Source organism: Agathobacter sp. LCP21S3_B2, from assembly GCF_052118705.1.
Classification (GTDB): Bacteria; Bacillota; Clostridia; order Lachnospirales; family Lachnospiraceae; genus Roseburia.
Genome location: NZ_JBQKGQ010000001.1, coordinates 1 through 57,671, shown reverse-complemented (window position 1 = coordinate 57,671; position 57,671 = coordinate 1). Strand labels below are relative to the sequence as shown.

Below are 57,671 nucleotides of genomic sequence, written 5' to 3'. Positions count from 1 at the left end.
CTGTACATCTGCCTGTTCTGTATCAGCTAATCTCTCGTTCTCAGCAAGCTCATCATCTGAATAATCATAATCGTCATCATAATCATCCTCTTCATAGTCATTCTCATAATCCATGAAATCTCCTGACTCTCTGGCCTGTGTCTCGCTCTTGATATCAATCTTGAAGCCTGTAAGTCTTGCTGCAAGTCTTGCATTCTGTCCTTCCTTACCGATTGCAAGTGAAAGCTGATAATCCGGAACAACAACCTTTGCTGATTTCTCATCTGCATCTGCTATAACCGAGATAACCTTTGCAGGGCTAAGTGCATTCTGGATAAGTATTGCAGGATTCTCATCCCATGTGATGATATCGATTTTCTCACCGCGGAGCTCATTTACGATAGCATTGACTCTGGCACCATTCATACCTACACATGCTCCTACAGGGTCTACATTTGGATCATTTGACCATACGGCAATCTTTGTTCTGCTTCCGGCCTCACGGGATATAGCCTTTATCTCAACTATGCCCTCTTTAACCTCTGTAACCTCTGACTCGAAAAGTCTCTTCACAAGCTCAGGATGTGTTCTTGAAACAAGAATCTTTGGTCCCTTTGATGTGGACTTAACCTCAAGGATATATACTTTGATACGCTCTGTAGGCTTGAATACCTCGCCCTTTATCTGCTCACTCTCAGTCAGAAGTGCATCTGCCTTGCCTAAATTGATGCTGACATTCTTTCCGATGTATCTTTGAACAACACCTGTCACAACATCCTTTTCCTTGCTGTTGTACTCGTCAAATATTACCTTTCTCTCCTCCTCACGGATTTTCTGAAGGATAACATTCTTTGCGTTCTGTGTAGCGATACGTCCGAATTCCTTTGACTTCACCTCAACTCTCACGATATCCCCAAGCTGATAGTTGCCGTTTACCTTGTGGGCATCTGCTAATGAAATCTCCTCCACCGGATCCTCAACTGCATCCACAACTGTCTTCTCCTGGTAGCATGAGAAAGCACATGTCTCAGGATCGATTTCTACCTTTACATTGTCTGATTTACCAAAATGGTTCTTGCAGGCAGTCACAAGGGAGTTCTCAATTGCCTCAAGTAAAGTTTCTTTACTAATATTTTTCTCCTGCTCTAATATATTTAACGCTTCTAATAACTCATTGCTCATTATTTTTTCCTCCTATTTGTGTTATCGTGCGCTTTAATTAAAAATCCAATGCCTGACGTATAAGTGCGATATCACTCTTATTGAATGTAGTCTCATTTCCGTCTTCATCGGTTATTGTCACTGTATCCTTATCATAGGCTTTAAGCAGACCATAAAATTCCTTTGATTTGTTGATAGCTCTGTATGTGCGAATCTCTATTTCCTTATTCATATTGCGCACATAGTCCTTTTCCTTCTTGAGAGGTCTTCCAAGCCCCGGCGAGCTGACCTCGAAAGTGTACGAATCAGGAATATAGTCCTCTCTGTCGAGAATCTCATTCATCTGCCTTGCAACCACTTCACAGTCATCAACGGTTATGCCACCCTCCTTATCAATATATGCTCTCAGGTAGTTCATACCGCCTTCCTTAACATACTCGACATCAACAAGCTCAAAATTCATGCTGTCAAGAATTGGTTTTATAAAGCTCTCTGTCTTTGCCTCATATACACTTGCCTTTGACATTTTATCACCTCTCTTTTGATTATATGGCTGTAACTATTCACAATTGCTCTGAATAGCTGCCTGATGTTTATAAACGTGAATTGAGAGAGGACTTTTGCCCTCTCTCAATCCAGTCAACGTTGTTATCATAGGTATGATAGCACTATCAGAAAAAAAAATCAAGTTTTTTTAAAAAAGTACTTGCTTTTTTTGAAACTCCATGATAGTATAATACACGGTTCGTTGGTCAAGCGGTTAAGACGCCGCCCTCTCACGGCGGAAACACGGGTTCGATTCCCGTACGGACTGCTCACTGATATTTATTCAATTAAATACAGCCCAACCCGAAAGCATCGCATTTATGCGATGTTTTTTTATTGTTGTTGACGCCGGACGCACCCGCCACACCGAAATGCACCTTGCATAAGCGACTAGCGAGGCTGTTTAGATACTGTAGAATTATGCCCATGAAACACAGAAATGACTTGCCATGGAAGGCAAGTCAAGGAGAACCGCGCCACGGACGGCGCGTTTCGACGGTTTCGTCAAGCAAAGTGAGCCTAAAAAGCATAATTCGTACAGTATCTTGACAGCGTAGCGTTAGCGCATGCAAGGTGCATTTCGGTGCTGCGGGTGCGTCCGGTGTATATCCACGCTATAATAAACATTTCTGCCTTAAAGTAAAATACCTTGGAGCGTATTCTGTTTACTACAGAATGCTCCAAGGCATAAATAATTCAAGTATAAATCCGGCTTAAAAATCAGTTATAATTAGTCATCGTATCCGTTAGGATTGTTCTTCTGCCATCTCCATGAGTCGGCACACATCTCCTTGATACCATACTGTGCTTCCCAGCCGAGCTCTCTCTTGGCCTTTGATGGGTCACAGTAGCATGTAGCGATATCGCCAGGTCTTCTAGGCTTTATTGTATAAGGAATCTTAACACCTGTTGCAGCCTCGAAATTCTTTACGATATCAAGCACGCTGTAGCCGTGTCCTGTTCCAAGATTGTAGATGCAAAGGCCTGCGTTCTCCTCAATTTTCTTTAAAGCCTTGACATGTCCAACCGCAAGGTCAACTACATGTATGTAATCTCTCACACCTGTTCCGTCAGGAGTATCATAGTCATCTCCGAATACTCCAAGCTCCTTAAGCTTGCCTACTGCCACCTGTGTGATGTAAGGCATGAGGTTGTTTGGAATACCGTTTGGATTCTCACCCATTGTACCGCTCTTATGAGCTCCGATTGGGTTGAAGTAACGAAGCAGGATGACATTCCACTCATTATCTGCCTTGTAGATGTCCATAAGTATCTGCTCAAGCATAGACTTTGTCCAGCCGTATGGGTTTGTACACTGTCCCTTTGGGCACTCCTCTGTGATAGGAATCTGTGCAGGATCTCCGTATACTGTAGCTGATGAAGAGAAAATGATGCTCTTGCAGCCATTCTGTCTCATCACATCAACAAGTGTAAGTGTTCCGGCGATATTATTGTTATAGTACTCCCAAGGCTTTGCCACAGACTCTCCTACTGCCTTGAGTCCTGCAAAGTGAATACAGCTATCTATCTTTTCTTCTTTAAAAATCTTATTCAGTATGTCTCTGTCAAGGATATCTCCCTTATAGAACTTTACTTCTTTGCCTGTAAGAGCCTTAACTCTGTCAAGTGACTTCTCAGATGAATTTGAAAGATTATCAAGTACTACAACATCGTAGCCTGCATCAAGAAGCTCCACACATGTGTGGCTTCCGATATATCCGGCTCCACCAGTAACTAAAATTGCCATAATAAATATCTCCTTTTCATTTTTGTTAAATTTATTGTAGCGCATTTGCTCATTTTTGTATAGAATAAAATGTAGAAGAAATATGTAAAAATGTTGTAAAGGTAGACAATATGAACAATAAATACAAAAATTCCTATATCGTAAAAGAAAAAGAGCTTGTATCTCTGTCCGTATATAATGTAGGCTTCCAGAGCTGTGATAGCCTGTACCAGTGGGGACCGGGTATCAGAGACCATTATCTGATTCACTATATCATAAGTGGTAAAGGCCGCTACACTGTAAATGGCAGTGTTCACACATTAACTCCCGGCGATGCGTTTCTCGTATATCCAAATACCGAAGTGATTTATCAGGCTGATGCAGAAGACCCTTGGGAATATACCTGGGTAGGCTTTACCGGCAGCGATGCCGCAACCATTTTAAGAGCCACTGATTTCACAAAAGCGCATCCATACATACACAATGTATCAAACGGAAACGAAATCAAAAGACAGCTCATGCATATATACGACGCCAGAGGCACAGAATTTGAAAACGCGCTGGAAATGACCGGGCGACTCTACACCACCCTCGCCCTCTTTGTCAGCGCCGCCACATCAAAACCACCGCAAAACAGTGCAAATTCCTATGTGCAAAAGGGCATAGAATACATCTCCGCCAACTATTCATACCCTATCACTGTTGAGGATATCGCATCATATATAGGTTTAAGCCGAAGCCATCTGTTCCGTTCCTTCCAGAGCATCCTCGGTGTATCACCAAAGGAGTATCTGACCGATTTCAGAATCAAGCAGGCATGCTATCTGCTTAAACACTCCTCATTGTCCATCACAGCAATTGCAGGCTCTATAGGGTTTGATAACAGCCTTTATTTTTCAAAGACATTTCATAAAATAAAAGGCCTTTCGCCTAAGGAGTATCGCAGTAAATACAAAAAAGCTCAAGAATAAAAAAAGCTGCCGGGCTTCATGTGAAGCCCGGCAGCTTTTTTCATATATCTCTTTATGCTAAAACTAAGCAAGCTTAGATTTAGCAACCTCTACTAATTTAGCAAATCCTGCTGCATCTGTAACAGCCATATCAGCTAATACCTTACGGTTAAGGTCAACGTTTGCTAACTTTAAGCCGTGCATGAACTGGCTGTATGAAAGTCCGTTGAGACGAGCTGCTGCGTTGATACGGGCAATCCATAACTGACGGAACTGTCTCTTTCTCTCTTTACGTCCAGCGTATGAGCTTGTAAGTGCTCTCATAACTGACTGCTTTGCTACTCTATACTGCTTAGATCTAGCGCCTCTGTAACCCTTTGCTAACTTTAATGTTCTGTTATGTCTTTTCTTAGCGCCTAAACCGCCTTTAACTCTTGCCATTTGTTGATTCCTCCTTAACTAATACTACCGATTACATGTATGGTAAAATCTTCTTCATATTCTTAACATTTGTCTCATCTGTCATTGTTGCTTTTCTGAGATTTCTCTTTGTCTTTGTTGTTTTCTTAGTTAAGATATGTCTCTTGTAGGCTTTATTTCTTTTTAACTTTCCTGTTCCTGTAACTTTGAAACGTTTTGCAGCTGCTCTGCTTGTTTTCATTTTTGGCATTGTGTGTTCCTCCTTAAATTGTTATCTCTTTTCTGCCAGCACCATACCGATGCTTCTTCCTTCAACCTTTGGTGCTTTCTCCACTACCGCTACATCTGAAAGATTCTCAGCTATATCATCAAGGATATGTTTGCTTGCATTCATATGAGCCATCTCACGTCCCCTGAATCTGAGTGTGATCTTTACCTTGTTTCCTTTTGCAAGGAATTTCTTTGCAGCATTCATCTTGGTATTCAAGTCGTTAGCCTCAATGTTAGGTGAGAGACGAATCTCTTTCAATTCAACGGTCTTCTGCTTTTTCTTTGCATCCTTTTCCTTGCGGGCCTGCTCATAACGATACTTACCATAATCAATCACCTTACATACAGGTGGCTTTGCATTTGGTGCTATCTTTACTAAATCAAGTCCTGCTTCGTCTGCAATCTTTTGAGCTTCTCTTGAAGAAACAATTCCTAACTGTTCTCCATCTGCCCCAATCAGTCGAACTTCTCTGTCTCTGATCTGTTCATTAATCATTAATTCGCTAATGGTCTTGTACCTCCATAAAAAAATAGTGGATAGGCAGACTATCCACTATACAATCTTCAACACAAATGTTTGAAAATATTAACGCTAAGTCGCGCAATTGCGCTTAGGTGAGAGTGGATACTCTACTTTGTTTTCATACAACTACTAGAATATATCACAGACAATTCCGGTTGTCAACACTTTTATCTGAATTCCTATCATTTTATCCGATTATCAGAATTTCTATCATTTAATATTAATAGGTACCAAGAATCTTAAGGGCAATTGCCTCTTCTCTTATGCCTCTTAGCGCATTCTGGACAGCCGTATCCGTAAAACGTCCCTCGAAATCGACAAAGAATCTGTACTCCCATGCCTTATCGGGTATCGGACGAGACTGGATATTTAACATATTGATTCCATTGTATATAAAGTGGGCAAGCATATGATACAGTGCACCACTCTTGTGAGGAGTCTCAAAGCAGATACTTATCCTGTCTGAATCCCTGCGGCACACCTTTTTAGCTGACACAATTATAAACCTTGTCGCATTGTTTTTATTGTTCTGTATGCAGCTCTCAAGTACCTGAAGTCCATATATATCAGCTGAGATATGGCTCGCTATGCCGGCCTGTGTGATATCTCCGTCATCCTTTACCTTCTTTGCCGAAAAAGCCGTATTCCTGACAGCTACCTGATTGATATCCTTGTGCTCATCAAAAAAATCCGAGCACTGCATAAGCGCCTGTGGATGCGAATACACTGTCCTGATATCAGAAATCTTTGCACCGGGAAGTCCCATCAGGCTGTGGTCGATACGGATAATCTGCTCCCCAACTATGTAATTATCGTACTCAACGAGCAAATCATAGTTTTCCGATACAATACCGGCTGAGGAATTTTCTATAGGAAGCACAGCATAATCAGCCTTTCCACACTTGATATCCTCCATGGCATCTTTCCATGTATCCACATTGTAGCCATTGCAGTTCTCGCCAAAGTAGGTCTTCATGGCAAGCTGCGAGTATGCACCCTCAACTCCCTGAAACACAATCCTTGCATTGGAAAAATCCAGGCTGTCTACCTCTGTAAAGTCCTCCTTTTCCACTATGCCGTGCTCTGTCATAAGCTGATATTGCTTCTTGCGACTGGTTGACATAATCTGCTCAAAAAGCTCAACTATACCATGTCTTAAAAAATCATCATCTGCAAGAGCTGATAATTTTTCAAGTTTTTCATCTTCTCTTGTCTTGTCAAAGACCTTTTTGCCGGCAGTTATCTTATACTCGGCAACATGCTTTGAAATTTCCATTCTTTCCTTATATAATCTGACTATTTCATTGTCTATCTCATCGATAGACTCTCTTAATTTCATTAAATCTTCCATCATTGTCTCCTAAAAAAGATATAGTAAAATTCTATTACAAAATTCACAGAAAGGCAAGTAATCCTTGAAAGATTTATCATATGCAGATATAATTTAGTTAAAACTGTAACTATCCAAAGCGGAGGAATTTCCATGAAAAAATATATTAAGCTTCTCATTCTGCTTTTTGTTATATGCATAGCAGGCTTTGTTGCATACCATTATTTAAACACAAAAGTTAAATTTAATTCAACCTATGTAAACGGAAACCTCTCCGGCAATCTGTACAATGCCGGTCTTTTCTGTGAAAGCAACGGTGAAATTTTTTTCTCAAATCCAAATGATAACGGCCGATTATATGCCATGAATGTTGATGGCAGCAATGTACATAAGCTTTGCAACGACTCTGTAATGTACATAAATGCTGACAAAAACTTCATATATTATGTACGAAACAATACAAATAACATAACCAGTACAATGTTCTTTGCATATGACAAAAACAGCTTATGCCGTATCAAAAGAACAGGTGGCAAGGCTTTTATTCTTGACAAAGAGCCATGCATATATGCCTCCCTCATAGGCAATTATATTTATTATCTGCACTATGATACAAAGACAGCCACAACACTATACAGGGTAAAAATTGACGGAACAGAAAAAAAACAGGTATATAACCACTATCTTTTCACCTGCAATGCTTCCGGACAGTATTTTTACTACAATAATCCCGATAATGGTCAGCTTTTCAGATATGACACCGCATCACAGACACAGTCTCTCTTTTATGACTGTAACTGCTATAAGCCTGTTGTGATGGACGAAAATAATATTTTCTATATGGATGTAGACCAAAATAACGCAATTGTCCATGTCAACGTAAACAATCCGAATCCTGTTGTTCTTACCGAAGGAAACATAGAACATTTCAATGTTTACGGCAGCAAAATATTCTATCAGAGAGGTGGCGATGACGCTGCTCTTTGCATGGTAAAGGATGATGGAACCGGCTTTAAGGAATTGGCCAAGGGTGAATACAGTAGTATAAATGTGACATCCCAATACGTATATTTTACAGATTTTTCTTCAAACAAAGTATATTACACGTCAATCTCAAACCCCGGTGATATAAAGCCATTCAACTAATTAAAAAACGCCTGACAGCTTTGCCAGGCGTTTTTTTATTGTCCATCCATATAAAATTCAAATCTTGATCTGTATATGTCACTCGTCTTTTTGGTTCTTTGATCTATCGCTATAACAGACAACACATTATTGCCCTCCGGAATAGGGATAGGAGCTGTATATTCTGTCGATGCTGCAGTAGGGTCTGACGAATCCCATGTATAATACACCTTACAATTTTCAGGAACTGTGATTGTGATATCAGTCTGAGCACCAAATGTTCCTCCATCAGGATCCACCTCCGGTGCTTTCGGAGCCTCAAACTCGATTTCATACCTGGCAGATGCAATTTCACTTTTTATGCCTCTTTCATCAACTGCAACAGCAGTTATCTCATAAGTGCCCTCCCTGTCAAGACTTATCGGATTACGATATTTCTCACCACGACTCAATGGGTTATCCGAATCATACGAATAGTATATTTTCGCATTTTTATCCGCACTTATTGAAAGCTCGAAGGTTTCTCCATATTTACCGCTGCTTTTACTAAATTCAGGCTCTGAAACCACATAATCCTTAAATAACTTAAGTATATCTTTATCCTTAGCACCATCTCGCAATGAAACTATCGCATCATAGTCTTTTTTGGACTCATAGATTGAAATAAGCTTTTTGTATGCCTCCTCGCTTTTCGAATCAACATTTATAATCTCCTGATACAGTATAAGTGCAGCATCATAATCCTTCTTTCCCATATATATATCAGCCAGCTTGTACATGACATCAGTATTATCAGAATCAATTGATAAGGCCTTCTCATAATATGATACAGCCGAATTTGTATCTCCCGACTCATAAGCCTCTTCTGCCTGCTTCACCTGATAATCAAATGAACTTTCATGAGATTTGCGTACATTATTAGTCACAATGACAACCAGTATAACAATAGAAATGACACATACCACCAAGATAATAATCATTCTCTTCTGTTGCGCACTCTTTTCTCTCTGTCTGTCTGACTGTGGCTTCTCAGACATCTGTCTCCCCTGAGACTGTCTCTCCTGCGTCTGTTTTACCTGCTGCATTTCAGACTTTGATGTTCTATCCCGGTTCTGTCCAGTCGGCTGACTGGTATTATAGAACTGCTCTCTCGCTGCTTGGTCAAACCTTATTGTCTTATCTGATACAGACCCTACTGTCTTTTGTTCATCAGTTGACCTGTCATCGTTTCCAACCAGATTATCAAGATAATCATCAAATTCGTTGTAATCAGGCACTATCTGCACCGGATGCCCACAGGCATCGCAGTACAGACTGCCCTCCTTCAATTCATTACCACAATTGGCACATCTCATACATCTAATCCTCTTACATATTGTCTAAAAATGTAGCATTATCTCTTCATAGCCTCGACACAATTGCTCATGAGCATTGCAATTGTCATAGGTCCTACACCGCCAGGTACAGGTGTGATATGTGACGCTTTAGGCATAACAGAATCAAAATCCACATCACCACACAGCTTATTTTCAGCATTTCTGTGAATTCCTACGTCAATGACAACAGCACCATCCTTCACATATGAGGCATCTATAAACTTAGGCTTTCCTATTGCCACAATGAGGATATCTGCATTTTTGCACACCTCTTTTAAATCCTTTGTATGTGAATGGCATACCGTAACTGTTGCATTCTCCCTCAGCATGAGAAGTGACATCGGCTTGCCAACTATATTGCTTCTACCGACCACAACACAGCTTTTCCCATCAATATCTATATTGCTTCTCTTTAAAAGCTGAATGATACCGGCCGGAGTACATGGTAAAAAGCCCGGTTTTCCTATAACCATCGCACCAACACTCTGTGGACTGAAGCCGTCAACATCCTTCTTCGGGTCGATAGCATCAATAACCTTGTCCTCATCGATATGCTTTGGCAGTGGAAGCTGACAGAGAATACCATTTACAGAAGCATCAGCATTGAGCTTTTCGATAAGTTTTAATATCTCATCCTCCGTAGTCTCCTCTGCAAGTTCATACGAGAGCGATTTGATTCCGACATACTCACATGCCTTTTTCTTGTTGCGCACATACACTGATGATGCAGGGTCATTTCCGACCTGAATCACCGCAAGGCACCCCTCGATACCCTTTTTCTTAAGCTCTGCCACTTCTTTCTTAAGCTCATCCTTAATCTGCGTTGAAATTAATTTTCCGTCTATTAGATTAGCCGCCATATTTCCTCCTAGAATAATCCTGTGATCACACCATTGTCATCCACATCAATGCCGTATGCAGCCGGCTTCTTTGAAAGTCCCGGCATAGTCATAATAGAACCGTTTACTGCTACAACAAAGCCTGCACCTGCTGACGCATAAACCTCACGTACGTTGATTTTAAAGCCACTCGGTCTGCCAAGCTTCTTTGCATCGTCAGAAAGCGAATACTGTGTCTTTGCCATACATACAGGAAAATCTCCCATTCCAAGGTCTGTAATCCTCTTAAGCTCTCTCTCTGCTGCCGGAGAATATGTAACACCATCTGCTCCATATATTTCTTTTGCAACAGTTTCAATCTTTTCCTTAAGTGAAAGACTGTCATCATAAAGCACCTTAAAATTGCTTTCCTTGTGCTCGATTGTTTCAAGCACCTTGTTGGCAAGATCAATTCCGCCTTCGCCACCCTTCTCCCATACCTCTGAGAGTGCAAATTCACAGCCTCTTTCCTTACAGAACTGCTCTACAAAATCAGTCTCAGCCTTGGTGTCTGTGACAAATGAATTTAATGTGACAACTACAGGCACACCAAACTTGTGAAGATTCTCAATATGCTTCTCAAGATTTACGATTCCAGCCTTAAGTGCATCAAGATTCTCTGATGAAAGTTCATCCTTCGGCACGCCGCCATTATATTTTAATGCTCTGATTGTTGCAACAAGTACAACTGCATCCGGCTTAAGTCCTGCCATACGGCACTTGATATCAAAGAACTTCTCTGCGCCAAGGTCTGCACCAAAGCCTGCCTCAGTAATAACATAGTCTGCAAGCTTTAATGCTGTCTTTGTGGCACGGACACTGTTACATCCGTGTGCTATATTGGCAAAAGGTCCACCGTGAACTATCGCCGGTGTATGCTCAAGTGTCTGGATAAGGTTCGGCTTTAAGGCATCCTTTAAGAGAGCAGCCATAGAGCCTGTAGCCTGAAGATCATCGGCTGTGACAGGCTTTCCGTCAAAGGTGTATGCCACGATAATTCTGCCAAGGCGCTTCTTTAAATCTGCCATATCATCAGCCAGGCAGAGTATAGCCATAATCTCAGATGCTACAGTGATGACAAAATGATCCTCTCTGACCATTCCGTCCATCTTGCTTCCAAGACCAACAACAATATTTCTCAGGACACGGTCATTCATATCCATACATCTCTTCCATACAATCTGGCGCGGGTCGATGCCAAGCTCGTTGCCCTGCTGGATATGATTGTCAAGAAGTGCTGCAAGCAGATTGTTCGCAGATGTAATTGCATGAAAATCTCCTGTAAAATGAAGATTTAAATCCTCCATTGGGACAACCTGTGCATATCCGCCACCGGCTGCTCCTCCCTTGATACCAAAGCAAGGTCCAAGTGACGGCTCACGAAGTGCGATAAGTGCTTTCTTCCCAAGGCGTCCAAATGCCTCTCCAAGACCGACGCTTGTGGTTGTCTTTCCCTCTCCTGCAGGAGTCGGGTTTATAGCTGTAACAAGTATGAGCTTTCCGTCAGGATTTTTCTTTGTGCGATTGATGAGCTCATCAGAAATCTTTGCCTTATACTTTCCATAAAGCTCTAAGTCATCCTCTTTAATCCCTATAGATGCTGCTACATCCTTGATTGGAAGCATTGTAGCTTCCTGTGCGATTTGAATATCTGTTTTCATTTTTCTCTGCTCCTTTGTGTTAATTATTCTCTAATATAGTATCTAATTCCTCTTTAGTCACCAGAACCTTGCGGGGCTTTGTGCCCTCCTCCGGTCCCACTACACCGGCTTCCTCTAGCTGATCCATAATGCGGGCTGCTCTGTTGAAGCCAATCTTAAGGTATCTTTGAAGCATTCCTATTGAAGCTCTCTCCTTGTCTGTGATGATTGACGCAGCCTCTGCAAAGTAAGAATCCCTGCCATCATCCGTGTTTTCAACATCTGAAATGGTAACGGTTGTATTTGTCGTATCATTCGACAGGCTCTCCATCTTTTGTGCCACATCATTACTGTACTGTGCATTCTCATTATTTTCAATAATAAATTTCACAATATTGGAAACTTCTTTATCTGAAACGAATGCGCCCTGTACTCGAAGGGGCTTCGGAACACCCTGTGGGTCAAATAACATATCTCCCTTTCCAAGGAGCTTTTCCGCACCATTCATATCAAGTATGGTACGACTGTCAACACCGCTTGTAACCGCAAATGCGATACGGCTTGGCATATTCGCCTTGATGAGACCTGTAATAACATTAACAGAAGGCCTCTGTGTAGCTATAATCAGATGTATACCGGCTGCTCTCGCAAGCTGTGCCAGCCTGCATATTGCCTCCTCTACATCCTTTGATGCAACCATCATAAGATCTGCAAGCTCGTCCACTATAATGACAATCTGTGGCATCTTTGGCGGTTTTTCTGTATCCTTGCCATCCATTGCATCAATCATGGCATTGTAACCGTTTATTTCCCTGACACCGCTGTTTGCAAACTTCTCGTATCGGTCGGTCATCTCTGAAACCGCCCAGTTTAATGCTCCTGCAGCTTTTTTAGGATCTGTAACAACCGGAATCATCAGATGAGGTATGCCATTGTATACACTAAGCTCAACCACCTTCGGGTCAATCATAATCAGCTTTACCTCATCCGGCTTTGCCTTGTATAGTATACTCATGATAATTGTATTGATACAAACTGACTTACCTGAGCCGGTAGCACCTGCAATTAAAAGATGTGGCATTTTTGCGATATCCGTAACCTTAACCTTGCCAGCAATATCTTTTCCCACTGCAAAGGTAATCTTTGATTTGGAATTTTTAAATTCTTCAGACTCCACAAGCTCCCTGAAGGAAACAGCAACACTCTGGCTGTTTGGCACTTCGATGCCCACAGCGGCTTTTCCCGGAATAGGAGCCTCGATTCGTATATCCGCGGCTGCCAGATTAAGCTTTATATCATCTGCCAGATTCACAATCTTTGATACCTTCACTCCAAGCTCCGGTGTGATTTCAAACCTTGTAACAGCAGGACCGCAGCTTATATTATTCACCTTCGCATTCACCCCAAACACATTAAGAGTCTGTTCAAGCTTTGCCGCCGTCTCACGCAAATGAGCCTGCGAATCACCGGTTTTTCCCCTGTCAGGAGCCTTAAGCAGATCAACAACCGGAAATATATACGGCTTCTGCTGGATTTCATTTTCTGCGTCATTTATCGCTATCTGCTCGCTGACTTTTTCAACCTCTTTGGCAAGCTCATCCTTGTCTGATTTGACATTTTTCTTACTCGGCTCTGCTGCAGGTGGTTTTGTCATTACCACATCTGCAGCCGGAGCTGATAATTTTGATTGCAGCTCATTATCTTTTTGTATGCCAAAATCATCAGATATATCAGGCTCCACGCAGCCCGATATAGGTATCTGCGACACATGGCTTGCAGCTGTTGCCCCCGAGCCGTCCGGTTTCATGCCATTAATCTGCTGCAGGGTCTTTCTTCCAAGCTCATCTGCATTGTCGCTGCCAGCCCCTCCACCAAAAACAGGTACCGGCTCCGATGCCACACCAAAATCCGGTTCCTGCACCATCTCCCCTGCATTTCCCGAAGTAAGGCTTGTCGTCTTTTTCTCCTTTATGGCCGGTGAACTCGGATAATTCTCTATAGTTATCTCACCAAGTGCATCTGTAGTGGAAGCCCCCTGTCCAAATATCCCGGCATGTGCTGTATCACCATCAGTCACGCTTGAATCTAACGCGTTTTCACTGCCATCAATTTTTGTATCAAGTGACACTCCTGTTATCTTATTATCCATCCTGCGGCCGGCACGCTTACTCTTTCTGCCACCTTTTGCAGTATCCTTTAAGTCACTCTCTGTATCATCCGAAGCCAAAGCAGCTTTCGTCTGGCGCTCTCTTGACTTATACTCGCGATACTCCTGATATCTCTCATTATTCTCACGCGCTGACTCATATACCTTGCGGCCGCCGTTTCTCATGCCCTTCATAAATGATTTACCGGTAATGAGTACAAGGCAGATAATCATCACAACTATTGTCACCACATATGCTCCTATAATACCTACCGCCGGAACCAAAATATAGCCTATGAGAGCACCTATAAAGCCACCACCCGAATGCCTTTCCACACTATCAATATATGACTGCACCGGTGAAACCGCAAAGTCACCATACACTGCCAGATACATAAATACGCATATAAACCATATGAGAATTATGGTCATAACAAGCTTCATGATAGCATATGAATTGCCCTTATTGGAAACAGCAAAAAAGCTGCCTACTAAAAGCACAGGCGGAAAAATATATGCCACCATTCCAAACATGCCAAAAAGGAAACCGCTTACAGCGTCCCCCAGATGACCACCTATCCCAAAATTGCTTATAAATAAAAGGATTGAAACAGCTACTACTATCCATAGAAATATTTCCTTTTTAAAGGCCTGCTGCCTCTCTATCTGAGCCATTCTCTCCTTTTTCGTCTGTCTTTTTGCTGAGGATTTCTTCCTCGTTGCCATGTAACTAACCTCCGAATTTTGATTTACAGAGTATATAATAACATATTTCTTCGATTCTGTGTAATTTTTCTATAGTTATTTTTCGATTTTATATTAAAAATAGGTAACTGAATAATTACAAAAATACCCCGCCACAAACGGCGGGGCATTTTGTTTGCGAGTCCTTTCGCATACAAACTGATTACTTCAAAAATATTTATTCACCAATAAGGTAATTGTATAATCCCTCATATTTGAACTTGGAAGCATTCCAAGAGAAATCATTGGCCATGCCCCTGTCCACAATCTGATTCCATTCACGCTTCTTATCGAAGAAGATGTGCTTAGAATAATTGATCACTGCAAGCATCTCATCGGCATTGTAGTTTGAGAATGAGAAGCCATCTCCTGAATTCTCATACTCATTATAAGGCTTAACCGTATCCTTGAGACCTCCTGTCTCACGAACAATCGGAACTGTACCATAGCGGAATGAGATAAGCTGTGTCAGACCGCAAGGCTCAAATCTGGATGGCATCAAGAATGCATCAGCAGCCGCATAGAGCTTGTGAGCCAGATCATCGGAGTAACAGATATTTGCTGAAACCCTGTCAGGATATTTCCATGCATAGTGTCTGAACATATTCTCATACTGAGGATCTCCTGTACCGATAACAACAAGCTGTGTGAAATCATCCACGATACCCTCAATCACATGATTGATGAGGTCAAGTCCCTTCTGGTCTGTAAGTCTTGAAATGAGACCTATCATATACTTCTTCTTGTCAACCGCAAGGCCAAGATCCTGCTGAAGCTTTGTCTTGTTGTTGAACTTCTTCTTTCTGAAATCGGAAGCATTGTAATTGCAATAGATTCTGCCATCAGTCTGTGGGTCATAGGCATTGTAATCAATACCGTTTACGATACCCTGCATGTCAAAATGTCTGGCACTTAAGAGTCCGTTCAATCCCTCACCATAGTACTCTGTCTGAATCTCGTTTGCATATGTATCACTGACAGTGGTAATGTAGTCAGCATATACAAGACCACCCTTAAGCATATTTGCATCCTTCTTGAACTCAAGCTTATCAGGTGTGAACAGATTGTCTGTAAAACCTGAAACACCCTGTACCCACTCCTTGTCCCAGATACCCTGGAACTTAAGATTGTGGATAGTTATGATAGTCTTGATACCCCAGAAGAATGGATTTGCGGCAAACTCATTCTTTAAGTATACAGGCAGAAAGCCTGTCTGCCAGTCATGACAGTGTATAATATCCGGCTTAAAATCAATAAGCGGGAGCATAGAGAGTACAGCCTTGTCAAAGAATGTATACTTCTCAATCTCAAACTTTGTGTCAGAAGTATATGGAGAAAATCCTGTAAAGAACTCCTGATTGTCAATAAAGTAATATGTAATGCCGTCCTGCTCATATTTGAGCACGCCGACATACTTGTCCTGCACGTATGGACCTGAGCTCATGTAAAAATGGGTAACATACTCAAAATTATTGCGATACTGCTCCGGTATACAGCTATAATCAGGTATTACAACCCTTACATCCCAATAGTTCTTGTCAAACTCTTTAGGAAGTGCACCGCACACATCTGCGAGACCTCCTGTTTTTATAAATGGTACACACTCTGAAGCTACAAATAGAATCTTCTTCATATTCTCCTCCCGCTAAAACCCGTGATATATAATATTTAGTTTACTCTTCCCAATTGTGGTATACTTCCTGGACGTCGTCATCATCGTCAAGAAGGTCTAAGATACGGCCGATATTCGTGATATCAGCTTCATCTGTCAGTGTGACATATGTCTGTGGAATCATTGTGACCTCTGCTGAAGCCATTGTGATGCCAGCCTCCTCAAGAGCAGCCCTGACTGCATCAAAATCAGCAGGTGCAGTTGTAATCTCGTAGCTGTCCTCCTCATCGGCGAAATCCTCAGCGCCTGCATCGAGTGCCTGCATCATAAGATCATCTGCATCCATATCGCACTCTTCCTTGTCAATGATGATCTGACCCTTCTCGTCAAACATGTAAGATACACAACCCTGTGTACCGATGCTTCCATGTCCCTTTGTGAAAGCATTACGGACATTGGCCGCTGTACGGTTCTTATTGTCTGTAAGACACTTTACGATAATAGCTGTGCCTGATGGTCCATAGCCCTCATATGTAGCTGTCTCATAGTTTACACTGTTGCCGTCTCCTGCTGCCTTTTTGATGCCTCTTTCGATTGTATCGTTTGGCATGTTGTTGGCCTTTGCCTTGGCAACTACCTGTGCAAGCTTGAAGTTATTGGCTGGATCCGGTCCTCCCTCTTTAACTGCAACTGCAAGTTCTCTACCGATCATTGTAAAGATTTTGCCCTTTGCAGCATCATTTTTCTCTTTCTTATGCTTGATATTCGCAAATTTAGAATGTCCTGACATAATTTATATCCTCTTTTCTACTTTTAAAAATAATCCATACCTTATAATATCATTTTTTTTCTTCCGGCGCAAGTTTCTTAATCATTACCTGCTTAATAACCTTATCCTCCACGCTCATGACAGAAAATTTATAGCCATACGCGCTAATAACAGTCTTATCCCCTTCCTCCGGAATCTTATCCGATAGCGATATGATAAAACCGTTAAGCGTCTCGTAGGCATCATCATCAACAGGCAGTGCCAGCGCCTCCTTCACATCGGAAAACTCAGTCATGCCGTCCATGATAAATGTCTCGTCATCATTCTTTCTGATATAGTTTTCTTCCTCATCGTGCTCATCCTCTATGTTTCCGACAAGCTCCTCAAGTATATCCTCCATCGCGATAAGTCCCGATATCTGTCCATACTCATCCACTACCATCGCAAGATGACTCTTTTTAGACTGCATCTTCTTGAACAGATCATTGATATTTACCGTCTCGGGTATGAAGTCCACCGGCCTGATAAGCCCGTCTATGTCCTTGATACTGCTGCGGTAAACCTCATTTTTTTCAAAAAACGTAAAAGCATCCTTGATATGTAAGACTCCGATGATACTGTCAACATCGTTTTCATAGACCGGAAAGCGTGATTTGCCTGTATCTATGATAAATTCGATGGCATCGATAAAGGACATATTACCGTCGAGGCTTACGATATTCTTGCGGTGAGTCATGATATCCTTTACTTCCTTATCATCAAACTCAAACACATTGTGTATCAGTTCTGCCTCAGACGCAAGGATTGTGCCCTGCTCGTGTCCCTCCCTGACCATGGAAATAATTTCTTCCTCTGTGACATCATCATTTCCAAGTATTCCATCGAGAGTCTTTTTGTTGTTTTTCATTCCGTAGAGCAATACTCCAATACACGAAAGAAGTATCACTACAAGTATTGATAAAATTATAATTGCATATAACATAATATTTTTATTATCCTATGTAATAAGTTCTAAGCTGATTTCAAGCGCCCTGTCTATTTTAAGCAGTGTGTCCTCATCAAGATGGCACACCTTATCCTTAAGTCTTTTTTTGTCGATTGTGCGAAGCTGCTCTAAAAGTACAACCGAATCCTTCGCAAGCGCATACTCCTTGCAGGCAAGTTCCACGTGGGTAGGCAGCTTTGCTTTATGCATCTGCGAGGTTATGGCTGCACAGATTACTGTCGGGCTGTGTCTGTTTCCGACATCATTTTGTATTATAAGGACAGGTCTTATCCCGCCCTGCTCTGAGCCTACAACAGGCCTTAAATCAGCGTAATAAATATCTCCTCTTTGAATAATCATACACGAATACACTCCATATTATGGTATACAAAAAGTATCTCCAGATTTTTCGAGTGTATTCTTAAAAGTTACACTTTTTTAGTTTTTGTGGTAGATTCTTGGAACACGCGGTGTGATAAGACATGCAAACTCATAGTTGAATCTGCCTGAAAGCTCACCTAACTGCTCCATAGTGATTGTCTCATCCCCGTCTTTACCGAGCAAAGTAACTGCATCACCTATTTTCACATCGGGTATGTCTGTCACATCAACCATAAACTGATCCATACAGACCCTTCCGCATATAGGCGCCTTTTTTCCTTTTATGAGAACCCAGCCCTTGTTTGAAAGCCCTCTTGAATATCCATCACCATATCCTACCGGGACAGTTGCTATCCTCATATGATGCTCTACCGTAAATGTGCCGCCGTAGCTTATGTGCCTGCCCGGCTCAAGTTCCTTTACATAAGCAACCCTGCTGTGCAGTGACATGACAGGCTTTAGGGAGATTTTACTCTTGTCTACCTCCTCTGACGGCCACAGACCATAAAGTGTGATGCCGGCTCTGACCATATCCATATTGCACTCAGGGATTTCTACTATTCCCGCACTGTTTGAGCAGTGCTTAATCGGGATCTCGACTCCTCTTGCCTCAACAAGAGCTATCATTCTCTTAAAAAGCTCAAACTGCTCAAAGGCAGGCTCCTTTGACAGCTCATCTGCCCTTGCAAAGTGAGTGAATATTCCCTCTATCATAATATTCGGCAGCTTAGCAATCTGTGCAATAATATCTGCACTTTTCTCAGTCACCTGAAAGCCTATACGGCACATACCGGTATCTATCTTGATATGTATCTTACAGGTTTTATTCTTAGCGACAGCGATACGCGATAGCTCCTTAGCTGTCTCATATGTACATACCGCCGGGCGCACATCGTTGTCCACTATCTCCTCAAACTGCTCCGGGAAGCTGAGTCCTAAAATAAGTATCGGCTTTTTTCTGCCTGCTGCGATAAGCTGCATTGCCTCGTTGCTTGTAGCAACGGCATAGCCCCACAGATACGGAAGCGGCTCCAGTACCTCTGAAACAGCCTCAGCACCGTGACCGTAACCATCAGCCTTTACGACTGCTGCCATCATTGTCCCCGGCTTTAGCTTATTGTGCATCGACTCCATATTATATAAAATTGCATCTAGATCTATATCTGCTCTGATTCTGTTAATTGCCATTTTTTTCCACCTTAATCCAAACTTCATCTAATCCATCAATAATATCACTTGCTATCATACCATAAGAGCCGGTATTGTCAAATGCCATATCACCGGCAAGTCCATGAATAAATGCACCGTACGCCGCGGCCTTTTTCGTGTCATGCCACTGTACCAGAAGACCTCCCACGATACCGCTTAGCACATCTCCGCTTCCGGCTGTTGCCATACCGCAGTTGCCGGACAGATTGATAAACTTTTCGCCATCAGCCGCTGCGATAATCGTACGAAAATCCTTAAGCACACAAGTCACATTGTACAAGCTTGCAAACTCCCCTGCCACACCGATGATATCCTCCTGTATATGTGGAATACTGTATCCTGTAAGTCTGGACATCTCGCCCAGGTGTGGAGTCACTATGACAGGCATTTTATGTTCCTTAAGCAGTGCCATGCTTTCTGATATGATATTAAGCGCATCCGCATCAATCACAAGAGGTATCTCTGCTGTTTTTAGTACTGTTTCAACTAACATTTTGGCATTATCAGACTTTGAAAGACCCGGACCTATCACCACTGCATCTGCCCACTCAAGCTCTGTCTCAAGTGCTTTAGCTGACGTGATATCAGTACAAAGCAGTGCTTCCGGCAAAGCACATTGGATTATTGAGCGGTTGCACTCCGGCGTTATAATTTTCACAAGCCCTGCTCCGCTTTTATATGCAGCCTTTGCCGAAAGCACCGCCGCACCTGCCATATTGCGGCTTCCTGCAATAACTAACAGTTTTCCGAAAGTTCCCTTGTTGGAGTGTACCGGTCTGTTATCAAGCTTCTTTAAATCAGACTCATCAAGAGCCCTTACTGATGGCAGATTACCACAAAAGCTGTGGTCATCTATGCCTATAGGCACCACCTTAACCAGACCGCAATAATCACAGCCCGGCCACAGGAGAAGGCCTGTCTTTTTATAAGAAAAAGTATATGTGAAATCTGCTTTAAAAGTGCATCCCATCACATGTCCTTTATCAGAATCCACTCCCGACGGCACGTCGACCGCCACCCTGTAAGCATTTGCCTTGTTAACGGCTGAAATCACATCTGCTAAAGAGCCTTCTATGGCTCGCTTAAGCCCTGTGCCAAACAGTGCATCTATTATTACGTCACTTTTACACACACTCTCAATATCAGAGACCACCTTGAAGCCATACCTTGCGTATATATTTTTCTGCAGCTCAAAGAGCTCGCTTCCTGCCTCATCTGTGCCAAAAGCATAGTACACCATGCATCTGTATCCGGCCTGATTTAAAAGTCTTGCTATCGTGATACCGTCTCCTGCATTATTGCCTCTGCCGCATATCACGGCAAACTCCTTTGATTTATCAAAACATGCAACAAGCTCCCGGACAACACCGGCCGCAGCCTGCTCCATCAGCACCACCGAAGGAACCAAAAAGACCTGTGATGTTGTATCGTCCAGAAGCTTCATTTCATTACCTGTAACAATATATTCCAATATCAATTCCCCTTATTCTCATTGTTTGCATTATCAGCCTTTGCATTATTGGCATTAAAGACCATAGGATCGTCATATTCAATATCAAAAAGATCCAAAACCTCAGCGCCAAAAATATCATGAAGATATGAATAAATCTCCCTGTTGTTGATATCTCTGTTCTGTTTTCTGATTACATTCTTTTTGAGCTCAACTCTTATATTTGCAATCCAGTCGTCAATTTCTTTTGATTCCAGTTTGTTTTTCTCGATTTTTTCACTGAAGTAATCCATCGACAAAAGCATCAGCCTGTCATTAACTGCTTTTATATTCTTTTGGATTTCAATAAGCTCTCCCTCGATATTGTCGGCTTTCTCATTTATCTCATCTATAATCTGCTTATCCTTGTCGCGCTTTTCATCTCCGTCATCGCCCATGTTGGCGACAATATTTGTCATGGTCTTTGACTTAAGCTTCTTCAAATCCTTGAGCTCATTATTGTACTTTCCCTGCAGCTTCAACAGCTCATCCAGTTCTTTTTCCGTGGCTGATATTTCATCAGTCTTACCATGAATGGCAAAAAGCCTGTGCCATTTCTGGTCTAAAACCAGTAAAGGCACCTTTTTTCCTTTTAATGCAGCCTCAAAATCTTTTTTATCATTCATAAAACTCACCCTCTATTTATTTTTGGAATTTTTTACAATATTGTAGCTGAGCTGCATAAGGCTGTCAGACAGATGTACACTCTCCACAACCACATCCTTGTCAGGTATTTCAAGGTCCACATGAGCGAAATTCCATATAGCCTTTATCCCCAGTTCAACAAGCTTTGACGCAATGGTATCAGCCTTTGACTTTGGCATGGTAAGCGCAGCAATATCCACCCTGTGTGTCCTGCAATACTCTCCCAGCTCGTTTAGCATAAGGATTGGAATGCCTCGCACACTCTTTCCTGAAAGATCAGGATTCACATCAAAGAGGGCCGTAATCACAAAACCAAGCTTTTCAAACTTTACATAATTGGCAAGCGCCTGTCCCAGATTACCTGCACCGATGATAATTATTCTATGCTCAGTGTCAAGTCCCATTATCTTTCCTATTTCCTCGTAGAGGAACTGAACATTGTATCCGTATCCCTGCTGTCCAAAGCCTCCGAAATTGTTGAGATCCTGTCTGATTTGCGAAGCTGTAACCTTCATTCTGTGACTCAGATCGTTTGATGAAATACGCTCCACTCCCTCATCTAAAAGCTCTCCGAGATATCTATAGTATCGTGGCAGTCGTCTGATAACCGCCTGTGATATTTCTTTACTCAAGTCCTATTCCTCCAATCATCAGGATGTCATTTCTATTTTAAAGACAAAAACCCAAGACTAATTATAATTTTTTGAAGGTCATCTGTCAATGTGTTAAGAATTTAACATTCAAAAAATTTATAATTATTCCCGGGTTATATCATAATCTAAAGTAAAAACCAAGTTTCAGATTAAATTGTCTTCTCAAGCTCCTCCCTGATTGCCTTGATGAAGCCCTCGCTGTTTAAAACAGTAGGATTCTCAATTGTTGTGATGAGTGCGAGATCCTTTGTCATCTTTCCGCTCTCAATAGTCTTTATGCAGGCTGCCTCAAGCTTGTCTGCAAACTCAGAAAGTGCAGGAAGCTTGTCAAGCTCTCCTCTCTTTCTGAGAGCTCCTGTCCAAGCAAAAATAGTAGCTACAGAGTTTGTTGATGTCTCCTCACCCTTTAAATGCTTGTAATAGTGTCTCTGTACTGTTCCGTGCGCTGCCTCATACTCATAGTATCCGTGAGGGGATACAAGCACTGATGTCATCATGGCAAGTGAGCCGAATGCAGATGAGATCATATCACTCATTACATCTCCGTCATAGTTCTTGCATGCCCAGATAAATCCACCCTCAGATTTCATTACTCTGGCAACAGCATCATCAATAAGTGTGTAGAAATATGTAATTCCAGCCTTCTCAAAAGCATCCTTGTACTGTGCATCAAAGATTTCCTGGAAGATATCCTTGAAGGTATGGTCATACTTCTTTGAGATTGTATCCTTTGTGGCAAACCATAAATCCTGCTTTGTATCAAGTGCATACTTAAAGCAGCTATGTGCAAAGCTCTCGATTGAATCGTCTAAGTTATGCTGTCCCTGAATAACTCCCGCTCCCTTAAACTCATGGATTAGCTCTCTTGTCTCGGTTCCATCTTCTGCTGTAAATACAAGCTCAGCCTTTCCGGGACCAGCTACCTTCATCTCTGTTGCCTTGTACACATCACCATATGCATGACGAGCGATTGTGATTGGTTTAACCCATGTCTTTACGTTTGGCTCTATGCCCTTTACAACGATTGGTGCTCTGAACACTGTTCCGTCAAGCATGGCTCTTATTGTGCCGTTAGGGCTCTTCCACATCTCCTTTAAATTGTATTCTGTCATTCTGGCTGCGTTTGGTGTGATTGTCGCACATTTTACTGCGACACCGTATTTCATGGTTGCCTTTGCTGATTCAACGGTCACCTGATCATCTGTACGATTTCGCTCCTCTAAGCCCAGATCATAATACTCTGTCTTTAAATCGATAAAAGGTATTAAAAGCTCATCCTTTATCATCTGCCAGAGGATTCTGGTCATCTCGTCTCCGTCCATCTCTACAAGGGGTGTTGTCATCGTAATCTTGCTCATTCTTAAATCTCCTTTACTTAATAAGGTTTTCCCAACCAAGGTGTTCCATATTTTTCTTTGAATTGTTTATATGCTCTCTGGCGCATTTTTCTGCCAGCAGTACGTCATGATTCTTAATTGCCTCGCATATCTGTTTATGCTCGTGAGTGGAGTTTTTAGCTCTTTTTGTCTCGCCGAGTGTCACCTTTCTCACTCTGCCGACATACTCATGATAGTCCTTTAATACCCTCATAAGCTCCTTGCTTCCGCCGGCCTCATACAGCAACTCATGAAACCTATTGTCCAGCTCAAGAAGCTTCTTTGCATTGCCCTTTTTCTCGTGAAACTCTGTGAGATAAATATTCTCATCCATGGCCGCCATGAGCTCATCCGATATCCTCGTTGCAGCCCATCTGGCACAAAGTCCCTCAAGCAGAGCTCTTATCTCGTATATATCCCTGATATCGTCCGTGGAAACGCCCTCCACGAACGCTCCCTTATTGGGGATGATAGACACAAGTCCCTCAAGCTCAAGCTGACGCAGTGCCTCCCTCACTGGAGTCCTGCTCACTCCAAGCTCATCACCGATATTCTTTTCCTTAAGCTCATCGCCCTTTGCAAATGTTCCTGCAAGTATACCATCCCTGATATGATTGTATACCCTGGCACTCAGGCTGTAATTATCATGTGACATGTACTAATCCACCTCACTATAATACTATATTAAGCTTTTTACAGCAATCAGTAATTTGAACTACAAGCTCATTATCTGTAATGGTAGTCACACGGCCCTCGTCGTACTGCTCATCTACCCATTTCTTTATCATGGTCACAAGCTTTGAGTTCTTATCTACCTTTCGTTCATCGGGCAGGCGGTAGTAAGTGTTTATCCACAGCGCTATTCCTGCAAGTCCTGATGTATTGGACACAGCTACAAGAGGTGGTCTGTTTAAGAATTTACCTGTATCGAATATGTTGTAAATTTCCTCATTTTTGAGAAGTCCGTCAGCATGGATTCCGGCTCTCGTCACATTGAAGTTTCTGCCGACAAAAGGTGTACGGCTCGGCTGCACATATCCAAGCTCCTTCTCAAAGTACTCTGACAACTCTGTGATAACCGTTGTATCCATTCCATCGAGTGTGCCTTTAAGCTGTGCATACTCAAATACCATAGCCTCAAGTGGTGTGTTTCCGGTTCTCTCTCCGATACCAAACAGTGAACAGTTGACACCGCTTGCTCCGTAGAGCCATGCCGTAGTCGAATTGTTTACTGCCTTGTAAAAGTCATTGTGTCCATGCCACTCAATCTGTGATGAAGGCACACCTGCATGTGTGTTAAGTCCGTATATGATACCCGGCACGCTTCGAGGTATAACTGCTCCCGGGAAGTTTACTCCATATCCCATTGTATCACAGGCACGCACCTTAATCGGAATCTTGTACTCCTCCTGCAGCTTCATAAGCTCAACACAGAATGGAATAACAAAACCATATATATCAGAACGTGTGATATCCTCCAGATGGCACCTAGGGCTTATTCCTGTCTCAAGACACTCCCTGATGACTGACAGATACATATTCATTACCTCACGTCTGGTCATCTTCATCTTATAGAAAATATGATAATCCGAACAGCTTACAAGTATACCGGTTTCCTTGAGTCCTATATCCTTTACAAGCTCAAAGTCCTTTTTGCTGGCACGAATCCACGATGTAACCTCCGGGAACTTATATCCTCTCTCGAGACACTTGTAAACAGCGTCCCTGTCCTTTTTGCTGTAGAGGAAAAACTCGCTCTGTCTGATTATTCCCTTAGGGCCACCAAGCTTATGTAAATAATCATAAATGGTAACAATCTGCTCCGTCGTGTATGGTGCTCTCGACTGCTGGCCATCTCTGAAGGTAGTGTCTGTAATCCAGATGTCCTCAGGCATATTGTGAGGCACTATTCTGTCATTGAATGCTATCTTAGGAACTTCTGAATAAGGAAAGAGATTTCTAAAAGTATTCGGCTCATCTACATCAACGAGCTGATAAAAATGCTCTTCAAGCTGCAGTAAATTTGTTTTTTCATTCATCAAAACTTCTCTCATCTTCGCATCTCCTGTGCTTAGTTTTATCTTTTGAATAATTGTATACAATTATACTTTTTGTGTCAATAAAAAAATTTAAATCTTAGTGTAACACTTTGTTATGTCTATCATAACCTAGAGTGTAAATAAATTTTATTGGAGGTCACTTATGAGTGATTTAGCAGCAACAAACTGTTCATGCAGCAATACAGATAACGGATGTGGATGTTCTTCTATTTTATGGATTATCCTGTTACTGTGCTGCTGTTGTGGAAATGGCAACGGAGGCTCTTTCTTCGGAGGAAACAACTGTGGAAGCGGCAATAACAGCTGTATCTGGGCTATCATCTTACTTTTCTGCTGTGGTGGCTTTGGCTGTGGCGGCAGCAGCAATAACGGCTGCGGATGTGGCTGCGGCTGCTGATTTACATTTTTACTGCGGGTCTTTTCTGGCCCGCAGCTTTTTACGATTTTTCAGTATTCTTTTTTTGCCTGCGCTGCTCTTTTTCTTTGAGCTTTTCAAGGACTTTACATTCGCCCTTCACTCTGTGCTTTTTGATGCATTCTTCATCTATCTCGTATACGTCGTGACCATCTATGATAAGCATATATCTTTTTTTTATAATATATGCTGTAAACATGCATAATGTGAATCAGGTAACATATTATATAGAAATATATTTTAAAGGATTTTTATGGACGAGAACAGCCTGTTTACACCATTCGATGAAATAACCCAGACAAGGGAGCTTCAGATGCTTAAAACCATAATCCCATATATGCCGCATGACTCACAAAAGCAGATGACTCTTATGGTTCACTACATATCACTTATGAATTCAATGAGAATGATAGATTGTGCACCGGCACTGTCTGTTGCAGAGACAGAAAGTATGGCAGACAGAAGGCTTTCCATGCTCAATGCCTTAAAGAAATACTGCAGCAAAAGCGAACAGGATACGATAGACAATCTGTTAAATATTTTTTCAGTTTTGGACAATAGGGAGATTTATGACAAAGCAGGAATTTTTAAATAATTTTGCACAAAAGGAAAAACCGAAAGATACAACGAGCGCCATGCCGTTTCTCATGGAAAGTATTAATGAAGCAAAGCGTAACGGCATAGAATTTACCAAAGAAGAGGTCTATTCCATGTGCACCGAGCTAAGCAAAAACCTGCCTGAGAAAAACCGCAGGCAGGTTGAAAGGCTTTTAAAAATGCTATAGTTTAGTTTTTAAATGAATCTGTATTTATGCGGAGTATCTTGTCTATCGGTGCAGGCGAGTTTCCCTTGCCATCCGTGCCCTCAAGATACTTCTCCCCCGCAGATTCAAAAATGACATACAATCTTTTATCCACGCTGGCAAGCTCCTCAGAGCCCGGTGGCATCTCTATTGTGATGTCAGGTCTGTTTGGCCTTGACGACAGAGCTATGAGTGATTTGTAGCACTTGATATACGATGACTCATTTCTGCCATAGGAGGTGCTCAGATATACCTTTCCAGAGGTATCAAATGTCACGCCCTGCACTCTGGCAGGTATCGTATATGTGTTTAAGCTTGTGAGCCTGTCATCCTTTTTATCATAATAATATGCCACCATCTTTGACTTAAAAAGGATATTGTGAGTGGCTATCCACAGCCTGCCTCCATAGTATGTGATGCACGACGGCTTGTTGCCCACATCAAACACATCTACCACACCTGTCGCATCGATGACCTGCTTGGAATTCGCAGTGGCCATAAGAGAGATAAAATCATACGAGATGCGCTCCACAGTTGTGTCGTAGGAATTGCACACCCATACATTTTCCCCGTCAAAGGCAATTCCTCCCAGGTGACTGTTTGCATCCATGCCAAGTGTCACAAGGTACTCTCCGTCCTCCCTGTCAAATACCATCAGCTCCCCAAGTGAGCCCTTGTCATCAGAATAGCTCGTGATAAGCACGTATTCATCCGTTATACAAATTCCCTGAGGACACTGTGCCTCACTGAAAATATAATTATTGAGAAAATCATTTTCCTTCGTCTCCGGCATGCCCGGAATATCTATTTCATCTATAAAATCGTAATCGCAATCCTTAAGCGCCAGTGTATGCGCTTTTTTATTACTCCTGTAATTGTAATGCTCTACGCTGTATTCATTGTTAATCGTCCTGACCCATTTGGCATATACCACATATCCATTTGCTTTTTCGTAGGTCAGAACATCCGCCTTTTTTGAAAAATGCTCATCCAGATACCACCCATCAAATTTATAACCATATTTGTGTGGTTCTCTAAGTCCCATAAATTTCTGCTTTGGTGTGATGTATCCATAATTATTGATATTGTTTGCCGCACCGCCCAGATTATAGTAAATATATGAAACACCATCACTTTCTGACATATTGTCAACCAGTGTATTTAGTGATGGCCCGGAAGCAAAAGAGGCAGCTTCTGCCTCTTTTATCTCCGATGCAAACACATGAGTATTGGTAAAAATCAATGTAAGTAATATAATTAATGCTATTCTACTCTTCAACTTCAACAAGCTTGCTTGCCCTTTCTTCTATCTGTTTTGCAGCCACATCATCCGGTGCCTGCTCATATCTGGCAAACTCATATGAGAATGTGCCGCTTCCGCTCGTCATTGAGCGAAGTGTGGCATTGTATCCATAAAGCTCCAGATAAGGAATATCCGCAACTATCTCCTGATATCCATTGTCTGTCGGGTTCATGCCCATCACTCGCGCACGTCTCTTGTTAAGCTCACCCATCACATCACCTGTATAGACCTCAGGCACCACTACCTTAAGAGTGGCAATCGGCTCAAGAAGCACAGGCTTTGCCTCCATAATGCCCTTTTTAAATGCCTGCTGTGTTGCCACCTTAAAGGCCATCTCAGATGAATCAACCGGATGATAAGAGCCGTCATACAGCACAGCCTTTATACCTGTCACAGGATAGGCTGCAAGAGGTCCCTTTTTCACAGACTCTGCAATACCCTTTTCAACAGCCGGGAAGAAGTTCTTCGGTACAGCTCCTCCTACGACCGTCTGCTCAAATACATATGGCGTATCCATATCTCCTGACGGCTCAAAGGTCATCTTGACATGTCCGTACTGTCCGTGTCCGCCCGACTGCTTCTTGTACTTATACTCTACGTCAGATTTTTTCCTGATAGTCTCCTTAAAGGCTACCTTTGGACGCATAAGCTCTATCTCCACCTTGTACTTTTCAAGAAGCTCACTTGCCACTACCTCAAGCTGCATATCACCGATACCATATAGTACAGTCTGTCCATTTTCGCTGTCATTTACACTGTTTAGTGTCAGATCCTCCATTAACAGTTTCTGTAAAGACTGGGAAATCTTGTCCTCATCGCCCTTTTTCTTTGCCTTGTAGCGCATTGCCACATACGGCTTTGATATACTTGTTCTAAGATATGTAACAGGCATATTTCTGGTGGAAAGTGAATCTGTCGTAAGAGTCTTTGCAAGCTTTGCAAGCGCTCCGATATCACCTGCATGAAGCTCCTTCACTTCCTCCACCTTGCTGCCTCTCATCACATAGAGCTTTCCGATTTTCTCATCGCAGTCCCTGTGATAATTGTAAAGTACATCATCTGTCTTTAGTACACCCGAATTAACCTTGATCAGTGAATACTTACCGATGTATGGGTCAACTATCGACTTGAACACATAAGCACTCTTTGATTTTGCAAAATTATAATCAGCATTATACACCTCATTTGTCTTGGTGTTAATACCTGTACAGCTTCTCTTCTCCGGACTCGGCAGGTATTTCACAATATCAGCCATAAGTGTATACATGCCTCTTGCGAGAATATTTGAGCCCATGAGCACCGGTACAATAGAGCCCTCAAGCACGTTTGCACGAAGCGCAGCCCTGATTTCATCATCAGAAAACTCCTCTCCGCCGAAAAATCTTTCCATGAACTCCTCACTTGTCTCAGCTACAGCTTCAACTAAAGCCTCACGACATATTCCCAGGTTCTCCTTTGAGTACTCAGGCACATCAAACTTATCCACACCTCCGCTTTCATTCCATCTCTTTGCCCTCTGCTGGATGACATTGACATAGCCCACAAACTTTTCATTCTCTCTGATTGGCAGATGGAATGGAGCTATTTTCTTGCCATAAAGCTCCTGCAGCTTTAATACCACATCCTTGAAGCTTGCATTGTCGATATCCATGTCCGTCACGAAAATCATCCTCGGCAGCTTGTATTTCTCGCATATCTCCCATGCTCTTTTTGTGCCTGTCTGTATGCCTGCCTTGCCTGAAACCACGATGATTGCAGCATCTGCAACCGATACAGCCTCCTCAACCTCTCCCACAAAATCAAAAAAACCAGGAGTATCGAGAATATTTATTTTGACATTATCCCACTCAATCGGCACAACCGATGTATGTATAGAGAACTGACGCTTTATCTCTTCCTTGTCAAAATCGCTGATAGTACTGCCATCCGCTACAGTGCCCATTCTGGTGGTCTGTCCTGCCAGATATGCCATAGCTTCCACGAGTGATGTCTTGCCACAGCCGCTATGGCCTAAAAGCACGACGTTTCGAATCTTCTCAGTAGTGTAAACATTCATTTCAAGTACCTCCCTGACATTATTATAGTATGTAAACATTGTACTAATATTTTAGATAATTTACAACACTTTTATGCAATCTGACGATTATTTTTTATTATTATATTGGAATAAATATGCCAATAATTTATTGCTTTATAGTGTTAAATTGGATATAATATATTGTAAATATTCCGAACCACTATAGTGCGATTTTGCGAATGTGCGTGTGGTGATTCTGAATAGTTACAATAAAGAATTAGGAGATACACATAAATGCATTTTGATAAAGTTGGCTTTATCGGGCTCGGTCTGATTGGCGGCTCGATAGCCAGAAAAATGAAAGAAAATAATCCAAAGGTCTCAATTATCGCAACAGCCGGACATCAAAAGACCGTAGATGATGCCTTTGGGCTTGGCCTGATAGATAATAATGAGCTTTTAGAGCTTAACTCTTTTAAAGACTGCGACGTAATCTTTCTGTGTGCACCGGTAAACAAAAATATCGAATACCTCACACAGCTTAAGGATATCATAAAGGATGATTGTATCATCACAGATGTTGGCAGCACAAAAACACAGATTCATGAAAAGGTCATAGAGCTTGGCCTTGAGCGCAATTTTATTGGCGGGCATCCTATGACCGGCTCTGAAAAAACAGGCATACTCAATTCAGACAAACAGCTTTTGGAGAATGCATACTACATCATCACTCCTACTACGGCCACGACTGAAGAAAATCTGAATAATTTCAGACAATTTGTACTTTCGCTCGGCTCGATAGCTCTCATTTTAGACTACAGGGAGCACGATCATGCTACCGCAGCCATCAGCCACCTTCCACATATGATTGCATACTCTCTTGTCAATCTGATTGAGCATATTGATTCCGAAAAAGAGACCATGAAAACAATTGCTGCCGGTGGCTTCCGCGATGTGACACGTATCGCCGCAAGCTCGCCTGTCATGTGGGAAAACATATGTGAGTCCAACAAAACACAGCTGCTCTCACTCATGGACCAGTATGAAGCCAATTTCCATAAGCTTCGCGAAATAATTGCAGAGGGCAGTTCTCAAAAGATGCTCGATTATTTCCAGGACTCAAAGAATTACAGGGATTCACTCACACTGCCCGGTGCCAAAATCCGCAAGGATTTCCACGAGGTATTTGTCGATATTGCTGATGAGGCAGGCGGCATTGCAATGCTTGCAAGCCTTTTAGCCTTCAATGGCATCAGCATCAAGAATATCGGCATCATGAACAACCGTGAGTTTGAGGAGGGTGTACTGCGCATAGAGTTCTATGACGAAGATGCTCTTGAATCGGCTATCAGCGTACTTAAAGAAAGAAACTATACTATTCACCGCAGATGATTTATCCTGTTATATGGCTTTAATCCAAAAACAAAGAGCCGTAAAGCGAAGTAATTTCGTTTTGCGGCTCTTTTTATATCATCCGGTGCAATAGCCCTTACCATTAAGCTGCACCAATAACACTGTATTAATATACGCTTTCCTCAAGAACCTCGTAAAAATCCTCAAAGGTCTTGCGGCAGCAATAAGGGTCAATTATCTCAACGCCCTCTGCCATAAGCCCCGGCAGTGTAAATGACATTGCTACGCGGTGATCGTCATACGTCTTAATTTGACAAGGCTTAATACGCTCTGCCGGATAAATTCTTAAGCCATTTTCAGTTTCTTCAACCCTCACACCTAATTCAGTCAGGTTTTCCTCGATGGCATTTATCCTGTCACACTCCTGCAGACGGATATGCGAAATGCCTTCTATCCCTACAGGCTCCTTTGCAAACGGTGCAATCGCAGCAAGAGTCAGCGCCTGATCTGAGAATGCAGACAAATCCCAGCTTCCACCATGCATATGAGCATTCTTTGGTGGCATACATACTATGCCGTCTACCTCGTCAGAAAGCATGCAGCCCATATCCGCCAGCACATCAAGAAATGCCACATCTCCCTGTAAGCTGTTTTGGTGAACTCCCATCACCTGTGACTTCACATGTAAAAGCGGGCTCATGGCATAAAAATAGCATGCAGCCGACACATCCGGCTCTATATCATAATCTAAGCTGTCATACGCCGCTTTCTTAGGGATAATAAAGCTGTTATTTTTTTTGTCCTCTATCACATCAAGCCCAAACTGCTTCATCATAAGAAGCGTCATCTCAACATATGCCATGCCATGCGTTCCTGTGACATTAATCGTAAAGGTCTTTTCCATCACCATAGCCGAGATAAGAAGAGCACTCAAAAACTGGCTGCTCTTGTCTACGTTTATATCAACAGCATCAGCATACTCTCCTGTATTTCCAATGGTAAAAGGAAAATGATATTCCTTCTCATCATACTCAATATGAGCTCCCAGCTTTTCAAGCGATACAAGCAAATCCTTCATAGGACGCTTCTTCATCTGCTCAGAGGACACTATATGGTACCTGCCCTTTGACAGTCCAAGAAGAGCCGTAAGAAAACGTGCAGCGGTACCTGCACTTCCCACATCTATCTCGGCCTCATTCTTTGGTATCCGGCCTCCAAAGCCTGTTATTGTTATTTTTCTTTTATCCTCATCCACTAAAACCGGAAATCCCAGACGAATCAGTGCATCTATAAAATGTCTTGAGTCATCACTAAAAAGACACCCTTTTAAAACGCTGCGCCCACTTGCGAGTGCAGCGATTAAAAGGGCCCTGTTTGTGATACTCTTTGAGCCAGGTACACTGGTTACTATATCATGTGGATGATTTACTTTTTTTACTTTATAAATCATTGAAAATCTGATAAATATCAATCTTGAGTGCATCAGTATCTGTCATTCCGATAAACTCTGCACCATAATGATATACTCCTTCTTCATCCTTTGAACTTCTTACAATCTCAATAACTGCGTCAACAATTTCCTTTGTCCATATCTGGATCTTTGTATCATAGTATGTATGATTTGCAAGCTCAACCTTTGATGTAAATCCGATACCACTTCTGGAAATATCTTTTACATCGACATGACAATATTTGAGTGTAGTCACTCCATCCTCATCAAGTCTTTCAAGCTGCACTGACACGTCAATATCAAGACGTTTGTGTTTTCTTTTTTCTTCCATTACCTCTGCTCCCTCAATATAATGTTTTTACTTTACCTTAACGGGTTACGTATTTATATTAGTACAAAAAACACATGTTTACAAGTGTTGATATTACTATTTTTCGTCCATATGCATATCGTTTGTGATAAACATCGCATCACCGAAGCTGAAAAACCTGTATCTTTCCTCTACAGCCTCTTTGTATGCATTGAGGACATGCTCTCTGCCTGCTAATGCTGACACAAGCATGACAAGTGTAGACTGTGGCAGATGGAAATTTGTAATCAGACAGTCAATCACCTTAAAGCTGTATCCCGGATAAATAAAGATATCCGTCCATCCGCTGCACTCTTTTAGCATGCCGTTTTCATCGGATGCTGCCTCTAAGGTACGAGTGCTTGTAGTGCCGACAGATATTATTCTGCCGCCATTTTTCTTTGCATTATTAATCTTGTCTGCAGCCTCCTGTGACACCATGTAAAACTCAGAATGCATATGGTGATCAAGCACATTATCCACCTTTACCGGTCTGAAGGTGCCAAGCCCCACATGTAAAGTCACCTCTGCTATATCCACTCCCTTATCCTTTACCTGCTGTAAAAGCTCCTTTGTGAAATGCAGTCCTGCCGTAGGCGCAGCGGCCGAGCCGTCATACTTTGCATATACTGTCTGGTAGCGGTTCTTGTCCTTTAGCTGATGTGTGATGTATGGCGGCAATGGCATCTGTCCGAGCTTATCAAGTATCTCCTCAAAAATACCCTCATAGCTGAACTGAATCAGCCTGTTTCCATCATCAACCACATCTATTACTTCACCGGTTAAAAGTCCGTCACCAAATATAATCTTTGTACCCGGCCTTGCCTTTTTACCGGGCTTTACAAGAGTCTCCCATACGTCATTTTGTCTGCGCTTTAGAAGAAGTATCTCTATCTTTGCCATAGTTCCTTCCTTCACGCCAAACAGACGCGCAGGAATGACCTTTGTATTATTGAGCACGAGGCAGTCGCCCGGTCTTAAATATTTAACAATCTCCTTGAAAACATGATGGCTGACTTCTCCTGTATTCTTGTCGAGCACCATGAGTCTTGAGCTGGAGCGGTCCTCCAGAGGATCCTGTGCTATTAGCTCCTCCGGAAGATCATAATCAAAATCTTTTACGTCCATAATTTTCCTATTCCTAAAACTATACTAACGTCTAGCCACGAAGTGTGATACCTGCAGTATCTTTAAGATGAGCAAGAATATCCTTTACAAAGCCCTCGACCTTCTTAGCCTTAAGCTCCTCATCCTTTGGTGTAAATACTACACTGTACGCCATGCTCTTCTTATTCGGAGGAAGCTGTACACCCTCGTAAACATCAAACAGTGTAACATCTGAAACATAATCACAGGCTTCCCTGATACCGTTTTCAATCTGCTCACATGTGATATCCTTGTCCACAACAAAAGCAAAATCTCTCTTCTCATCATCAAATTTTGATATTGGAGTAAATACTCTGTCCTTTCCATACCACTGTGAAAGTACTCTAAGGTCAAGCTCCATCACATATGCCGGAACTCTCATGTCAAGCTCATCGCATATCTCATATCTTACCTGACCGAGATATCCGATCTTTTGACCGTCACAGAATACCTCTGCAGTCTGATACGGATGAAGGAATGGCTTTTGAGCCGGCTTGTAGGTAAACTTCACATCAAGCGCATCCGCTACAGTCTCAGCCAGTCCCTTTATAGTAAAGAACGATTCATCCTCACCGAATACGCCTGCGCAAAGTGTCTCTCTCTCATCCGGATACTCTGTAAGCGGAAGCTCCTTTGCGATAAAGATATTTCCCAGCTCAAAGATTCTTCCCTCCAGGATACCCTTCTTCTGGTTTCTTGCTATGGCATAAAGCATCTCAGAAGCAAGTGTTGTTCTCATAAGCGAGAGGTCAACATTGATTGGGTTTATAAGCCTGATAGCATGTCTTTCAGGTGCATCCTCCGGGAATCTGAGCAAATCAAGATCAGCAGGTGAGAAGAATGAGTAATGTATTCCCTCATACGCGCCTGCTGCACAGAGCACCTCTTTTATCTTGCGCTCTGTCTGCTGTCTAAGGTTGAGTCCTCCGAGTGTAACCTGTGCCGTAGGCATGAATGCAGGAATGACATGATCATAGCCATACATACGGATAACCTCCTCGGCCACATCCGGATAATCCTCCATATCCTCACGGTATGCAGGAATCATAAGTGTCAGCTCATCGCCGCTTACAACCGGTGCAAAGCCTAAATTTGTGAGTATTCTCACGATATCCTCTGTAGGAACCTCTATTCCAAGCACACCGTTTACCTTTGCAATAGAAACCTTCATCTCTTTTGGCTCAAGTGAGTTTCCAGTAGTCACCTCAATGTGAGTTGAAGAAACCTTACCACAGCCAAGCTCCTCTATCAGGTGAAGTGCTCTCTTCATAGCCATCGCTGTTGTGTACTCGTTTACGCCCTTTGAGTAAAGTGCACTCGAATCAGATGACTGTCCCAACGCACGTGAGCTCTTTCTGATATTGTCTCTTGCAAATTTTGCAGACTCAAACATCACCTCTGTGGTTCCGTCGTTAATCTCAGAGTTTAAGCCGCCCATGATACCGGCGAGCGCAACTGGCTTCTTTCCATCACAGATAACGAGGTTATTGCTGTTTAACTCAAATTCCTTCTCATCAAGTGTGACAATTTTCTCTCCATCGTTTGCACGTCTTACTACAATCTCATCTCCCTCAAGGTATGAGTAATCAAAGGCATGCATTGGCTGTCCGAGCTCTTTTAAAACAAAGTTAGTGATGTCTACTACATTTGAGATAGAGCCTATTCCGACAAGTGCAAGACGTTTTCTCATCCATGCAGGTGACTCGGAGATTTTTACATCATGTACATAGTGAGCTGTGTAGCGAGGGCAGATGTCCTGTGCAAGAACCGAAACCTTGAAGTTTTCCTTCTTCACATCATCAGCAGTATAGTCAAGTGCAGGCTCCTTAAGCTCTTTTCCCAAAACAGCAGCAACCTCTCTTGCCATGCCATATATACACTGGCAGTCAGGTCTGTTTGCTGTGATTGCAATATCAAAAATCCAGTCATCAAGGCCGAGGATATGTTTTACATCATCTCCCGCCTTAGCATCCTCAGGTAAAACCAAAAGTCCGTTGTAGCCTGCACCAGGATAGAGGTCCTCATTTAAGCCAAGCTCTACGCCTGAGCATAACATTCCATATGAATCATATCCACGCAGCTTGCCCTGCTTTATCTCCATCACGCCCTCTACTGTAACGTGATCCTTTGCTGTGGCATATACTGTGGCACCGATAAGTGCGAGAGGATATTTGCCACCTGCCTTTACATTGTCCGCTCCACAGCAGATCTGGAATGTGCCATGTGCTCCAGCATTTACCTGACACAGGCTTAGGTGTGTCTCAGGAATCGGCTCACATTTTTCTACAAGACCGACTACTACGTTTGAGATATCCTTTCCCACCTCATATGATTCCTCAACCTCGAAACCACATGAGAATAATTTTTCCTCTAACTCCTTTGGTGTTACATCTATATCTACATAATCTTTTAACCAGCTAAGTGGTGTTAACATAATTTTTGCCTCCTGTTATATATTCAAGAAAAATGAATCTAGTTGTCATCAATCTGGTCTAATACCCTAAGGTCTGACTCGAATAAAAGCTTGATGTTGTTAATTCCGTATTTAAGCATTGCAATACGCTCAAGACCGATACCAAATGCAAAACCACTGTACTCATTTGTGTCTATGCCACAGCCCTCAAGCACCTTTTTATTTACTACGCCTGCACCAAGCACCTCAATCCAACCTGTGCCCTTGCATAAAGAGCAGCCCTTGCCATGGCACTGGAAACAGCTTACATCAACCTCTACAGACGGCTCTGTAAATGGGAAGTATGAAGGACGAAGACGAGTTGTGACATTATTTCCGAACATCTTCTTTACAAGCTGGTCAAGCATACCCTTTAAATCGCAGAGTGTGATGCCCTTATCTACCACAAGTCCCTCCATCTGTGTGAACATAGGAGAATGTGTCGCATCATCATCCGAACGGAAAACCTTACCCGGTGAAACAACCTTGATAGGTGGCTTCTTTGCTTCCATAACGTGAATCTGTCCTGCTGAGGTCTGTGTACGAAGTAAGAACTCAGGTGATAAGTAGAATGTATCCTGCATATCACGCGCCGGATGATCCTTTGGAGTATTTAAAGCTGTAAAATTATAGTAATCATTCTCGATTTCTGTTCCCTCGTAAACCTCAAAGCCCATAGATGTGAAAATCTCTGAGAGCTGGTCCTTTACCTGTGTTACAGGATGAAGATTACCCTTTTGGCTTCTCTTTGCAGGCATAGTGACATCTATTTTCTCTCTCTCATACTTGCGCTTAAGTGCCTCTGCCTCAAATTTCTTAACCTTCTCATCAAGAAGCTTCTCAACTGCCTCACGTGTCTCATTGACCCACTGGCCTACCTTTGGTCTCTCATCAGGAGCAACATCCTTCATGCCCTTTAAGACTGCTGTGAGCTCACCCTTCTTTCCAAGAATTGCAGCACGCACATCATTTAATTTTTCAAGACCGTCAGCCTTATCAATTTCAGCAAGTGCTTTTTCTCTGATCTGTTGAATTTTGTCTCTCATCGAATTTCACCTCATAATATTTTTCTTAATTTGCATAAACTCGTAACTCCAAGCTTGAATTCGCCGTTTATGCGATAAAAAACGTCCCTGCATGGCTATTAAACCATGCAGGGACGAAAATTCCGCGATACCACCCTGATTTCCATTGAAGAAATATCCAATGGACTCTCATTGATATGTGTAACGTACATAACACGTCATGAACTACTGTGCTTCATCCATGCAGCTTCAGTGTGAACTTCAATCAATAGCCTTTTTGTAAGACTGCTTTCAGCCGGTGACAATCTCTCTCTGGTCAAAGTACTATAATCTACTATGCACCTTCATTGCTTTTATTATATATATCTGCGATATATATCGCAAATGCTTATGTCTTAATAACACATAAGTCATTTTAGCACAATCTCTATATTTTGCAAGTAAAAATTTTTCTATTTTCTTTATATTTTATTTCTAAGTCCCTTAGGATAATGGTTTTTAACCTGTGTGCCATTCACCTTGCCCCAGCCGGCCGGATATCCATCTACACATACAAGTGCCCAGCCCTTTTTGCATTCAGCCGCCTGCTCACCAGATAACATGACTGACTGACCATTGAAAAAGCCTGTTGTCTGCGGATCATCCCAGGTAAGCTTTACTACGTTTTTAGCCTCACTTAGCTTAAGCGCAAGTGCAAGCGAATGCGACGGCTCAAAGCGCTGTTTTTTGAACTCTCCTATATGAAGCCCTGCGCGCTGCACCTTAAGACCCTTAATATCCACTTCCATATCAGGCAGCCTGTAGAGCTGCTCCCCAAACATGACAAGCCTTGAGTTTTTTATCCATGCTGCCATATTCTCTGATATGGTCTCATCAAGAAACTCTGAGAGAAGCTTCATATTTTCTTTTGTGAGAGCCGGCTTTGTTTCATTTTTCCTGTTCTTACTATTTTTGTTCTTTTTGGTTTTCCTGTCAGCTTTAAGGCCTGTGTCCTCTACTTTATTACAGCTATCCTCGCATACATCATAACCCGCATCAAGCTCATTAACACTGCCTCTTCTCACAAGCTTTGCCACAAAATGTCCCTCTCCGTCCACCTTATGCGGCCAGAAGCGCTCCATCTCTTCAAGTGTAAAATCAGGATGTCTCTCCAAAAAATACTCCATTACATCCTCATTTTCTTCCTTCGAGAATGTGCAGGTGCTGTATACTATCACGCCTCCCGGCTTAAGCATCACTGCGGCATTGTCCAGTATTTCCTTCTGCCTTGCCGCACAGATTGCCACATTTTCCATGCTCCACTGCTCCACGGCCTCAGGCAGCTTTCGAAACATTCCCTCTCCTGAGCATGGTGCATCCACCTGTATAGCATTAAAAAAGCCTGGGAAATGTGAAGCAAGCACAAAGCTGTCCTCATTTGTCACAATCGCATTTTTGATTCCCATACGCTCTATATTCTGCGACAAAATCCGGCTTCTTTGTGTGTTAATCTCATTTGATACCAAAAGTCCGTTGTCTCCTAAATATGTGGCAAGCTGTGTGCTCTTTCCACCGGGTGCTGCGCACAGGTCAAGCACTCTCATGCCCGGCTTTGGGGCTAAAAGAGCAGCCGCCGACATGGCACTTGGCTCCTGTATGTAGTAAAGCCCCATCTCATGATACGGATGCTTCCCCGGACGCACTTTCTCATCAAAGTAATATGCCTCATTTGCCCACGAAACCCTTTTATCTGAAGAAATTCCAAGTACCTTCAATATCCGCATTATTTCTTCAGGGCTTTGCACTTTTAAGGTATTGAATCTGAGCGCCTGAAATCTGTTATTGTCATAGCTGTATAAGAAATCATCCCACTCATCACCCAGAAAGGCCTTCATCTTTTTTTCAAACTCTATCGGTAAATTCATTGTCAAATCCTCTTGTTCTCTCAATGTATAGCACACGTGTTTAAGCACTTCGATATTACCACATTTCTACTATCCATGCTATCAATTTTTTTAAACGTAAAAATTCACCTTTAAATCGGCTATAGTGGCTGCTAAATATAATAAAACCCGAAAGTTATAATAATTGAGACATATCACTGCTCACTGCGCACACTGCTTATATCCACAACTGTCACATCCTTGTAATAATATCCAATTATATCCTTATAGCTGCTTCCTGCCTTTGCCAGCCTGTCTGCACCATACTGGCTGAAGCCTATTCCATGACCAAAGCCTCCTCCGGACAAAGTATAGTGACCATTTGCACCGGCACTCACACTAAAGCAGGCGCTTGGTATCATCGACATATTCTCCCTCACAGAGCCATCGTTTAATGTAACCTTTTTCTGATAATGCCCTAACGCCTTTCTTATATCATTCTCCGCCGTAAATGTCTGTGATTTGTTTCCATAATTTATTGTGAGCGAAAGTACATAACCAGCATCCGACGTCTTATCGACAGAAATACCTGTTGCTGTGCCGTACTGAGGATCATTGTATGCCGATAAATCAAGCTCCGAGGTCCATCTGTAGTATGGCGAATTGTCATCCACCGACTCCACCTTGTGTATGAAATCCGGTGTGCTCGAAGACCAGACCTCCATATCCTCGGTTTTTCCGGCAGATGTAGAAAAATAATAGCATGTTATTAAGCTTCCCCCACATGAGACAACCTGTCCTGCTGTAGCTTTTACAGCCTCATCGGTCGACTGCTTTGCTTCTGAGGCGTTATAGACCTGAAAAGCCGTGGTATTGTCAATATTGGCTCCGTAGAGCGCATACTGTGTATTTTTCATCTGTGAATACACAAAGGTTCTCGCACAAACAGCCTGTGCTTTAAGTGCCTCCCCCTCAAATGTGGATGGCATCTCCGACGGCAGCACATAGCGCACATATGTCTCCACATCGACTGTATTCACCGCCACAATGCCTGCATCTGTCCCGATAAACTCAAATGAGCCCGGATAGCTTTTACCGTTTATGCTGACATAATTGTCTGCTGAGCTCACCTTTATCTTACTTTTCTGTACATTTGCCATATATGCTCCCACATCATCAATAGCATTGCTGCCACAGTCGGCATCATCCACATAAAGGTTAGACGCTGCACCTGCCGCAATTGTGGGAAACTCATCCTTTCCATCGTTTTTTATAAGCACCCTTATGTATGTAAGGTCTGGTGCCTGTCTTCTGACGATGGCACATATCCTGCCGGAATCAAGTATGTAGGAAAGTGTTTCACTTCCTATTATCAGGTCAGAAACCGATATTTCCTTAGGTGAAGTGCCTGTCTCATCATACACCGGAAGCTTGTCTGACTGCATTGGAATGTCACCCTGCCCTGCAATCTGCATGGTACCGTCTCCGTACGACAGCATCACACCTGATATATCATCCGGCTTTATCTGTATCTTTTTGACCTTAGAACCACTGATTTCAATATCACAGACCCCTGTAAAGCTCTCCTCCATAGTTCCCTTAGCCCTGTAAAGCTCTCCATCACATATGAAAATCAGCCTTCCATCGTCATTTGACACAATATATGCATTCTCATACACCATATCCTTCGTCACAGCCCTCGCCTGTTTTACAAGTGTCCCTTTTTCCTTTTGTACCATAACAATTGCAAAAACAATAACCACGCATACCACGGTTATCGCAAGCATTATCCAGACCATCTGATTCGGCTTTTGCCGTCTTCGTCTTCTATTTGCCAAATTTCTGTTCTCCTTAACACTCAAATAGTGATTACTGCTCAAAAAATGGGAGCTGCAAAAACAGCTCCCCTTATCATCTGTACTTAAGAATCCTTTGTGCTTTAAAAATCTTTTGTATCTCATAAATCTTTTGTGCGTCCGGAGTTCTTTTGTACATTATTATTCTTTTGTAAGAACCCAAAATGCCGGTCCTGTAATTTAGACTCCTAGCGCTCTTGCTAGGTGGGTAACCGCAGTCTGCCTTCTGCCTTCCGCTGCATAATGACGGCCTGACATCCAACAGCTCATATAGGAATCCCGTTTAAAGTAAATGTAGGTTCTAAATACACAGGATTGTCGAACATCTCAGGTATCTTTGTAAATTCATTATACTTTATTATGTCTCATGTTGCAATGCAAAATTCATGTTAGAATTTAACAAATTTTTCCCTTGCATTTCGTAACATATTTGAAAACCAGATAATTACTGCGACAAATATAATCATTTCAACATATGACCAGTATGGTATCTTTTTGAGGCAATCCGAAACTATCGCAACTATACTGATAACCAAAATCACAATGCCGAATACAAGTGACTTTGGATAAATATAAGCTATATAGCCGGCCGTATCCTTTATCTTTTTCATCTCATCATCAGCCACAAAGGTACTTTCAATATTGCCGCTTTTCTTCATTCTAAGTGAAACAAAGATTATGTAGATTCCAAGTATCAGCGTGACAGCGTCAATTATGATAAAATAGTTCATGCTTATTCCTCCAGTGCTCTTTCGTTCATTATTCGCAGCTATTCCGAATGGTTACAATCAAAAGCTGTATAAAATCACAGATATAAGTATAACCTCCTATGCCTGAAATTTAAATAGTAAATAAGTCCCAACGAACTATTGAATTTTCCCCCGAAATATAGTAACATAGAACCATAAATTATTTTTTTAATATATAATTACTAATTTTTGGAGAAGGAGATTATAATAATGCCAATTGACAACCTTAAAATATTAATTTGCGATGACTCGATTCTCGCAAGAAAACAAATGAAGGATATCATTAATTCAATAGGTTCCCCTACTATACTTGAGGCTTCTAACGGTCAGCAGGCTATTGACATGTATAAAGAGCATAAACCTGATTTGACATTTTTAGATATTGTAATGCCGGTAAAGGACGGAAATGCAGCAATTACAGAAATTATGGAGTTTGATTCAAATGCCACAATATTTGTTGCATCCTCTGTCGGCACACAGTCTGAATTAAAAAAGGCCTTAACAGCCGGTGCATCTGATTTCATCCAGAAGCCTATTGATAAAAATCAGGTAATAAACTTAATCAATAAACATATTGGGAGGGATTAATATATGTATACTCAGTTTTTTGGCAACTATCTGCTCTCAAAGGAATATATCACAAATGAACAGCTTTTCGATGCGTTGAAAGAGAAAACACAAAAGCACACAAAGCTTGGCACTCTCGCAATACACTCCGGGCTTATGACCGCTGCTGAGGTTGACTCTGTAATTGTTGAACAGACACATCAGGACAAAAAATTTGGCGAGCTGACAATAGAAATGGGATACCTGACTGATGAACAGGTCAAAACTCTTTTAAACATACAAAGTCCTGACTTTTTACTCCTTGGACAGATTCTTTTGGATAAAGAGATTATTGATAACACAACACTCGAAAAGATAATAAAGGATTATCGTCAAGAAAATGAAATATCCGACCTGGATATGGTACTTGAAGACAAGGAAAGTGTTGAGAATCTCATAGAGCATTTTTTCAGCGAAACGTCTTTAAAGCCTTCTGCTTTAGATAAAATGTATATCGAACTGTTATTTAACAGCTTTATCAGATTTGTTGGCGATGATTACACTCCTCTGTCCGCCGAGCAGTGTGAATGCTTTAGCGCAGACTGTGTAGTTCGTCAGAATATATGTGGCGAATATGCTGTTTCCACATATATTGGAATGAATCAGGCCACCGCAATTAACTTTGCATCTCGTTATGTAAAAGAGAATTTTTCTGTATATGATGAATATGTGCAGGCATCTCTCGATGACTTTTTAAACTTAAACAACGGACTTTTCACAGTAAATTGTTCTAACGAAGAAGCTCTTGAGCTGACACTTTCTGCTCCGGAGCATCTCGACGGTGAACCGCTCACATTCAAAAAAGCCTATAAACTCAAAGTACTCTATCCATTTGGAACAGTACATTTTATTATAGAGTTTTAGTTTTTATTCATTCGCCTAAAAAAGGACATCCGCCGGCAAAAGCGGATGTCCTTTTTTTTACTGTACATTAAGCATTTTCTTTACTGTATTTTCCATCTGATCAACATCACATACTGTGTTGTGAAGAATCTTTGCATCCCTGATTTCCTCAATGGCATTTGGTACCTTGACCTTTCCGAGCTTTGAAAGTTCATCAACAAGCTCAAAGTCTGTCATTGAATCATACTTAGGATCAATTGCATCCATTACGCTTCTTGTGAACTTGAACGGACTTGCTGTAGATGCGATAACTGTCTTTGTAGCTGTATCGCCTGTAGCCTCTTTGTACTTACCATATACACCGGCTGCAACTGCTGTATGAGTATCAATTATGTATCCTGTATCCTCGTAAAGCTTTTTGATGACCTCTGCGGTTTCCTTCTCGCTTGTGTAATTGCCATAGAAGTCAGAAAGCTGGGCCTTCATATCAGGTGTTACAGTGTATTTGCCCTCCTTTGCAAGTGAAGCCATAAGCTGCGCATTCTTTTGGGCATCATTACCGGCGATACGGTAAATAAGTCTCTCAAGGTTTGAAGAAATGAGGATATCCATTGATGGTGAATTTGTGAGGATAAAATCTCTGTTCTTATCATACTCTCCTGTTGTGAAGAAATCATAAAGCACCTTGTTCTCGTTTGAAGCACAGATAAGCTTTGCAACAGGAAGTCCCATATTTTTTGCATAAAATGCTGCAAGTATATTTCCAAAGTTTCCTGTAGGAACTACGATATTTATCTTCTCATCCTTTGCAACAGCTCCGTTAGCATAAAGTCTTGAGTATGCATATACATAATATACAATCTGTGGCACAAGACGTCCGATATTGATAGAGTTGGCAGATGAGAACTGATAACCTGCAGCATCCATTGTCGCAGCAAGCTCCTTATCGTTGAACATAGCCTTGACTGCTGACTGTGCCTGGTCAAAGTTGCCATGAATGCCGACTACATGTGTATTGGCACCCTTTTGTGTAAGCATCTGCTTCTCCTGGATTGGGCTGACACCGTTCTTTGGATAAAATACGATAATCTGTGTTCCCTCTACATCCGCAAAGCCTGCCATGGCTGCCTTTCCTGTATCTCCCGATGTAGCTGTGAGAATGACAATTTCATTCTTAACATTATTTTTCTTTGCTGAGGTTGTAAGTAAATGAGGCAGAATAGATAAAGCCATATCCTTAAATGCTATTGTAGAACCATGAAACAGCTCCAGATAATATGCCCCATCAGCCTGCTTAAGTGGTGCAATCTCTGTTGTATCAAACTTACTGTCATATGCCCTGTTGATACAATTCTTAAGCTCTTCTTCTGTAAAATCAGTGATAAAAAGCTTCATGACCTCATATGCCACCTGCTGATATGACATCTTTGAAAGCTCCTCTATCGAAACGTCAAGAGCCGGAATTGTCTCAGGTACAAATAAACCTCCATCATCAGCAAGACCCTTAAGAATAGCCTGTGATGCTGTTAATTTTTTCTCACTGTTTCTTGTGCTTGAATATAATAAATCCATTTTTTACCTCATTTCTCTTTTTATTTTATCAAAAGCCTGCCTGCCGCATAAAAATACAGACAAATAATTTCCTATATAGTATAATAAATTTCATATATCAAATCAATAACAAAAATGCTACAATAATATATATATGATTAAAAATATATGTGAAAGGAACACAAATTATATCTATGCTCCAGGGAGTTTACACCGCTGTCAGAAAAGACGGCACCATTTACTACAGGTCCAACATCACCTACAAAAGCAAACACATTAGTCTCGGAAGCTTTGACAGTGAGCTTTCTGCAAGCCGCGCCTATGCCACTGCATCGACAATTTTATTAAAAGAAACAAACAGCATAGAGGACTCTTACTTTCACACCCATGCACTTGCATTTGATAAAATTGTAACTCTTATTAATTTCCGCGATAACGGAATGTACATCAAAAACCCAATATATCTGCGCAAAAACTATTTCAGCTACTATCTGGATATATCACATGAGCTGAAATTCGATATAGACGATTTGTTTTACTACTCTGAGCATCGCATATTAAAACGCCAGGGACATCTGTATGTCAACGACTATGGTATGCAGGTTACTGTTTTAAGCCGTTACGGCATACAGCCTCATGCGGTATGCGGCCGTGACTACATCTTCAAAAACTCTGATGAGACCGACATGCGATATGAAAATATCGAAATCTTAAATCCATACCATGGTGTAGAGATTGTCAAAACTGCAGGGCTCGACAAATATAAAGCACGCATACATATAAACGGCAATTTTGTCATAGGAACCTACAATACACTCGAAAAGGCCGCCATCGCCTACAATAAAGCTGTCGATATGGCACATACACATGGCATAGAAAAAAACTATCCCGAAAACTATATCGAAAGTATATCAGGCAAGGAATATGCAGATATTTACACTTCTGTGACAGTTTCCGATAAATATGTGCAGTATCTGCAACAATTTGATTTATAGAACGCATATCCCACAGTGTGCATATTACCATTACTTTTAATATTGTACTAAAAACTCCCGCGGTTATATAACCTCGGGAATTTTTATAATTACTTTTGATTTATATAGTTGACAAGTCCCTCACAGTCGATAATCTTCTGCATGAACGGTGGGAATGCCTGTCCCTTAAACTTCTCTCCTGTTGTCTCATCTGTGATGATACCGGAATCAAAGTCCACTGTCACCTCATCACCGGCATTTATTGCCTTTGCTGCCTCAGGGCACTCGATAATAGGAAGACCTATATTGATTGCATTTCTGTAAAAAATCCTCGCAAATGTCTCTGCGATAACACAGCTTACACCGGCAGCCTTGATGGCAATCGGTGCATGCTCTCTTGATGAACCACAGCCGAAGTTCTTGTTGGCTACCATGATATCTCCGGCCTTTACATTATTTACAAAATCCTTGTCGATATCCTCCATGCAGTGTGTTGCAAGCTCCTTAGGATCAGAAGAATTCAGATATCTTGCAGGAATGATTACATCTGTATCGACATTGTCTCCATATTTAAATACACAACCGTGTGCTGCTTTCATTGTGATTCCTCCAATCTTTACATAACATCCTTTGGTCCTGAAATCTTACCTGTGATGGCACTTGCCGCTGCAACAGCAGGGCTTGCCAGATAAACCTCAGAATCAACATGACCCATACGTCCGACAAAGTTACGGTTTGTGGTAGATACGCATCTCTCGCCCTCAGCGAGCACTCCCATGTATCCGCCAAGACATGGTCCGCAGGTAGGTGTGCTCACAATGGCACCTGCCTCGATAAATGTCTTAAGAAGGCCCTCTTCCATAGCCTGAAGATAAATCTTTTGTGTGGCAGGAATCACGATAACCCTGATACCATCCGCAACCTTTTTACCCTCAAGAATCTTTGCTGCAATACGCAGATCATCCATACGGCCGTTGGTACATGAACCGATTACTACCTGGTCAATCTTTACATCGCCCACCTCATCGATGGTACGTGTATTGTCAGGCAGATGTGGGAATGAAACTGTAGACTTAAGTGTGCTAAGGTCGATTGTATACTCCTCATCATACTCTGCATCACTATCAGCCTCATACTCTGTGAAAGGACGCTTTGAATGCTCCTTCATGTACTCTCTTGTGAGATCATCTACAGGGAAGATACCATTCTTGCCGCCGGCCTCAATTGCCATATTGGCGATAGTAAATCTGTCGTCCATAGAAAGATATTTAAGTCCCTCTCCGACAAACTCCATTGACTTATAAAGTGCGCCGTCCACACCAATCATACCGATGATATGAAGGATGACGTCCTTGCCGCTGATCCACTCAGCCGGTTTTCCGACAATATTAAACTTGATAGCAGAAGGTACCTTAAACCAGGCCTTGCCTGTAGCCATTCCTGCTGCCATATCAGTGCTTCCCACACCTGTAGAGAATGCTCCTAAAGCTCCGTATGTACATGTATGTGAATCGGCTCCTATAATCACATCACCTGCAACGGTAAGTCCCTGCTCAGGTAAAAGTGCATGCTCGATGCCCATTTTTCCTACATCAAAGTAATTTGTAATCTCGTTTTTGCAGGCAAACTCGCGAACACATTTACAGTGTTCTGCTGACTTGATGTCCTTGTTTGGCGCAAAGTGATCCATAACGAGTGCGATTTTATCTTTATTAAACACTCCCTCTACCTTCATCTTGTCGATCTCATGAATCGCTACAGGTGAGGTAATGTCGTTTCCAAGCACAAGATCTAAATCAGCCTCAATGAGCTGTCCTGCACTAACAGAGTCAAGGCCTGCGTGTGCAGCAAGAATCTTCTGTGTCATTGTCATTCCCATGCTTAAATTCCTCCTAGCATATAAAAATATTGTATTATGATTGTATCTGAATCAAGTTTACTTAAGACATCATAACATATGATTTACCATAATAAAAATACATAATAAACATATTTACCATAACTAAATCTCATGGTATAATAAACACAGATTTGTTGATGTTCACACCTTTTTGTGACAAGCAACGATTACAGCCCATTAAAAGTACAAACCACAGGAGGTACAAATGAACCAGAATCTCTCATCTTACTGGATTTTCTATACTGTCGCCAATGCCGGCAATATATCAAAGGCAGCCAAGGAGCTCTATATCAGCCAGCCTGCCATCAGCAAGTCAATTCAAAAGCTCGAGGACGGACTGGAATGCAAGCTTTTTTCCAGAAGCTCCAGAGGTGTCGTCTTGACCGATGAGGGCAGGCTTCTTTATGATCATGTAAGCGAGGCCTTTGAGGCATTAAATGAGGGTGAGGAAAAGCTAAAGCGCTCAATAGAGCTCGGTGTCGGCCAGCTGAAGATTGGTGTCAGCTCAACACTCTGCAAATATATGCTTTTGCCATATCTCAAGGAATTCATACACAGAAATCCTCATATAAGCATCTCAATCGAATGTCAGTCCACCAATGAGACCTTAAAGCTCCTCGATGATGACAAAATAGATATAGGTCTGATTGGAAAACCAACATCCCTTAAGACTTTCAATTTCTATTATCTGGACAACATCGAGGATATATTTGTCACTACAAAGGACTATCTGCGCAACTTAAGCGCCCGTGGTGTCAAAAAGAGCGAGATTTTGCAAAACTCTACTCTCATGCTTCTCGATAAAGGCAATATGACACGTAAATATATTGATGATTATCTGCAGGAGAACCAGATACACGTAAAGGACTCTATAGATATATCAAATATGGACCTGCTCATAGACTTTGCCAAAATAGGCGTAGGTGTGGCCTGCGTCATAAAAAGCATAGTTTCAAAGGAGCTTGCTGATGGTACCCTGATTGAAATTCCTCTCGGCATACCAATCCACAAGCGTGAGGTTGGCTTTGCTTACAAGGAGTCTTCAAAGCTTTCCACCTCTCTGCAGACCTTTATCAAGTTTTATGAGAGCTACACACCAGAGGATTTTTAAATAACAAAATATGACCCCGGAGGTATTACTTTGAAAGAACAAATACACACTATCCCCATATCAGACGCCTTTGACAATGCCGGCGAATGCCCCTTCTGCTATATAGAAAAACGCACTGAGGATCACGTCATGGATTTTGTACTTGGTCATGGTGCCTCTTACATGGAGGCTGACATACGCGATATGACCGATAAGGAGGGCTTCTGCCGTGCACATTTCAAAAAAATGTTTGACTATGGCAATTCACTCGGAAACGCCTGGATACTAAAAACCATGTACATGCGCCATATTGAAGAGATGGATAAAGAATTTAAGAACTTTAAGCCTGATTCAGTGCAAAGGAGCGGTCTTTTCAAAAAAGCAAACGCCTCCTCCAATTCCATCGTGGACTGGATTAACAAGCGTGAATCAACCTGCTTTATATGCGACAGCGTAAACAAGACCTTTAATGCATACATGAAGACCTTCTTCACTATGTATGAAAAGGATCCTGAACTAAAAGAACAATTAAAGAACACAAAAGGATTTTGTCTCAATCACCTGAAAGTGGTTCTGGAAGGAGCTGACACTTATTTAAAAGGTGATAAGCGCAAAGAGTTTTACGATATCGTGCTCCCTCTAATGCACGACAACATGAACCGCATATATGAAGATGTTGCATGGTTCATCGAAAAATATGATTATAAAAATAAAGATGCCGACTGGAAAAATTCCAAGGATGCGATCCAGCGCGGTATGCAGAAGCTTCGCGGAAGTGATCCATCACTTCCACCACATGTTCTCAAAAAATAAAATCACCCGGTATTCTGCCGGCCATCTAATGGCTGTGCAAAATACCGGGTGATTTTTATTTCATTACGATGTTTACAATACGTCCCGGAACATAAATCTCTTTTACGATATTTCCTGTAAGCTTATCTGCAATAACATCCTTTGCTTTTGCGATAACCTCATCCTTAGGATCCTGTTTTCCGATTGCAAGAGTGCCCTTAGTCTTTCCGTTGATCTGTACAGCAATCTCTACTGTATCCTCAACAGTCTTTGCCTCATCGTATACCGGCCATGGCTCAAATGCGATTGTATCGTCATGTCCCATTCTCTGCCAGATTTCCTCACCAACATGTGGACATACACAAGAAAGCATCTTGATAAGTCCCTCTGCAAACTCTCTAGGACATCTGCCTGCCTTGTATACTTCATTGACAAAAATCATCATCTGGCTGATAGCTGTATTGTAGCCAAGTGCCTCAAAGTCGTTTGTGACCTTCTTTACTGTCTGATGATAGATTCTTGTGAGCTTTCCATCATCCTCTTCGATAATATTCTCCGGCTCTGTAAAGAAATTCCATACACGTGTAATGAACCTCTTTGCTCCCTGTACGTTGCTGTCGTTCCAAGGCTTCGAAACCTCAAGTGGTCCCATGAACATCTCGTAGAGACGAAGTGTATCAGCGCCGTACTCCTCGACTACATCACTAGGATTTACTACGAACTCCGGGAATCTCTTGCCCATCTTGATACCGTTTGATCCAAGGATCATTCCCTGATGTACGAGTTTCTTAAAAGGCTCCTTTACAGGAGATAAGCCCTGATCATAGAGGAATCTGTTCCAGATTCTTGAATAAATGAGGTGTCCTACCGCATGCTCCGGTCCACCAACATAGAGATCTACAGGCATCCAGTGCTTTAAGAGCTCCTGATTTGCAAATTCCTTATCATTGTGTGGATCGATATATCTCATATAATACCATGAAGATCCTGCCGAGCCAGGCATGGTGGATGTCTCACGAGTACCCTTTACACCGTTTCTGTCATACTGCTTCCACTCTGTAGCGTTCTCAAGAGGTGCCTTGCCATTCTTGCCCTTGTAATCCTCAAGCTCAGGAAGAATAAGCGGAAGCTCATCATCAGGAAGGAAATAGATTGAACCATCCTCCTTGTATACACATGGAACAGGCTCTCCCCAGTATCTCTGACGTGCAAAAATCCACTCACGGAACTTGTAGTTTACAGTTCTCTTTGCCACGCCCATCTTCTCAAGCTTGGCTGTGATAGCTTCCTTAGCATCCTCAACTACCATTCCGGTAAACTCCTCTGAGTTGATGAGCTTGCAACCCTTTCCAAGGTAATCATGCTTCTCAAATGCATGCTCTGATACATCTGCACCATCAATTACCTGAATCATCTCAATATCATGAGCCTGTGCATACTCGAAATCTCGCTGATCATGGGTAGGAACTGCCATAACAGCACCTGTACCATAGCTTGCCAGTACGAAATCACCGATGAACATGCGCACTTCCTTGCCGTTTACAGGGTTGATACAATGAAGTCCCTTAAGCTCACAGCCTGACTTTGTCTTGTTAAGCTCAGTTCTGTCCATATCGCTCTTCTTTACAGTCTCATCTATGTAAGCCTGAACCTCTTCTTTGTTCTCGACTCTGTCCATGAGACCCTTTACTATATCTCCGTCCGGAGCAAGCACCATAAATGTGATACCATATATTGTCTCGATACATGTAGTAAAGATAGAGAACTCTCCACCGCCTACAATCTGGAATTTGACCTCGACACCTGTACTCTTGCCAATCCAGTTTCTCTGCATTTCCTTGGTAGACTCAGGCCAGTCTATCTCATCAAGCCCCTCAAGGAGCTTTTCTGCAAATGCCGGCTGGTCAATAACCCACTGTTTCATGTTCTTGCGGACTACAGGATAGCCGCCACGCTCTGACTTGCCATCTATAACCTCATCGTTTGAGAGAACTGTTCCAAGCTCCTCGCACCAGTTTACGGGCATATCAATATGCTTTGCATATCCGGCCTCATAAAGCTTCTTGAAAATCCACTGTGTCCACTTGTAAAACTCAGGGTCACTTGTAGAAATCATCTTTGACCAGTCATAATCAAAACCAAGCTCTCTTAACTGCTTTGAGAAGGTCTCTATATTCTTCTGAGTGAAACCGTTTGGATGATGACCTGTGTTTACAGCATACTGCTCTGCCGGTAAACCGAATGAATCATATCCCATCGGATGAAGTACATTGTAGCCCTGCATTCTCTTCATACGCGACATGATATCTGTAGCTGTATAGCCCTCCGGATGTCCAGCGTGAAGACCTACTCCTGAAGGGTAAGGGAACATATCAAGTGCATAGTATTTAGGCTTTGAAAAATCCCAAACATCTGTCTTGAATGTCTCGTGTTCTTTCCAATATTCCTGCCATTTTTTCTCTATGGCCTTGTGATTGTATGGTTCTGACATACTTGCCTCCTTATATCAAAAACGCTCCGCCTCTCAAAGAGACGAAGGCGTATTTTTAATCCGTCTGATTAACATTCATAATTTTACACATCACACTATATTTTGTCAAGTTTTGCTATATAAAAAACCCGGTGCATTACTGCCCCGGGTCTTATTGTCATATATATCTGACAGATTAGTTGTTGATGAGCTTGTCGCTCTCATCATTCCAGCTGTAAAGCTTACGGATTTCCTCACCAACCTTCTCTGAAGGATGCTCAGAAGCAAGCTTTCTCATAGCCTTGAAGTGTACCTGACGTCCTGCTGGTGACATATCAAGTAAGAACTCCTTAGCAAATGTACCATCCTGGATGTCAGAAAGAATCTTCTTCATAGCTTTCTTTGTCTCAGCTGTAACAATCTTAGGTCCTGTTACATAATCACCATACTCAGCTGTATTAGAGATAGAGTATCTCATACCTGCGAAGCCTGACTGGTAGATAAGGTCTACGATGAGCTTCATCTCATGGATACACTCGAAGTATGCGTTTCTTGGGTCATAACCAGCCTCACAAAGTGTTTCGAAACCAGCCTGCATAAGTGCACAAACACCACCACAAAGAACTGCCTGCTCACCGAAGAGGTCTGTCTCTGTCTCTGTACGGAATGTTGTCTCAAGAAGTCCGGCTCTTGCTCCGCCGATTCCAAGACCATATGCAAGTGCAAGGTCCCATGCCTTTCCTGTAGCATCCTGCTCTACAGCGATAAGACAAGGTGTTCCTTTTCCTGCCTGGTACTCTGAACGTACTGTATGTCCCGGAGCCTTAGGTGCGATCATAGCTACATCTACATTCTTTGGTGGCTTAATGCATCCAAAGTGGATGTTGAAGCCGTGAGCGAACATAAGCATGTTGCCCGGCTCAAGGTTTGGCTCGATGTCCTTCTTGTACATATCTGCCTGTAACTCATCATTTATAAGAATCATGATGATATCAGCCTGCTTTGCAGCCTCTGCAGCAACATATACCTTGAATCCCTGCTCTTCTGCTCTCTTCCATGACTTGCTGCCCTCATAAAGACCGATGATGACGTTACATCCTGAATCCTTTAAGTTAAGTGCATGTGCATGTCCCTGGCTGCCGTAACCGATAATGGCAATTGTCTTGCCCTCTAATAATGAAAGGTTACAATCATCCTGATAAAATAATCTTGGTTCTGCCATTTTGTTTTCCTCCTGTTAATTTAAGTAAACTATTTATATGTAAAGATTGTCCTGTGACTAATCCAACATAACTACATCATTGGAACCTCTGGTAAGTCCTGTGATTCCCGTTCTTGCGAGCTCTAATATTTCATAGCCGCTAAGTAAGTCTATGAAATTATCAAGCTTGTCCTGTGTACCTATGAGCTCAATTATCATAGAGTCATGAGTGACATCAACTATCTTGCCGTGGAAGATCTCAGTCACATTCATAACTGCCTGTCTTTGTGTATCGAGTGCTCTTATCTTTATCATAATAAGCTCCCTGCACACTGAGAGTCCCGGCTCAAGCTTCTTGATATCAAGTACATCCTCAAGCTTCGCCAACTGCTTCTCTATCTGCTCAAGCACCTGTTCATCACCGCTTGCAACAATTGTGATACGTGTATAGCGCGGATCTGCTGTAACTCCTGAGGAGAAACTATCAATATTAAATCCCCTGCGACTGAACAGTCCTGAAATACGACTGGTCACTCCGGGATTGTTCTCAACTAAAAGAGATAATGCCTGTCTTCTCATCGAAAAACCTTCCTCACAATTTCTATTATTTCTGTTCACATGATGATAATATTACTATAATCTGTATTTGTCAAGCAATATCGTTAATATAACTTAAATTCATATTATTAATAACAATATTTATACATCCATAACCTCGATAAATGCCTGTTTTATAACGTTTTATACAGTATCTTCAAAAAAAGCCGGGCGACATACAACCGCCCGGCTTTAGAATTATCTAATATAATTCTGTTTAATATATTATAACTGTGGTCCTGCTGCAACAAGTGCTTTACCAGCCTCATTTGTTGTGTACTTAACAAAGTTCTTGTTGAATCTCTCTGCAAGATCTTTAGCCTTTGCCTCCCACTCAGAAGCATCAGCATATGTGTCACGAGGATCAAGGATTCCTGAATCAACTCCTGGAAGCTCTGTAGGAACCTCGAAATCGAACATAGGGATCTTCTTTGTTGGAGCATTAAGGATATCACCAGAAAGGATAGCGTCGATGATTCCTCTTGTATCCTTGATTGTGATTCTCTTTCCTGTTCCGTTCCATCCTGTATTTACAAGGTATGCCTTAGCGCCTGACTTCTCCATCTTCTTAACGAGCTCTGCAGCGTATTTTGTAGGATGAAGCTCAAGGAATGCCTGTCCGAAGCAAGCTGAGAATGTAGGTGTTGGCTCAGTAATTCCACGCTCTGTTCCTGCAAGCTTTGCAGTAAATCCTGAAAGGAAGTAGTACTGTGTCTGCTCAGGTGTAAGAATAGATACTGGTGGAAGTACTCCGAATGCATCTGCTGAAAGGAAGATTACGTTCTTTGCAGCCGGTGCTGAAGATACTGGCTTAACAATATTTGTGATGTGGTTGATTGGGTAAGATACACGTGTATTCTCTGTTACACTCTTGTCCTCGAAATCAATCTTTCCATCATCAGCAACTGTAACGTTCTCAAGAAGAGCATCTCTTCTGATTGCGTTGTAGATATCAGGCTCAGACTCTTTGTCAAGACCGATAACCTTAGCGTAGCATCCACCCTCGAAGTTGAATACGCCGTTGTCATCCCAGCCGTGCTCGTCATCTCCGATAAGAAGACGCTTAGGATCTGTAGAAAGTGTTGTCTTACCTGTTCCTGAAAGACCGAAGAAGATTGCTGTGTTCTCTCCATTCATGTCAGCATTTGCTGAACAGTGCATTGAAGCGATGCCCTTGAGTGGGAGGTAGTAGTTCATCATAGAGAACATACCCTTCTTCATCTCTCCGCCGTACCATGTATTGATGATAACCTGCTCTTTTGATGTGATGTTGAATGCAACACATGTCTCTGAGTTAAGACCTAACTCCTTGTAGTTCTCAACCTTAGCCTTTGAAGCATTGTATACTACGAAATCAGGCTCGAAGTTCTCAAGCTCCTCTGCTGATGGCTGGATGAACATGTTTGTTACAAAATGAGCCTGCCAAGCAACCTCAACGATGAAACGAACAGCCATACGTGTATCCTTGTTTGCTCCACAGAATGCATCTACTACGAAAAGCTTCTTGTTGCTAAGCTCTTTCTTAGCAAGATCCTTAACTGTTGCCCAAACATCCTCTTTCATTGGATGGTTGTCGTTTGGATACTCAGGTGTATTCCACCATACTGTGTCCTTAGAATTCTCGTCCATAACGATATATTTATCTTTAGGAGAACGTCCAGTGTAGATACCTGTCATAACGTTAACTGCACCAAGCTCTGTCTCCTTACCAACCTCGTAACCCTCAAGGCCGGCTTTTGTCTCTTCCTCGAATAATGTCTCGTAAGAAGGATTGTGAACGATCTCTGTTGTTCCGGTAATGCCATACTTTGTTAAATCAACATTTGCCATTTGAATAAACCTCTTTTCTATAAATTATGGATTTACATCCATTTCTTTTGTTAGTATATATGTTTGTTAAAAAAAAATCAATATCTACTTTTCAATTTACACTTATTTCACACTTTTTCGACATGTATAATATATTTCTCACACATCAGCCGTTCGCATATCTGGTGAGGAACTGCCTGGTACGCTCCTCCTTCGGATGGTCAATCACCTCATGTGGGTCACCATGCTCAACAATCACACCACCGTCCATGAAGATCACCTGATCTGCGACATCACGCGCAAAGGCCATCTCATGTGTAACAATAATCATTGTGGTATTCTGCTGCGCAAGGGAACGGATGACCTTGAGCACCTCTCCGGTAAGCTCCGGGTCAAGAGCAGATGTAGGCTCATCAAAGCAGAGTATATCAGGCTTAAGTGCCAGTGCCCTTGCTATAGCTACACGCTGCTGCTGTCCACCTGAGAGCTGATGCGGATAATGGTTCAGCCTCTCAGCAAGCCCCATTCTGTCAAGAAGCTCCTTTCCATGCTCATCAATACGTGTAAGGATTGCTTTTTTATCCTTTTTAAACTCAGGTGTCTCCTGTGCCAGAAGGCGCTCTGCCAGAGTAACATTCTCAAGTGCTGTGTACTGTGGAAAAAGATTAAACTGCTGAAACACCATACCAAAATGCAGCCTCTTTTTGCGAAGCTCCGCGTCTTTATCCTTGCTCGCTTCGGAAGCATCAAAGAGTGTCTCACCATTCACAATAATCTGACCACTGTCAGGTCTCTCAAGGAAATTGAGACACCGTAACAGCGTAGTCTTTCCTGAGCCTGATGAACCGATTATGGCAAGAGCATTGCCCTCCTCCATGGAAAAACTGACATCCTTAAGCACATTAGTCCTTCCAAAGTGTTTTTCTATATTTCTAACCTCTAAAATTGCCATGTCTTCCTTCCTATTCTGTCAAGCCTAAAATGTAGATTTTTCAAGGCTTTGACGTATTTTTATTACCTCTAAAACAGAGCCGAGGGTGATGAATATCGTAGTATCGAGTACCG

At 42.1% G+C, this 57,671-nt stretch carries 52 protein-coding genes, 1 tRNA gene, 1 other RNA gene and 1 other annotated feature (1 of these 55 running past the window's edge); of the genes, 12 read left to right on the top strand and 42 right to left on the bottom strand.

The features are described 5' to 3' along the window. Both nusA and rimP read right to left on the bottom strand, forming a co-directional pair. Positions 1–1,161, bottom strand: the 5' portion of a protein-coding gene (nusA, locus tag ACTQ1L_RS00270; protein WP_441365036.1) for a transcription termination factor NusA. Its footprint begins 132 nt before the window's first position; the window shows 1,161 of its 1,293 coding nt (coding positions 1–1,161); it begins with the start codon at positions 1,159–1,161; its stop codon lies beyond the left edge, outside the window. A 37-nt stretch (positions 1,162–1,198) separates the two neighbouring features. Then, a complete protein-coding gene (gene rimP, locus ACTQ1L_RS00265) occupies positions 1,199–1,666 on the bottom strand; it encodes a ribosome maturation factor RimP (protein ID WP_321111647.1) in 468 nt (155 codons plus the stop codon). A 216-nt stretch (positions 1,667–1,882) separates the two neighbouring features. Here rimP and ACTQ1L_RS00260 point away from each other — a divergent pair. After that, positions 1,883–1,954: transfer RNA gene (locus tag ACTQ1L_RS00260), tRNA-Glu, on the top strand. Between the two features lie 462 nt (positions 1,955–2,416). On the opposite strand, the gene galE is transcribed toward ACTQ1L_RS00260, so the two are convergent. Continuing rightward, complete coding sequence (gene galE, locus ACTQ1L_RS00255; protein ID WP_015516548.1) at positions 2,417–3,433, bottom strand: UDP-glucose 4-epimerase GalE; 1,017 nt, start codon at positions 3,431–3,433, stop codon at positions 2,417–2,419. Between the two features lie 110 nt (positions 3,434–3,543). Between galE and ACTQ1L_RS00250 the strand changes: the two genes are divergently transcribed. Next, on the top strand, positions 3,544–4,383 hold the full coding sequence (locus ACTQ1L_RS00250; protein ID WP_118371410.1) for an AraC family transcriptional regulator: 840 nt from the start codon (positions 3,544–3,546) through the stop codon (positions 4,381–4,383). Positions 4,384–4,446: 63 nt separating this feature from the next. On the opposite strand, the gene rplT is transcribed toward ACTQ1L_RS00250, so the two are convergent. The 4 genes from rplT to ACTQ1L_RS00230 all read right to left on the bottom strand — a co-directional run bounded on the left by rplT (position 4,447) and on the right by ACTQ1L_RS00230 (position 6,926). Continuing rightward, entirely contained in the window at positions 4,447–4,803 is a 357-nt protein-coding gene (gene rplT, locus ACTQ1L_RS00245) for a 50S ribosomal protein L20 (protein ID WP_012742790.1), read from the bottom strand. Between the two features lie 31 nt (positions 4,804–4,834). Beyond that, the gene (gene rpmI, locus ACTQ1L_RS00240) at positions 4,835–5,032 is read right to left on the bottom strand and encodes a 50S ribosomal protein L35 (protein ID WP_012742791.1); all 198 of its coding nucleotides are present in this window, start codon (positions 5,030–5,032) and stop codon (positions 4,835–4,837) included. 21 nt (positions 5,033–5,053) lie between these two features. Continuing rightward, on the bottom strand, positions 5,054–5,548 hold the full coding sequence (gene infC, locus ACTQ1L_RS00235) for a translation initiation factor IF-3 (protein ID WP_012742792.1): 495 nt from the start codon (positions 5,546–5,548) through the stop codon (positions 5,054–5,056). 247 nt (positions 5,549–5,795) lie between these two features. Further along, entirely contained in the window at positions 5,796–6,926 is a 1,131-nt protein-coding gene (locus ACTQ1L_RS00230) for a bifunctional chorismate mutase/prephenate dehydratase (RefSeq protein WP_441365035.1), read from the bottom strand. A 132-nt stretch (positions 6,927–7,058) separates the two neighbouring features. Between ACTQ1L_RS00230 and ACTQ1L_RS00225 the strand changes: the two genes are divergently transcribed. Further along, positions 7,059–8,051, top strand: coding sequence for a DUF5050 domain-containing protein (locus ACTQ1L_RS00225; RefSeq protein WP_441365034.1), 993 nt, complete (start codon positions 7,059–7,061; stop codon positions 8,049–8,051). 35 nt (positions 8,052–8,086) lie between these two features. Here ACTQ1L_RS00225 and ACTQ1L_RS00220 read toward each other — a convergent pair whose 3' ends face one another. From ACTQ1L_RS00220 to ACTQ1L_RS00150, 15 genes are all read right to left on the bottom strand, one after another. Next, positions 8,087–9,385, bottom strand: coding sequence for a chitobiase/beta-hexosaminidase C-terminal domain-containing protein (locus ACTQ1L_RS00220; protein ID WP_441365033.1), 1,299 nt, complete (start codon positions 9,383–9,385; stop codon positions 8,087–8,089). Between the two features lie 38 nt (positions 9,386–9,423). Next, positions 9,424–10,266: a bifunctional methylenetetrahydrofolate dehydrogenase/methenyltetrahydrofolate cyclohydrolase FolD gene (gene folD, locus ACTQ1L_RS00215; RefSeq protein ID WP_441365032.1), complete on the bottom strand. Its 843-nt coding sequence runs from the start codon at positions 10,264–10,266 to the stop codon at positions 9,424–9,426. A gap of 8 nt (positions 10,267–10,274) precedes the next feature. Then, a complete protein-coding gene (locus tag ACTQ1L_RS00210; RefSeq protein WP_015516565.1) occupies positions 10,275–11,945 on the bottom strand; it encodes a formate--tetrahydrofolate ligase in 1,671 nt (556 codons plus the stop codon). Between the two features lie 19 nt (positions 11,946–11,964). Continuing rightward, the gene (locus ACTQ1L_RS00205; protein WP_441365031.1) at positions 11,965–14,796 is read right to left on the bottom strand and encodes a DNA translocase FtsK 4TM domain-containing protein; all 2,832 of its coding nucleotides are present in this window, start codon (positions 14,794–14,796) and stop codon (positions 11,965–11,967) included. A 196-nt stretch (positions 14,797–14,992) separates the two neighbouring features. Beyond that, on the bottom strand, positions 14,993–16,447 hold the full coding sequence (gene glgA / locus ACTQ1L_RS00200; protein WP_441365030.1) for a glycogen synthase GlgA: 1,455 nt from the start codon (positions 16,445–16,447) through the stop codon (positions 14,993–14,995). Positions 16,448–16,487: 40 nt separating this feature from the next. Continuing rightward, positions 16,488–17,216, bottom strand: coding sequence for a YebC/PmpR family DNA-binding transcriptional regulator (locus ACTQ1L_RS00195; RefSeq protein WP_321111638.1), 729 nt, complete (start codon positions 17,214–17,216; stop codon positions 16,488–16,490). A gap of 49 nt (positions 17,217–17,265) precedes the next feature. Then, positions 17,266–18,177 carry a hemolysin family protein gene (locus ACTQ1L_RS00190; protein ID WP_321111637.1) on the bottom strand — a complete coding sequence of 304 codons (912 nt, stop codon included), beginning with the start codon at positions 18,175–18,177 and terminating at the stop codon, positions 17,266–17,268. Positions 18,178–18,192: 15 nt separating this feature from the next. After that, positions 18,193–18,540 carry a type II toxin-antitoxin system PemK/MazF family toxin gene (locus ACTQ1L_RS00185; protein ID WP_012742802.1) on the bottom strand — a complete coding sequence of 116 codons (348 nt, stop codon included), beginning with the start codon at positions 18,538–18,540 and terminating at the stop codon, positions 18,193–18,195. 78 nt (positions 18,541–18,618) lie between these two features. Beyond that, positions 18,619–19,749 carry an alanine racemase gene (gene alr / locus ACTQ1L_RS00180; protein ID WP_321111635.1) on the bottom strand — a complete coding sequence of 377 codons (1,131 nt, stop codon included), beginning with the start codon at positions 19,747–19,749 and terminating at the stop codon, positions 18,619–18,621. Next, positions 19,739–21,241, bottom strand: a complete 1,503-nt coding sequence (locus ACTQ1L_RS00175) for an NAD(P)H-hydrate dehydratase (protein WP_441365029.1) — start codon at positions 21,239–21,241, stop codon at positions 19,739–19,741. Before ACTQ1L_RS00175 ends, alr begins: the two co-directional genes overlap by 11 nt. 2 nt (positions 21,242–21,243) lie before the next feature. Further along, positions 21,244–21,885, bottom strand: coding sequence for a hypothetical protein (locus ACTQ1L_RS00170; RefSeq protein ID WP_441365028.1), 642 nt, complete (start codon positions 21,883–21,885; stop codon positions 21,244–21,246). Between the two features lie 12 nt (positions 21,886–21,897). Next, a complete protein-coding gene (locus tag ACTQ1L_RS00165; protein ID WP_441365027.1) occupies positions 21,898–22,536 on the bottom strand; it encodes a redox-sensing transcriptional repressor Rex in 639 nt (212 codons plus the stop codon). 170 nt (positions 22,537–22,706) lie between these two features. Then, positions 22,707–23,915, bottom strand: a complete 1,209-nt coding sequence (locus ACTQ1L_RS00160; RefSeq protein ID WP_015569515.1) for an NADP-dependent isocitrate dehydrogenase — start codon at positions 23,913–23,915, stop codon at positions 22,707–22,709. 13 nt (positions 23,916–23,928) lie between these two features. Beyond that, positions 23,929–24,588, bottom strand: coding sequence for a GntR family transcriptional regulator (locus ACTQ1L_RS00155; protein ID WP_441365026.1), 660 nt, complete (start codon positions 24,586–24,588; stop codon positions 23,929–23,931). A gap of 16 nt (positions 24,589–24,604) precedes the next feature. Beyond that, positions 24,605–25,987 carry a 2-isopropylmalate synthase gene (locus ACTQ1L_RS00150; RefSeq protein WP_441365025.1) on the bottom strand — a complete coding sequence of 461 codons (1,383 nt, stop codon included), beginning with the start codon at positions 25,985–25,987 and terminating at the stop codon, positions 24,605–24,607. Between the two features lie 148 nt (positions 25,988–26,135). Here ACTQ1L_RS00150 and ACTQ1L_RS00145 point away from each other — a divergent pair, with 148 nt between their 5' ends. Next, positions 26,136–26,390 (top strand): chorion class high-cysteine HCB protein 13, encoded by a 255-nt coding sequence (locus tag ACTQ1L_RS00145; protein WP_321111631.1) that lies wholly within the window; start codon positions 26,136–26,138, stop codon positions 26,388–26,390. Positions 26,391–26,430: 40 nt separating this feature from the next. Here the strand turns inward: ACTQ1L_RS00145 and ACTQ1L_RS00140 are convergent, their stop codons facing one another. Then, the gene (locus ACTQ1L_RS00140) at positions 26,431–26,574 is read right to left on the bottom strand and encodes a hypothetical protein (protein WP_167527321.1); all 144 of its coding nucleotides are present in this window, start codon (positions 26,572–26,574) and stop codon (positions 26,431–26,433) included. An 87-nt stretch (positions 26,575–26,661) separates the two neighbouring features. Here ACTQ1L_RS00140 and ACTQ1L_RS00135 point away from each other — a divergent pair, with 87 nt between their 5' ends. Together ACTQ1L_RS00135 and ACTQ1L_RS00130 are read left to right on the top strand one after the other, a co-directional pair. Next, the gene (locus ACTQ1L_RS00135; protein ID WP_012742814.1) at positions 26,662–27,003 is read left to right on the top strand and encodes a hypothetical protein; all 342 of its coding nucleotides are present in this window, start codon (positions 26,662–26,664) and stop codon (positions 27,001–27,003) included. Next, complete coding sequence (locus ACTQ1L_RS00130) at positions 26,978–27,193, top strand: hypothetical protein (RefSeq protein ID WP_441365024.1); 216 nt, start codon at positions 26,978–26,980, stop codon at positions 27,191–27,193. The genes ACTQ1L_RS00135 and ACTQ1L_RS00130 overlap by 26 nt, the downstream gene beginning before the upstream one ends. A 1-nt stretch (position 27,194) precedes the next feature. Here the strand turns inward: ACTQ1L_RS00130 and ACTQ1L_RS00125 are convergent, their stop codons facing one another. Next, positions 27,195–28,490, bottom strand: coding sequence for an InlB B-repeat-containing protein (locus ACTQ1L_RS00125; protein ID WP_441365023.1), 1,296 nt, complete (start codon positions 28,488–28,490; stop codon positions 27,195–27,197). Then, positions 28,480–30,570, bottom strand: a complete 2,091-nt coding sequence (locus ACTQ1L_RS00120; protein ID WP_441365022.1) for an elongation factor G — start codon at positions 30,568–30,570, stop codon at positions 28,480–28,482. Before ACTQ1L_RS00120 ends, ACTQ1L_RS00125 begins: the two co-directional genes overlap by 11 nt. 255 nt (positions 30,571–30,825) lie before the next feature. Between ACTQ1L_RS00120 and ACTQ1L_RS00115 the strand changes: the two genes are divergently transcribed. Continuing rightward, positions 30,826–31,923 (top strand): prephenate dehydrogenase/arogenate dehydrogenase family protein, encoded by a 1,098-nt coding sequence (locus ACTQ1L_RS00115; RefSeq protein ID WP_441365021.1) that lies wholly within the window; start codon positions 30,826–30,828, stop codon positions 31,921–31,923. 127 nt (positions 31,924–32,050) lie between these two features. Here ACTQ1L_RS00115 and aroA read toward each other — a convergent pair whose 3' ends face one another. From aroA to ACTQ1L_RS00070, 9 genes are all read right to left on the bottom strand, one after another. Further along, a complete protein-coding gene (aroA, locus tag ACTQ1L_RS00110; RefSeq protein WP_441365020.1) occupies positions 32,051–33,334 on the bottom strand; it encodes a 3-phosphoshikimate 1-carboxyvinyltransferase in 1,284 nt (427 codons plus the stop codon). After that, entirely contained in the window at positions 33,324–33,665 is a 342-nt protein-coding gene (locus ACTQ1L_RS00105) for a PilZ domain-containing protein (RefSeq protein ID WP_308656539.1), read from the bottom strand. The genes aroA and ACTQ1L_RS00105 overlap by 11 nt, the downstream gene beginning before the upstream one ends. 96 nt (positions 33,666–33,761) lie before the next feature. Further along, complete coding sequence (gene queA, locus ACTQ1L_RS00100) at positions 33,762–34,811, bottom strand: tRNA preQ1(34) S-adenosylmethionine ribosyltransferase-isomerase QueA (protein WP_441365019.1); 1,050 nt, start codon at positions 34,809–34,811, stop codon at positions 33,762–33,764. A 31-nt stretch (positions 34,812–34,842) separates the two neighbouring features. Continuing rightward, positions 34,843–37,263: a phenylalanine--tRNA ligase subunit beta gene (gene pheT, locus ACTQ1L_RS00095; protein ID WP_441365018.1), complete on the bottom strand. Its 2,421-nt coding sequence runs from the start codon at positions 37,261–37,263 to the stop codon at positions 34,843–34,845. 38 nt (positions 37,264–37,301) lie between these two features. Then, positions 37,302–38,327 (bottom strand): phenylalanine--tRNA ligase subunit alpha, encoded by a 1,026-nt coding sequence (pheS, locus tag ACTQ1L_RS00090; RefSeq protein WP_441365017.1) that lies wholly within the window; start codon positions 38,325–38,327, stop codon positions 37,302–37,304. A gap of 106 nt (positions 38,328–38,433) precedes the next feature. Next, positions 38,434–38,663 (bottom strand) — a binding site (T-box leader). Between the two features lie 104 nt (positions 38,664–38,767). After that, the gene (locus tag ACTQ1L_RS00085; RefSeq protein ID WP_441365016.1) at positions 38,768–40,210 is read right to left on the bottom strand and encodes an RsmB/NOP family class I SAM-dependent RNA methyltransferase; all 1,443 of its coding nucleotides are present in this window, start codon (positions 40,208–40,210) and stop codon (positions 38,768–38,770) included. Between the two features lie 173 nt (positions 40,211–40,383). Next, positions 40,384–42,006 carry a SpoIID/LytB domain-containing protein gene (locus ACTQ1L_RS00080; RefSeq protein ID WP_441365015.1) on the bottom strand — a complete coding sequence of 541 codons (1,623 nt, stop codon included), beginning with the start codon at positions 42,004–42,006 and terminating at the stop codon, positions 40,384–40,386. Positions 42,007–42,176: 170 nt separating this feature from the next. Continuing rightward, positions 42,177–42,361: non-coding RNA, 6S RNA (gene ssrS, locus ACTQ1L_RS00075), on the bottom strand. Positions 42,362–42,413: 52 nt separating this feature from the next. After that, on the bottom strand, positions 42,414–42,755 hold the full coding sequence (locus tag ACTQ1L_RS00070; protein WP_321111620.1) for a hypothetical protein: 342 nt from the start codon (positions 42,753–42,755) through the stop codon (positions 42,414–42,416). Between the two features lie 228 nt (positions 42,756–42,983). On the opposite strand from ACTQ1L_RS00070, the gene ACTQ1L_RS00065 reads away from it, so the two are divergent. Further along, the gene (locus tag ACTQ1L_RS00065) at positions 42,984–43,361 is read left to right on the top strand and encodes a response regulator (RefSeq protein ID WP_441365014.1); all 378 of its coding nucleotides are present in this window, start codon (positions 42,984–42,986) and stop codon (positions 43,359–43,361) included. 3 nt (positions 43,362–43,364) lie between these two features. Then, the gene (locus ACTQ1L_RS00060; RefSeq protein ID WP_321111618.1) at positions 43,365–44,243 is read left to right on the top strand and encodes a chemotaxis protein CheX; all 879 of its coding nucleotides are present in this window, start codon (positions 43,365–43,367) and stop codon (positions 44,241–44,243) included. A gap of 57 nt (positions 44,244–44,300) precedes the next feature. Here ACTQ1L_RS00060 and thrC read toward each other — a convergent pair whose 3' ends face one another. Then, positions 44,301–45,794: a threonine synthase gene (gene thrC, locus ACTQ1L_RS00055; protein ID WP_441365013.1), complete on the bottom strand. Its 1,494-nt coding sequence runs from the start codon at positions 45,792–45,794 to the stop codon at positions 44,301–44,303. 173 nt (positions 45,795–45,967) lie between these two features. Here thrC and ACTQ1L_RS00050 point away from each other — a divergent pair, with 173 nt between their 5' ends. Then, on the top strand, positions 45,968–46,768 hold the full coding sequence (locus ACTQ1L_RS00050; protein ID WP_441365012.1) for a hypothetical protein: 801 nt from the start codon (positions 45,968–45,970) through the stop codon (positions 46,766–46,768). A gap of 89 nt (positions 46,769–46,857) precedes the next feature. Here ACTQ1L_RS00050 and leuD read toward each other — a convergent pair whose 3' ends face one another. Together leuD and leuC are read right to left on the bottom strand one after the other, a co-directional pair. Beyond that, positions 46,858–47,346: a 3-isopropylmalate dehydratase small subunit gene (leuD, locus tag ACTQ1L_RS00045; protein ID WP_055061785.1), complete on the bottom strand. Its 489-nt coding sequence runs from the start codon at positions 47,344–47,346 to the stop codon at positions 46,858–46,860. 17 nt (positions 47,347–47,363) lie between these two features. Beyond that, a complete protein-coding gene (gene leuC, locus ACTQ1L_RS00040; protein WP_055061786.1) occupies positions 47,364–48,626 on the bottom strand; it encodes a 3-isopropylmalate dehydratase large subunit in 1,263 nt (420 codons plus the stop codon). A gap of 226 nt (positions 48,627–48,852) precedes the next feature. Here leuC and ACTQ1L_RS00035 point away from each other — a divergent pair, with 226 nt between their 5' ends. Both ACTQ1L_RS00035 and ACTQ1L_RS00030 read left to right on the top strand, forming a co-directional pair. Then, positions 48,853–49,758, top strand: coding sequence for a LysR family transcriptional regulator (locus ACTQ1L_RS00035; protein ID WP_015569502.1), 906 nt, complete (start codon positions 48,853–48,855; stop codon positions 49,756–49,758). A gap of 30 nt (positions 49,759–49,788) precedes the next feature. Continuing rightward, a complete protein-coding gene (locus ACTQ1L_RS00030; RefSeq protein ID WP_441365011.1) occupies positions 49,789–50,550 on the top strand; it encodes a DUF6062 family protein in 762 nt (253 codons plus the stop codon). Positions 50,551–50,605: 55 nt separating this feature from the next. Here the strand turns inward: ACTQ1L_RS00030 and leuS are convergent, their stop codons facing one another. The 5 genes from leuS to ACTQ1L_RS00005 form a co-directional block, all read right to left on the bottom strand. Continuing rightward, positions 50,606–53,020 carry a leucine--tRNA ligase gene (leuS, locus tag ACTQ1L_RS00025; RefSeq protein ID WP_441365010.1) on the bottom strand — a complete coding sequence of 805 codons (2,415 nt, stop codon included), beginning with the start codon at positions 53,018–53,020 and terminating at the stop codon, positions 50,606–50,608. 175 nt (positions 53,021–53,195) lie between these two features. Next, entirely contained in the window at positions 53,196–54,221 is a 1,026-nt protein-coding gene (ilvC, locus tag ACTQ1L_RS00020) for a ketol-acid reductoisomerase (protein ID WP_441365009.1), read from the bottom strand. 57 nt (positions 54,222–54,278) lie between these two features. Then, entirely contained in the window at positions 54,279–54,779 is a 501-nt protein-coding gene (gene ilvN / locus ACTQ1L_RS00015) for an acetolactate synthase small subunit (RefSeq protein ID WP_321112150.1), read from the bottom strand. 243 nt (positions 54,780–55,022) lie between these two features. After that, entirely contained in the window at positions 55,023–56,627 is a 1,605-nt protein-coding gene (gene pckA, locus ACTQ1L_RS00010; protein ID WP_441365008.1) for a phosphoenolpyruvate carboxykinase (ATP), read from the bottom strand. A 145-nt stretch (positions 56,628–56,772) separates the two neighbouring features. Next, positions 56,773–57,558 (bottom strand): amino acid ABC transporter ATP-binding protein, encoded by a 786-nt coding sequence (locus ACTQ1L_RS00005; RefSeq protein ID WP_441365007.1) that lies wholly within the window; start codon positions 57,556–57,558, stop codon positions 56,773–56,775. Between the last annotated feature and the right edge of the window lie 113 nt (positions 57,559–57,671).

What these genes read in the sequence shown, in the direction of transcription:
- rimP (WP_321111647.1), bottom strand. Translation starts at nt 1,666, where the DNA reads ATGTCAAAGGCAAGTGTATATGAGGCAAAGACAGAGAGCTTTATAAAA.
- galE (WP_015516548.1), bottom strand. Translation starts at nt 3,433, where the DNA reads ATGGCAATTTTAGTTACTGGTGGAGCCGGATATATCGGAAGCCACACA.
- ACTQ1L_RS00250 (WP_118371410.1), top strand. Translation starts at nt 3,544, where the DNA reads ATGAACAATAAATACAAAAATTCCTATATCGTAAAAGAAAAAGAGCTT.
- rplT (WP_012742790.1), bottom strand. Translation starts at nt 4,803, where the DNA reads ATGGCAAGAGTTAAAGGCGGTTTAGGCGCTAAGAAAAGACATAACAGA.
- rpmI (WP_012742791.1), bottom strand. Translation starts at nt 5,032, where the DNA reads ATGCCAAAAATGAAAACAAGCAGAGCAGCTGCAAAACGTTTCAAAGTT.
- infC (WP_012742792.1), bottom strand. Translation starts at nt 5,548, where the DNA reads ATGATTAATGAACAGATCAGAGACAGAGAAGTTCGACTGATTGGGGCA.
- ACTQ1L_RS00230 (WP_441365035.1), bottom strand. Translation starts at nt 6,926, where the DNA reads ATGGAAGATTTAATGAAATTAAGAGAGTCTATCGATGAGATAGACAAT.
- ACTQ1L_RS00225 (WP_441365034.1), top strand. Translation starts at nt 7,059, where the DNA reads ATGAAAAAATATATTAAGCTTCTCATTCTGCTTTTTGTTATATGCATA.
- ACTQ1L_RS00220 (WP_441365033.1), bottom strand. Translation starts at nt 9,385, where the DNA reads ATGAGATGTGCCAATTGTGGTAATGAATTGAAGGAGGGCAGTCTGTAC.
- folD (WP_441365032.1), bottom strand. Translation starts at nt 10,266, where the DNA reads ATGGCGGCTAATCTAATAGACGGAAAATTAATTTCAACGCAGATTAAG.
- ACTQ1L_RS00210 (WP_015516565.1), bottom strand. Translation starts at nt 11,945, where the DNA reads ATGAAAACAGATATTCAAATCGCACAGGAAGCTACAATGCTTCCAATC.
- ACTQ1L_RS00205 (WP_441365031.1), bottom strand. Translation starts at nt 14,796, where the DNA reads ATGGCAACGAGGAAGAAATCCTCAGCAAAAAGACAGACGAAAAAGGAG.
- glgA (WP_441365030.1), bottom strand. Translation starts at nt 16,447, where the DNA reads ATGAAGAAGATTCTATTTGTAGCTTCAGAGTGTGTACCATTTATAAAA.
- ACTQ1L_RS00195 (WP_321111638.1), bottom strand. Translation starts at nt 17,216, where the DNA reads ATGTCAGGACATTCTAAATTTGCGAATATCAAGCATAAGAAAGAGAAA.
- ACTQ1L_RS00190 (WP_321111637.1), bottom strand. Translation starts at nt 18,177, where the DNA reads ATGTTATATGCAATTATAATTTTATCAATACTTGTAGTGATACTTCTT.
- ACTQ1L_RS00185 (WP_012742802.1), bottom strand. Translation starts at nt 18,540, where the DNA reads ATGATTATTCAAAGAGGAGATATTTATTACGCTGATTTAAGGCCTGTT.
- alr (WP_321111635.1), bottom strand. Translation starts at nt 19,749, where the DNA reads ATGGCAATTAACAGAATCAGAGCAGATATAGATCTAGATGCAATTTTA.
- ACTQ1L_RS00170 (WP_441365028.1), bottom strand. Translation starts at nt 21,885, where the DNA reads ATGAATGATAAAAAAGATTTTGAGGCTGCATTAAAAGGAAAAAAGGTG.
- ACTQ1L_RS00160 (WP_015569515.1), bottom strand. Translation starts at nt 23,915, where the DNA reads ATGAGCAAGATTACGATGACAACACCCCTTGTAGAGATGGACGGAGAC.
- ACTQ1L_RS00155 (WP_441365026.1), bottom strand. Translation starts at nt 24,588, where the DNA reads ATGTCACATGATAATTACAGCCTGAGTGCCAGGGTATACAATCATATC.
- ACTQ1L_RS00150 (WP_441365025.1), bottom strand. Translation starts at nt 25,987, where the DNA reads ATGAGAGAAGTTTTGATGAATGAAAAAACAAATTTACTGCAGCTTGAA.
- ACTQ1L_RS00145 (WP_321111631.1), top strand. Translation starts at nt 26,136, where the DNA reads ATGAGTGATTTAGCAGCAACAAACTGTTCATGCAGCAATACAGATAAC.
- ACTQ1L_RS00140 (WP_167527321.1), bottom strand. Translation starts at nt 26,574, where the DNA reads ATGCTTATCATAGATGGTCACGACGTATACGAGATAGATGAAGAATGC.
- ACTQ1L_RS00135 (WP_012742814.1), top strand. Translation starts at nt 26,662, where the DNA reads ATGGACGAGAACAGCCTGTTTACACCATTCGATGAAATAACCCAGACA.
- ACTQ1L_RS00130 (WP_441365024.1), top strand. Translation starts at nt 26,978, where the DNA reads ATGACAAAGCAGGAATTTTTAAATAATTTTGCACAAAAGGAAAAACCG.
- ACTQ1L_RS00120 (WP_441365022.1), bottom strand. Translation starts at nt 30,570, where the DNA reads ATGAATGTTTACACTACTGAGAAGATTCGAAACGTCGTGCTTTTAGGC.
- ACTQ1L_RS00115 (WP_441365021.1), top strand. Translation starts at nt 30,826, where the DNA reads ATGCATTTTGATAAAGTTGGCTTTATCGGGCTCGGTCTGATTGGCGGC.
- aroA (WP_441365020.1), bottom strand. Translation starts at nt 33,334, where the DNA reads ATGATTTATAAAGTAAAAAAAGTAAATCATCCACATGATATAGTAACC.
- ACTQ1L_RS00105 (WP_308656539.1), bottom strand. Translation starts at nt 33,665, where the DNA reads ATGGAAGAAAAAAGAAAACACAAACGTCTTGATATTGACGTGTCAGTG.
- queA (WP_441365019.1), bottom strand. Translation starts at nt 34,811, where the DNA reads ATGGACGTAAAAGATTTTGATTATGATCTTCCGGAGGAGCTAATAGCA.
- pheT (WP_441365018.1), bottom strand. Translation starts at nt 37,263, where the DNA reads ATGTTAACACCACTTAGCTGGTTAAAAGATTATGTAGATATAGATGTA.
- pheS (WP_441365017.1), bottom strand. Translation starts at nt 38,327, where the DNA reads ATGAGAGACAAAATTCAACAGATCAGAGAAAAAGCACTTGCTGAAATT.
- ACTQ1L_RS00085 (WP_441365016.1), bottom strand. Translation starts at nt 40,210, where the DNA reads ATGAATTTACCGATAGAGTTTGAAAAAAAGATGAAGGCCTTTCTGGGT.
- ACTQ1L_RS00070 (WP_321111620.1), bottom strand. Translation starts at nt 42,755, where the DNA reads ATGAACTATTTTATCATAATTGACGCTGTCACGCTGATACTTGGAATC.
- ACTQ1L_RS00065 (WP_441365014.1), top strand. Translation starts at nt 42,984, where the DNA reads ATGCCAATTGACAACCTTAAAATATTAATTTGCGATGACTCGATTCTC.
- ACTQ1L_RS00060 (WP_321111618.1), top strand. Translation starts at nt 43,365, where the DNA reads ATGTATACTCAGTTTTTTGGCAACTATCTGCTCTCAAAGGAATATATC.
- thrC (WP_441365013.1), bottom strand. Translation starts at nt 45,794, where the DNA reads ATGGATTTATTATATTCAAGCACAAGAAACAGTGAGAAAAAATTAACA.
- ACTQ1L_RS00050 (WP_441365012.1), top strand. Translation starts at nt 45,968, where the DNA reads ATGCTCCAGGGAGTTTACACCGCTGTCAGAAAAGACGGCACCATTTAC.
- leuD (WP_055061785.1), bottom strand. Translation starts at nt 47,346, where the DNA reads ATGAAAGCAGCACACGGTTGTGTATTTAAATATGGAGACAATGTCGAT.
- leuC (WP_055061786.1), bottom strand. Translation starts at nt 48,626, where the DNA reads ATGGGAATGACAATGACACAGAAGATTCTTGCTGCACACGCAGGCCTT.
- ACTQ1L_RS00035 (WP_015569502.1), top strand. Translation starts at nt 48,853, where the DNA reads ATGAACCAGAATCTCTCATCTTACTGGATTTTCTATACTGTCGCCAAT.
- leuS (WP_441365010.1), bottom strand. Translation starts at nt 53,020, where the DNA reads ATGTCAGAACCATACAATCACAAGGCCATAGAGAAAAAATGGCAGGAA.
- ilvC (WP_441365009.1), bottom strand. Translation starts at nt 54,221, where the DNA reads ATGGCAGAACCAAGATTATTTTATCAGGATGATTGTAACCTTTCATTA.
- ilvN (WP_321112150.1), bottom strand. Translation starts at nt 54,779, where the DNA reads ATGAGAAGACAGGCATTATCTCTTTTAGTTGAGAACAATCCCGGAGTG.
- pckA (WP_441365008.1), bottom strand. Translation starts at nt 56,627, where the DNA reads ATGGCAAATGTTGATTTAACAAAGTATGGCATTACCGGAACAACAGAG.
- ACTQ1L_RS00005 (WP_441365007.1), bottom strand. Translation starts at nt 57,558, where the DNA reads ATGGCAATTTTAGAGGTTAGAAATATAGAAAAACACTTTGGAAGGACT.